Origin of the sequence: Pseudomonas sp. B1-22 (assembly GCF_050474425.1) — a bacterium.
Classification (GTDB): domain Bacteria; phylum Pseudomonadota; class Gammaproteobacteria; order Pseudomonadales; family Pseudomonadaceae; genus Pseudomonas.
This window is the reverse complement of the sequence record NZ_JBCHVH010000005.1, coordinates 1-56,921: the sequence shown is the minus strand read 5'-3', so window position 1 is coordinate 56,921 and position 56,921 is coordinate 1. Positions and strand designations below refer to the sequence as shown.

The window sequence follows — 56,921 nt, the reverse complement described above, 5'->3', positions numbered from 1 at the left end:
CATGTAGTGGACCGCGCCTACATGCTGGGCATCCTGGAGACGGAACACTAGCCGACTCCCGTCCCCCCATCCGTAACGCCCCCCCAGGCGATGGGGGGGGCATCCGTGCCGTCCGCGCATACCTTCCCCTCAACAGATTTCGAACCTGACGGGAGCCTCCCGCCGGGTCGTTGACCTGGGGAAGCCAGCATGCCGGAACGAGTTCTGATCATAGGGGTAGGGGTGACGCCGTTCGCTGCGCCGAGCGCCCGCACCCCCTTGCTCGATCTCGTCGGGCAGGCGGCGCACATGGCCCTCGAGGATGCCGGCATCGACGGCGACCTGGTCGACCAGGTCTTCATGTCGAGCGCGAACAGCGGTGTCGGGGTTTGCGAACGGTTGCTGGTGCAGACAGGTCTGGCCGGCGTTCCGATGTTCTGCATCCGTGATGGCGGTGCATCCGCCAGCACCTCGGTGCACCTCGCGCGCAACAGCATTCTGGCGGGCGAGGCGGAGGCGATCCTGGTCCTGGGTTTCGAGGATCTGCAGACCGGTCTGTCGAAGCAGAATCTCTTCGGCCTGGACGGATACCCGAACCGGGAGCGGGGCGAGTGGACCCGGCTCGACAATCCGGCGGCCATCATCGCCCAGCGTGAGCACCCGGCGGCCCTGTACGCCGCGCAGATGAGCTGGCTGCAGGCACACCTGGGGCTCTCCGACCTCTGTTTCGAGCTTGTCCTGGATCGGGCCAGTGCCCAGGCTGCTCTCAACCCGACTGCCTGCGCGGACGCCCTTGAACGAGGGGTATGGTTCCCGCCCTACCTGAGTCCGCCAGCCCATGGCGCGGCGGCGGTGCTGCTCTGCTCGGAGGCCTTCGCCGCCCGGTATGGCTCGCGTGGCGGCATCGGCATCCTGAGCAGCACGCGAGTGGGCGAGTCGGTTTGCGAACTGGCCGATGGCAACCCGCTCGATGTCCTCGGGCGAGCCGCGACACGTCGCGCTGCCGAGCTGGCCTACGCGGAGGCCGGGATAGGCGTCGAGGATCTCGACGTCGTCGAACTGCATGACCAGAGCGTGGGGGACTTCCTGGTCTTCAGTGCCGCGCTCGGTCTGTGTGAGGAGCAGAGGCTGGCCGAGTTTGCGCTTCGCGCCCGGACCAGGCCGGCCGTCTGCCCCTCGGGTGGGCTGCTTGGCTGCGGCTTCGTGCCAGGGGCGAGCCCGCTGGCGCAATTGGCGGAGCTGGTTCGCCAGCTCCGCGGTGAAGCGGCAGACCGACAGGTGCCGGGGGCTCGAACCGGCCTCCAGCACAGCGCCGCGGTCGGGCGCTCGGTCACCGTGGCGATTCTCCAGCGCCTTTGAAGTCTTGCCTGCAACAACGTCACAACAACTCAACGAGGATGACGATGAAGAATAAGAACAATAAAGCCGGTCACCACCTGGCGCCGAGCCTGCTGGCCTCGGCCGTACTGGTCGGTCTAGGGATCATGCCTGCGCACGCTTTCGATTTCGACACGGGCGTGGAGGACCTCCAGGTACGCTTCGACAACACCGTCAAGCTGAACTACGCGCAACGTGTGGAGAGTGCCAACTCCAAGCTGGCGAACGCCTGGAACAACAACGACGGCAACCGCAACTTCTCGGCCGGCAGCCCGGTGTCCCAGCGCGTCGACGTGCTGCATGAGCTGGATGTGGTCTATCGCCGCCAGTACGGCTTCCGCGTGAGCGGCAACACTTGGTACGACCACGCCTACGACAAGGTCGGCAGCTACAACCCGACGACCAACCAGATGCAGGACGGCATGCCCGACTCGCATCACCTGAGCAGCTATGCGGATCGCTACTTCAACGGGCCGTCCTCGGAGTTCCTCGATGCCTTCGTGTTCGGCAGCATGGATGTCGGTGAGGAGTCGCTGCTCAGCGCCAAGGCAGGGAGCCACACCCAGTACTGGGGCGAGAGCATCCTGGCGTTCGCCCATGGCAACAGCTACGGCCAGTCCGGCCTGGACATCGCCAAGGCCCTGGCCGTGCCGGGGACCGAGGCCAAGGAGCTGTTCATTCCGCGTGACCAGATTTCCATGAACTTCACGCTGAACCCGGAGCTGTCCTTCGGCGCCCAGTACTTCCTCGGCTGGGACGCCTCGCGCCTGCCCGAGTCCGGCACCTACCTGGGCTTCAACGATGCCATCCAGCATGGCAGCGACGATCTCTCGCTGATCGCCCAGCCTAACCCCATCTACGGCCTGCTGCCCGGCGCGCCGCAGTACCTGCGGCTGACCGGCGGGCATACCTTCACGCCCGACAACAGCGGCGATTACGGGGTGATGCTCAAGTGGAGCCCGGAGTGGCTCGACGGCACCTTCGGCCTCTACTACCGCAAGACCTCCGACATCCTGCCGAACATTGCCTTGCAGCCGAAGGCCGTGGGGCTTCCGCAGCTGATGTCGGGCGTCGTCGGCAGCTACAACCAGTTCTATGTCGATGACATCGACATCTACGGCCTCAGCCTGTCGAAGAACATCGGCGGCGTCAGCGTCGGCATGGACCTGAACTACCGCGAGAACATGCCGTTGCTCAGCGTGCCGGCCACCGTCAATCCGAAGGCTCCCGCGGGTACTCCCGGCACCATCGCCAGCTTCGACGGCGAAAACGGCGTGGCCCGCGGCAAGACCGTCCACGCGGTGGTCAACGGCCTGACCACCTTCGCCAACACCCCGGCCTGGGACAGCGCCTCGCTGCTGGTGGAACTCGCCTACAGCCGCTGGCTGGACGTGACCGACAACAAGCAGCTGTTCAAGGGCGAGGACTGGTACCGCGGCGTGGACAAGGTCACCCGCGACAACTACGTGCTCGGCGTCAACTTCACGCCCACCTGGTACCAGGTCTTCCCCAGCGTCGACCTCTATCTGCCGGCCACCTACAACGTCGGCCTCAACGGCAACTCCGCCGTGCAGCTGGGCGGCAACGAGGACACCGGCAGCTATTCCGTCGGCATCGGCGCCGACGTGCGCAACCAGTACCGCTTCGACCTGAAGTACGTGGACAACTTCGGTCCGTTCGACACCTGCGGCTCTCCGGTCGACGGCGCCACCCCGGGCGCCAATGGCAAGTACAACTGCACCCCGGGCCAGACCACCGCCTTCGCGGGTGTGCCGGCCCAGCTCAAGGACCGTGGCATGGTCACCTTCACCTTCAAGACAACCTTCTGACCTGCATCCCCAGGAGAACAGAAATGGCCCTTATCAAATCCCTGATGGCCAGCGCGATGTCGCTTGCCATGGTCGCGGTCGCCCAGGCCGCCGTTTCGCCGGACCAGGCCGCCAAGCTCGGCCAGAGCCTGACCCCGGTGGGTGCCGAACAGGCCGGCAGTGCCGATGGCGAAATTCCCGCCTACAGCGGTGGCCTGACCACCTTGCCGGCGGGCTACCAGTCCGGCAGCTCCATGCGCGTGGACCCCTTCGCGGACGAGAAGCCGCGCCTGGTGATCGATGGCAAGAACGCCGACAAGTATGCGGACAAGCTCACCGCCTCGACCCGTGAGCTGCTCAAGCGCTACCCGACCTTCCGCATGGACGTCTACCCCACGCACCGCACCGTGGCGCTGCCGCAGCGCCTGCTGGACAACACCCGCAAGAATGCCGTCTCGGCCAGCACCGCGGGCGAGGGGCTGGCGCTGCAGAACGTCCTGCCGGGCGTGCCGTTCCCGATTCCCGGCAGTGGCTTCGAAGCCATGTGGAACCACCTGCTGCGCTACCAGGGCTACGCGCTCAATACCAAGTACGATTCCTGGAACGTCGACTCGTCGGGCAATGCCTCGCTGGCGACCTCTGGCGACGCCTACCTGGAGTACCCGCTGTTCGATCCCAAGCGCAACGACGTTGCCGCATCCCCCGAGGACGTCTACTTCAGGACCAAGCTCTACTACCAGGGCCCGGCACGCCGCGCGGGCGAAGCCATCCTGATCGTCGACGGGGTGAACCCGCTGGAGAAGGCGCGTCGCGGCTGGCAATACCTGCCCGGTCAACGTCGCGTGAAGCTGGCCCCGGACATCGCCTACGACACCCCGAACCCCGGCTCGGCGGGCAGCTCCACCTATGACGACGCCTGGGTCTTCAACGGCGCCATGGACCGCTTCGACTTCAAGCTGGTGGGCAAGAAGGAGATGTACGTTCCGTACAACACCTACAAGCTGAACTACCACGACAAGGCGGCGGACATCACCACGCCCAACCACGTCAACCCCGACCTGATGCGCTGGGAGCTGCACCGCGTGTGGGTGGTCGAGGCCACGCTCAAGCCCGGCAAGCGCCACATCTACAGCAAACGCACCTTCTACATCGACGAGGACAGCTGGATCGCCCTGGCTTCGGACGAGTACGACGCCCGTGGCCAGCTCTACCGTGGCGGCTTCGCCCACATGGCCTACAGCTACGATGCCAAGGCGCCGAACTCCGACAACCACATGATCTACGACTTCGCCTCCGGCAGTTACAACATCACGGGTGTCTACGGCCCCTACGGCGGCGTGAAGTACATCGAGCCGCTCTCCAAGGCTCAGTGGGCCCCCGAATCCCTGGCTGGAGCCGGTATCCGCTGATAGCAGCGCCGCGCCATCGGAGTGCCTCGCGGCGCTCCGATGGCCACGTACGAGATCAACGCATGAGCATTTCCAAATGGGTCCTGTTGGCCGCCCTCGCAGCGGCGCTGTGCGCGCCGTTCTGCCGCCCGGTGGCGGCGCAGGGCTTCGTCGATGTCCTGGATACCCCCGCGCAGATGAGTCCCCTCGCGCAGCATGGCCTGCTGGTGGGGGTGACCCGTGCCGGAGAGCGCCTGGTGGCGGTCGGACAGCGCGGGCACATTCTCTACTCCGACAACGGCGGTGAGCGTTGGCAGCAGGCCAGCGTGCCGGTCAGCTCGGACCTGGTGGCGGTGCACTTTCCCACGGCCAGCCAGGGCTGGGCGGTGGGCCACGACGGTGTGGTGCTGCACAGCGCCGATGGCGGCGTGACCTGGGAGCGGCAGTTCGACGGTCGCCAGGTCGGCCCGGCCATGCTCCGCCACTACCAGGCCCTGGCGCAGCGCGCGCCGGACGACGAGCGCCTGGCGACCCTGGTGGGTGAGGCCCAGCGCATGACGGAGGAGGGCGCCGACAAGCCGTTCCTCGATGTGTGGTTCCAGGACGAGCGGGTCGGCTACATCGTCGGCGCGTTCAACCTGATCTTCCGCACCGAGGATGGCGGGCGCAGCTGGACCCCGTGGATGGAACACACCGACAACCCCAGCGCGCTCAACCTCTATGCCATCCGCCCGGTTGGCGATGAGCTCTACGTCGTCGGCGAACAGGGCCTGCTGCTCAAACTCAATCACGCCACGGGACGTTTCGAGGCCCGGCCGACGCCCTACAGCGGCAGCTTCTTCGGCATCCTCGGCAAGCCCGGCGTGGCGCTGGTCTACGGCCTGCGCGGCAACGTCTATCGCAGCGTGGACGGCGGCGAGAACTGGAGCCAGGTCAAGACCGGCCTGCCGGTGAGCATCACCGCGGGCACTGAGCTGGCCGATGGCCGACTCGCGCTGTTCAGCCAGGCGGGCCACATGCTGGTCAGCAGCGATGGCGGCAGCAGCTTCCAGTTGCAGCCGCAGCCGGCCATGGCGCCGGTCGCCGGCGCCCAGTCCGCCGGAGCGAAAGGCCTGGTGCTGGTCGGCACCCGCGGCGCGCGTCAGTTGCCGGTCCAATGACCCCGATTTCAGAGAGATACCGCAATGGGTAACTTCGAGCACGACGGCATGCCGGTGGTACGGGAGCTGCAGGGCTTCGACTCGCGTTCCGGAAATCTGCTGGAACGCATCATCTTCAACAACCGCCTGGTGGTGGTGCTGGTCTGCGCGCTGATCACCCTGGTGCTCGGCTACGCGGCGGCCACCCGCCTGAGCCTGACCGCCAGCTTCGAGAAGATGCTGCCGCAGAGCCAGCCCTTCATCCGCAACTACCTGGACAACCGCGACTCCCTGCGCGGCCTGGGCAATGCCGTGCGGGTGGTGGTGGAGAACACCCGCGGCGACATCTTCGACCCGGCCTACCTGCAGGCGCTGCGGGAGATCAACGACGAACTGTTCGTGACCCCCGGCGTCGACCGCGCCTGGATGAAGTCGCTGTGGACTCCGGCGGTGCGCTGGACCGAAGTGACCGAGGAGGGCTTCCAGGGCGGTCCGGTGATGCCGGACTCCTACGATGGCTCGCCGGCCAGCGTCGAACAGCTGCGCACGAATATCGCCCGCTCCGGCATCGTCGGCAGCCTGGTCGGCAACAACTTCCGCTCCAGCATGATCTTCGTGCCCCTGCTGGAGAAGGACCCGGTCACCGGCAAGGCCATCGACTACCACGCCTTCTCCAAGGTCCTGGAGGAGAGGCTCAGGAGCAAGTACGAAGCCGCGCCCGACGGGGCGATCAAGGTCCGCGTGATCGGCTTCGCCAAGCTGATCGGCGACCTGCTCGACGGCCTGCTGCAGGTCATGGCGTACTTCGCCGCCGCCGCGGTGATCGCCGCGATCATCATCTATGCCTACACCCGCTGCGTGCGCAGCACCACGCTGGTGATCTGCTGTTCCCTGGTTGCGGTGGTCTGGCAGCTGGGGCTGGTCACGCTGCTGGGCTATTCGCTCGACCCGTTCTCGATCCTGGTGCCGTTCCTGGTGTTCGCCATCGGCGTGTCCCACGGCGCGCAGAAAATGAACGGCATCATGCAGGATGTGGGGCGCGGTACGCACCAGCTGGTCGCCGCGCGCTACACCTTCCGCCGCCTGTTCCTGGCCGGGCTCACCGCACTGATGGCCGATGCCGTGGGCTTCGCGGTGCTGATGCTGATCGACATCCCGGTCATCCAGGACCTGGCCATCACCGCCAGCGTCGGCGTGGCGGTGCTGATCTTCACCAACCTGGTGCTGCTGCCGGTATTGCTCTCCTACTGCGGCGTCAGCCCGCGTGCCGCTGCGCGCAGCCTGCAGCACGAGCGCGAGGAAGTGCGCGGTAAGGGCCTGGGCGCAGTCTGGAGCTTGCTGGACCGCTTCACCGAGCGGCGCTGGGCGACCGTGACCCTGCTGGTGGCCGGCGCGCTGGCCGTGGGCGGGTTCCTTGTCAGCCTGCACCTGAAGGTCGGCGACCTCGACCCCGGCGCTCCGGAGCTGCGGGCCGACTCGCGCTACAACCTGGACAATGCCTACATCACCGCCAACTACTCGCTGTCCAGCGACCTGTTCGCGGTGATGCTGAAGACCCCCAAGGAAGGCTGCCTGAAGTATGAAAGCCTGATCGAGGCCGACCGGCTGGGCTGGCTGCTGCAGCAGCAGACGGGGGTGCAGACCACCGTCTCGCTGGTCAACGCGGTGCGGCAGATCACGGCGGGCTCCTACGAGGGCAACCCGAAGTGGCTGACCATCGCGCGCAACCAGAACGTGCTGAACTACGGCGCCCAGCAGGCGTCGGTGAACAACCCGGAGCTGTTCAACACCGACTGCTCGATGATGCCCATCGTGGCCTACCTGGCCGATCACAAGGCCGAGACCCTGGACCACATGGTCAAGGTCGCCGAAGGCTTCGTGCGCGAGCACAGCACCGACCAGCGGCAGTTCATGCTGGTCGCCGGCAGCGCGGGGATCGAGGCCGCCACCAACATCGTGGTGCGCGAGGCCAACCGGATCATGCTGCTGTACGTCTACGCCGCGGTGATCCTGCTGTGCTTCGTGACCTTCCGCAGCTGGCGCGCCGTGCTGGTGGCGGTGTTGCCGCTGATGCTCACCTCGATCCTCTGCGAAGCCCTGATGGTCTGGCTGGGCATGGGGGTGAAGGTCGCCACGCTGCCGGTGATCGCCCTCGGCGTCGGTATCGGCGTCGACTACGCGCTCTACCTGCTCAGTGTGCAGCTGGCCCAGCAGCGCGCCGGCGTACCGCTGGCCGACGCCTACCGCAATGCGGTGGCCTTCACCGGCAAGGTGGTCGCGCTGGTGGGGGTGACCCTGGCTGCCGGCGTGGTGACCTGGGCCTGGTCGCCGATCAAGTTCCAGGCCGACATGGGCATCCTGCTGACCTTCATGTTCCTCTGGAACATGATCGGCGCTCTGGTGCTGATTCCGGCGCTGTCGCACTTCCTGCTGAGAAAGGCCCCCTGACCCCGGGGCCTGCCAATGACTCCGGGGAGCGCGAGATCTTCGTCGGCTCCCCGGTCATTTCGAGGAACCGGAGCATGCACCGGGAATCGAATCTGGTGGATACTCCCCCGGCATAACCTCGAGTGAGTACCTATGGCCGAAGAGATCGCATCCCTGTTGTCAGTTGCCGCCCCTACCGCGCTTGCGCAGGCGGAGGGCGTTGGTACAGCGGTTCTCACCGGCACGGCCCTGCCGCTGGAGAACATCCATAACCTGCGCGACCTCGGTGGCCTGCAAAGCCGGGATGGCCGGCGTGTACGTGCGGGCCGGCTGTTTCGCAGCGCCAATCCGGGCCTGGCCAGCCAGGCCGATATCGCACGACTGCAAACCCTTGGCCTCGACCGGGTGATCGATTTTCGCGCCCCTCAGGAAAAGTCCGCTGAAGAGGGCGGATTCGCCGACAGCTTCGATTGGCTGGCCCTGCCCGTGCTCGAAGGCAGCATCAGCTTCCAGGAGCTGCTGCCGAGGCTGCAAGGCGGTACGCGGCAGGACATGGACGACTTCATGTTGCAGGCCTATCGCGATTTCCCGGTCAGGTACCAGGCCGCGTTCGCCGCCTTCATGAAGGAGGCCGAAACAGGCCGGACCTTGCTCTACCACTGCAGCACCGGCAAGGATCGGACGGGTTTTGCGACCCTGCTGCTGTTGTCGGCGTTCGAGGTGCCTGCGGAGGTGATCCTGGCCAACTACCTGGAATCCAATCACTGGAATCAGCGGCTGATCCAGGGCCTGCTGGCGCGCCTGGCGCCGCTGGGGATCGCCGCCGAGGTGGCGATGCCTTTGCTGGAAGTGCGCGCCGGCTACCTGGAGGCGTCGCTGGAGACCATCGAGCGGGAGTGGGGCAGCACGGCTGATTTCCTGCGCAAGGCGCTGTCGGTGGATGTCGAGCGCCTGCAGGCCAATTATCTCGAGGAATTCGCCGGCTGACGGATTCGCCAGCCGGCGCGCCCGTGCAGCGACCTACAGCTTGATCAGCAGCGGGCCGTTGAACGCCTGCATGATCAGCTCGGCCGGCTGGCCGTGGGCGATCAGCTTGGCCATGGCGTTGAGGTAGGGCGTGATGTGGCGGAAGTAGCGCTTGTAGCCCACGCACAGGTAGTTCAGTCCGGGCGCGCCGTCCGGCGTTTCGATGAAGCGGTTCTTCGGGCATTCGCCATTGCAGGCGAACAGGTAGTCGCAGCGGCGGCAGTAGTCCGGCAGCGCCTCTTCCTTCGCCGCGCCGAATGCCTCCTGGGCGGGGGAGGCCAGCAGCGCCGCCGGGTCCTGCTCCACGATGTTGCCCAGGCGGTACTCCGGGTACATGTAGTGGTCGCACGAGTACAGGCTGCCGTCGTGCTCGACTATCGCCGCCTTGCCGCAGCGCGGCGCGAACAGGCAGACGCTGGCCGGTAGCTGGCACCACGAAGCCAGCGCCCACTCGAAGTTCATCACATGGATGCGGCCGACATCGTGGCGCACCCATTCATCGAAGATGGCCACCAGGAATTCCCCGTAGGCCTCGGCCTCGACGCTTTGCGGCGTCATCTGGGCGGCGTGCGCCTGCACATCGCGCAGGCGCAGCTCGGGCGGGGTGGCGAAGTATTGCCCGCGGGCCTGGTCGGGCGCTGTCGGAGCGCGCTCGACCACCGGGTTGAACTGGATATGCCGGGCGCCGGCCTCCTTGAGGAAGCGATAGACCTCCAGCGGCGCGCGGGTCGTCTCGCGGGTCACGGTGACCAGGACGTTGTAGGGGATCGCGTACTGCTGCAGCAGCGCCAGACCCTGCATGGTCTTGTCGAAGCTGGAACGGCCGCGTTTGTCCGGACGGTGCAGATCATTCAGTTCCCGTGGTCCATCCAGACTGATGCCGACCGTGAAGTTTTCCTTCGCCAGGAAGCTGCACCAGGCATCGTCCAGCAGCGTGCCGTTGGTCTGCAGGGTGTTGCGGATCACCTTGCCGTTGGCGAATTCCTGCTGGTAGACCATGGCGCGCTGGAAGAACTCCACACCCAGCAGCGTGGGCTCGCCACCCTGCCAGGTGAACTCCACTTCGGGGCTGCTCTGGCTGGCGATGTAGCGCTGCACGTAGGCGCGCAGCACCTCGTCCGACATGCGAAAGCGATTGTCTCTGGGGTGGAACTGCTCCTTCTCCAGGTAGAAGCAGTAATCGCAGTCGAGGTTGCACACCGGCCCGACGGGCTTGGCCATCAGGTGCATGCCTTGAGGCTGGAAATCGTTCATCGCGTGCACCACCGGCCGAAGGAGTCAGAGATAGCCGATCTTGCGCGCATCGTTGAGCACGATGCGCCGCAGCAGGCCGACCGAGATGCGCCGGAGCTGGAAGATCAGGCGGGCGAAGGGGCCGACCAGAATCAGGTCGCGTCCTTCCTGCACCGCACGGACCATGCTCTCTGCCACCTCGTCCGGGCTGCAGCCCTTGCGCTGGTAGTAGTCCTGCAGGCGGGCGATCTGCTCCTTGCCCACCGATGCCGCGATGTTGCCGTGATTGGCCACGATGGGCGTGTTGATCACGCCGGGGCAGACGGTGGTGACCTGGACCTCGGAATCGCTCAGCTCCATTTTCAACACCTCGCTCAGGCCGTACACGGCGTGCTTGGACGCGGCGTAGGCGGCCATGCTGGGGGAGGGGAAGAGGGCTGCGGCGGAGGCCACGTTGATCACCTGGCGCGGGCCGCCAGCCTCGATCATGTGCGGGATGAAGCTGTAGCAGCCATGCACCACGCCCATCAGGTTGATGTTCATGACGCGCTGCCAGTGCTTCAGGTCGCTGTCCAGGAAGCGTCCCAGGTAGCCGACGCCGGCGTTGTTGATCAGCACGTCGAGCGCGCCGTGGTTGAAACGCACCTGGGCTGCCAGTTCCGCCATGGCGGCGGCATCGGTGACGTCCGTGCAGTAGGTGACGCAGGTTCCGCCGGCGCTCACCAGCTGCTGACGCAGTGCTTCCAGGCCGCGTGAGTCGATGTCGCACAGCAGCAGCGTGGCGCCGTGGCGGGCGAACGCCAGCGCCGTGGCGCGGCCGATGCCGGAGGCGGCGCCGGTGATCAGGACTGTCTTGTTGCTCAGGTCGGCAATAGCCATGGTCGTCTCCGCGGGCCGCACGGCGTGCGGCCCTTGAGTCTGGTCAGGGGAGGTAGCTGATGTGCAGGTCCTGCACCTTGCCGTTGAGGGCGAAGGGCGCGCGGTCGAAGTAGTCCAGCGATACCGGCGAGCCCAGGTCCTCCGCGACATCGAAGGTTTCGCTGGCGGTGAAGGTCAGCGGCGGCGAGAAGGGCGTGACGCCGGTAGCCACTTCCTCACCGTTGACTTTCAGCGTCAGCTTCACCGGCGAACCGGGCTTGGCGGCAGTCGGCTCCGTGAGCACTTCGATCTGCGCGTCCCCGGCGGCCAGGGGGCGTTCGGAGCGCAACTTGATGCGGGCGATGGCCAGGTCGTTGTACTCGTAGTTCACATGCCCCTCGTCCAGGTAGAGCGTCACCCCACCGCCGATGCCGCCGAGCGCGTAGATCACGCCGCTGGCCTTGTCGGGCAGCTGGACGTCGGCGCGGACGCTGCTGTGGCGGCTGCGCAGGTTGGGCGCGGCAAATTCCGGCAGGCGGTTGACCCGCTCGTTGAAGTGCCATTCCTTGCGGTCGCCACGGGCGAGCACGGACGGGTTGAGGAAGGGATACAGGCCCGCGCCGATGGGGTAGACGTGGTTGGCCTTGGCCTGCGCATCGAACTCGGTCTTGAGTTCGGCAAGCTTCTCCGGGAATTTCTCCGAGAGATCGTTCGCCTGCGAGTAGTCGTTGCTGAGGTCGTACAGGGCCCAGTGGTCATTCTGCGGATTCCAGCCCACGAACTGGGAGAAGCCCTGCACCCAGGGCTTGCGCGGGCCGAACACCGAGGCGATCCAGCCGTCCTTGTAGATGCCACGGCTGCCGAGCACCTCGAAGTACTGCGCCGGCTTGTGCGACTTGGCCTCGGCATCGGTGAAGGTGTAGCGCATGCTGACCCCGTCCAGCGGGTCCTGGGCGACGCCGTTGACCGATTTCGGCGGGGTGATGCCGAGGATGTCGTAGACGGTCGGAGCGATATCGTTCACGTGGTGGAATTGCTTGCGCACCTCTTTGTCCGCGCCGATGCCCTTGGGCCAGGAAATGGCCAGCGGGGTGCGCGTACCGCCGAAGTAGCCGGCCACCAGCTTGGTGCCGGGGAAGGGACCGGAGCCCGCCCAGGCCCAGGCGGCGTTGTACATGCTTTCGAGCTTGGCGCCACCCAGTGCCGGCAGCCCGCCGTACATGCCGTTGAGCACCTTCAACTGCTGTTCCTTGGGAACCGGGATGCCGTTCTGCGCGAGCAGCTCGTTGATGGTGCCCTCCATGCCTTCGGCGGAGGCGCCGTTGTCGCCGAACACATAGAAGATCAGGGTGTTGTCGCGTTTCCCCTCGCGCTCGAGCTCATCCAGGATCTTGCCGGCCTGGGTGTCGGCATGCTCCATGAAGCCGGCATAGACCTCCATCAGGCGGGCCTGGTAGCGCTTCTGCTCGGGGCTCAGGCTATCCCACGCGGGGAGTTCCGCCGGGCGCGGCGTGAGCTGGGCGTTCTGCGGAATGAAGCCGAGCGCCTTCTGGCGCTTGAAGGTTTCTTCGCGGTAGCTGTCCCAGCCGGAATCGAACTTGCCCTTGTACTTGTCCGCCCACTGCGCGTTGACCTGATGCGGGCCGTGCACGGCGCCCGGCGCCCAGTAGACGAAGAAGGGCTTGGAGGGGGCGAAGTTCTGGTGATCCTGCAGCCAGTCGATGGCCTGCTCGGCGAGGTCTTCGCTCAGGTGGTAGCCGGGCTTGCGCGGCGGCTCGATCGGCGTGGTGTTGCGGTAGAGGCGCGGCTCGTACTGGGAGGTTTCGCCGGCGAGGAAGCCATAGAAGTATTCGAAGCCGTAGCCGGTGGGCCAGGTGTCGAAGGGCCCTGCCGCGGTGGTGTCGCGGGTGGGCGTGTTGTGCCACTTGCCGAAGGCCGCGGTGCTGTAGCCGTAGTCCTTGAGCACCTCGGCCATGGTCGCCGAGCTCTTGGGGATTTCCCCGGTGTAGCCGTCCCAGTCGGTGGCCAGCTCGGCGATGACGCCGTTGCCCACCCGGTGGTGGTTGCGCCCGGTGAGCAGCGCCGCGCGCGTGGCGGAGCTGATGGCGGTGGTGTGGAATGCGTTGTAACGGATGCCGCTGTCGGCGACCCGGCTCAGGGTCGGCGTATGGATGCCGCCGCCGACGGTGTCGGATTGGGCGAAGCCGGCGTCATCGAGCATGATCACCAGGATGTTCGGCGCGTCCTTGGGCAGGTGCGACGGCGCCTGCCGTTGCTGGTGCCTGGATTCCTGCAGGGTCGGCTTGGCATCGCTGGCCGAGGGGGTAGGGGGAAAAGGCAGGCTGTCCTGGGCTGTCGCGACTGGGCTGCCGAGCAGCGCCCCAACAGCGAGGGCAAGCTCCCCGACACCGGGTTTCTTGATCATGTGGGCTGTCCGTTCTTGTTCTGGGTAAGGAGCCCGCGGGCGCGGAGACCAGCGGGCAGGGCAGTGCCGGATCAGGCGGCGAAGCTGGTGATGTCCTTGGCTTCGATACCGTTGGCCTCGCAGTAGGCCAGGTAGCGCTGGACACCGGTCTTCCAGTTTTCGATGGCGCAGACGTTGTCGTTTTCGTCGAAGTACAGGAGGTCGCCCTGGGTGATGTTCAGGGTGATGATCTCGTCGCCGTACTCGGTCAGGGCGATGGGGGTATGGCTGGTGCCGGCGGTCTCGAAGACCACGCCGCCCTCGCGGGAAATCCAGTCATGCTCGATGTATTTCCAGGCACCCTTGATGGTGTAGACGATCACGGTGCCGGAGTGATGGTGCTTGGGCAGCGAGGCCCCGGCCGGTACCTTGAGCAGGGTGATGGTCTCGCCCCGTACCGGGTCGCACTTGATGTACTTGAGGAATACCTCGTTGCTGTAGGGCGTGAAGGGAATCCAGGGCAGATCCTCGTCATTGATGGCGGCAGTGTCGATCGATTCGTAAAGCATGGGCAACGCTCCTTGGCACAAGCACGACGTGGGTTTTGAACTCGTTTTCGATTGTGCTGGGGGGCTTGGCGGGGCACCCCCCTCTCGCTCGGGGGGCTTCGTCGTACGGCCAATGGCATTGGCCAGCGTCACGGGGGCTCGTGGGGCGTGCGTGGCGGGCCCGCTCGGGGGCCGTGTACTCAGCTCAGGCGGCGCACCAGGGCCGGGTAGCTGTTGGGCAGCAAGCGCACCAGCCAGTAGATGGTGCGCGACAGGTGTCCGGTGAGGATGCGCTTCCTGCCCTTGCGCAGGCCGCGGATGATGTCGGCCGCGCAGGTTTCCGGCGGCGTCACCAGCATCTTTTCCGCCTGGCCGGCGAATTTGTCCTCTTCGGCGCCCGCCGCCGCCACCCGTCTTCCGGCGCGCTCGATGTTCGTCCTGATGCCGCCGGGGTGCACGCAGACCGCGCGTACACCGGTGCCGTCCAGTTCCTGCCACAGGCACTCGGTGAGGCCGCGCACGGCGAACTTGGACATGTTGTAGGCGCTCTGGCAGGGGAACGCGAGCAGGCCGAACACGCTGGAGATGTTGACGATGCAGCCTTCGCGCTGCTTCAGCATCATCGGCAGGAAGGCCTTGGTGCCGTAGAGCACGCCGTAGAGGTTGAGGTTCAGCTGCCACTCGTACTCGTCGACTGAGGTATTGGCCACCGTGCCGACCACCGTGGCGCCCGCGTTGTTGATCACATAGTGGACGCCGCCGAAATCGCGCTGCACGTCGTCCGCGTGGGCGAAGACCTCGGTACGCGAGCTGGCGTCGAGCTTGTAGCCGCGGGCAAGCGCGCCGGCAGGCAGCGACTTCAGAGTGTCCTGCAGGGCGCCTTCGTTGATGTCGGACAGCGCCAGGCGCGCGCCCGCTTCGGCGAGTTGCTGGGCCAGCGCGCGGCCGATACCGGAGCCGGCGCCGGTGATCACCACCACCTTGTTCTCGAACATGTTCATTTCCTCTGCAGCGGGGAGTGGGCCAGCGGCGCATCCGCATTGCGGCGCAGGGGCCACCAATGCAGGAAGCCGAACAGCAGCGTCAGCAGCAGGCTCGCGGCCAGCGGGCCCGGGTAGCGGCGCAGGGTGCGGAACATCAGCAGCGCCTCGAGCGCGTGAGCGGCCAGGAGGAGCACGGCGGCATACAGCAGCGGCGTCTGCAGTCCGAACGGCAGCGCAGTGAACAGGCCGGCGAGGGCCAGTGCGTAAATGGCCAGGCAACCGGCCTTCAACATCGTGCTTGTCATCTGAATGCCCTTGTCATTTGCTCAGGATGTGGATGGCCAGGGCGGCTTCCTCGATGCCCTGCAGGCCGCCGCCGTTTTCCTGGATCGCATGGCGCGCGCCTTCCACCTGGCGTGCGCCGGCTTCCCCGCGCAATTGCGTCACCAGCTCGTACAGCTGGCCAATGCCGGTGGCGCCCAGTGGGTGCCCCTTGGATTCCAGCCCGCCGGAGGTGTTGATCGGGATTCGCCCGCCGAGGGTGAAGTCGCCGCGCTCTGCCGCCGGTCCGCCTTCGCCCAGGAGCGCCAGGCGCAGGTTCTCCGCCTGGATGATTTCGCCCATGGCCGAGGCGTCGTGCACCTCGGCGACATGCATGTCCTCCGGCCCCAGGCCGGCCAGCTCGTAGGCAAGGTCCGCGGCACGCCGGCCGACATGCAGCTCCGGCTTGTCCAGCGAGCGGTGGCTGAAGCTCTGGATCACGCTGGCGGCCACGCGGATGCAGCGACTCTTGTCCGCGCCGATGCGCTTGAGGCCCTCTTCGGTGCAGAGGATGGCCGCCGCGGCGCCGTCGGAGAGCGGGGCGCACATCGGCAGGGTGATCGGGTAGGTGATCGGCGGCGCGGCGAGGATTTCCTCGACCGAGAATGGCTGGCGGAACTGGGAGTAGGGGTTGTGCACCGAGTGGCCGTGGTTCTTGGCCGATACCGCCGCGATCTGTCGCTGGGTGGTGCCGAAGGTCTTCATGTGGAAGCGGCACATGGCGGCGTAGATGGCCATGAACTTGCTGTACGGCCGATCCGATTCCGAGCCTTCGGGAATCTCCACCCCTTCGCCCATCTTCACCAGGGTCTGGTAGTTCTCCTGTGCGCGCGCGACATCCCAGCCGCCCTCGAAAATGGCGAAGGCCTTGGCCTTGTCGGGGATGTTCATCTTCTCCGCGCCCAGGGCCAGGGCCACGTCGGTGACGCCGGCCTTCAGGCTCTGCACGGCCAGGTTGACCGCCGAGCTGCCCGAGGCACAGGCGTTCTCCACGTTGAAGATCGGGATGCTGTGGATGCCGATCTTGCTGAAGACCACCTGGCCGGGGATGGAAATCTGCCCCTGCAGCGTGCCGTTGGTCATGCCTGAGTAGTAGGCGACGCCGATGTCGTCGCTGCCGCAGCCGGCATCCTTCAGCGCACCGCGCAGGGCCTCCTGGGCCAGGTCTTCGATGCTGCGCTCTGGATGCCGGCCGAATACGGTCATGGCGATGCCGGCGATATAGATAGTGCTCATCCTGTTCTTACCTCGGGTTCCGGGCTTGGCTGTACCGCTTCAGATGCTGCGGCGGGTGTCGGCCCAGTAGCGGGCGCGCAGGTCCTTTTTCAGCACCTTGCCGACCGGGCTGCGCGGCAGTGCCTGGACGAAGTCCACCGACTTGGGCGCCTTCACGGAACCAAGCTTTTCCTTGCACAGGGCGATCAGCGCCTGCGCGTCGATCTCCTGGCCGGCATTGAGCTCGACCACCGCCTTCACGGCTTCGCCCCAGTGCTCGTCGGGTACCCCGATCACGGCGCAGTCCTGCACCGCCGGATGGCTCCACAGCACCTGCTCGACCTCGCTGGGGTAAACGTTGAAGCCGCCGGAAATGATCATGTCCTTCTTGCGGTCGGTGATGTGCAGGTAGCCTTCGGCGTCGATATGGCCGATGTCGCCGGTGTGCAGCCAGCCATTGCAGAGGGTCTCGGCGGTCTTGTCCGGCGCGTTGTAATAGCCCTTCATCACCAGGTCGCCGCGCACGCAGATTTCGCCGCTCTCGCCCTGGGGCAGTATCTCGCCCGCGTCGTTCATGATTTCGCAGCGGATCAGCGGGCTGGGGCGGCCCACGGAGGACAGGCGCTCGTCGGAGGCCACATTGCCGCTGGCGTCGAAGTGCTCGACCGGACGCAGGAAGGCGATGGAGCCCGGCGCTTCGGTCTGGCCGTAGCCGCCGGCCATGACCGGGCCGAAGGTGTCGATGGCCTGCTTGAGCTTCTCCACCGACATGGGCGCGGCGCCGTACATGAAGTACCTGAGCGAGGAGAAGTCGACCTTGTCCTTCAGCTGCGGGATGTCCAGCAGGCGGTAGATCACCGTGGGCGGCAGGAAGAATTCCGTCACCTTGTATTGGGGAATCGCGGCCAGCAGCAGCGCGGGGTCGGGCTTGGTGACCACCACCACGGTGCCGCCCAGCGAGGTGCAGGGCAGGGACAACAGGCCGGCGGTGTGGGTCATGGGCGCGGCGGCCAGGTTGACCGGCCGCTCGTTGGCGGCGTAGGCGTTGCCCAGCAGGAAGTGCGCGCAGAAGGTCTGCACGCTGCGGTGGGTGTTCATCACGCCCTTGGGCGCACCGGTGGTGCCGCCGGTGGCGGAGACCATGATCACGTCGTCCAGGTCGACCGCCAGTTGGGGGCGATCGGCCGGCTGGTTCTCCACCCAGCGGTTCAGCGAAACGCTGCCGGCAACTCCGGTCGCCTCGCCATCGACGCAGATCCAGCGCTTGATGCCGGGAAGCTGCGGCTGCAGTTGGGCGATGGTGTCGGCGAAAGCCTGCTGGAAGAACAGGACCTCGCAGTCGAAGGCATCCAGTACGTAGCGATTTTCCTCGGCCGAGTTGCGTGCGCCGACGGGAATCCAGCACATGTTCGCGCGCCACAGGCCGAGGGTGCAGGTCCATGCGTTTACGTCATTGCCGGCCCAGATGGCGCCCTTGGTTTCCTTGGGGAAACCCTCCGCCAGCAGGGCGTTGGCAATGCGGCAGGACTGCTGGCCCACCTCGTCGAAGCTGTAGTGACGGTCGTCCTGGATGTAGGCGCTGCCCTGGGGGTTGCCCCGCCAGCCGCGGTCAAAGAAATCGATGATGGCCATGCTTTGTTCCTGATCTGTGCCGATGGCGTTGGAGCCGGAGCGGCAGGGTTGTCCGCAAAGGGTGAGAACCCCTTGCGGACCCTGAGTCCCGGTCTCTGGCGTGTCACTACATGCGGGTGACGGTGGCGCGGGCCAGGCCGCGCTCTTCGAGGAAGCCCAGCAGGTAGCGATGGCCGAAGGCCTTGGACCCGGAGGCGAAACCGACCTTGTTGGTCTCGCCGTCGATCAGCTTGATTGCCGCGGCAGCCTGCAGGGCGCCGGTGGCGATGTAGGCGGTGGTGCCGAAGACTTCGGCGCGCACGGCGGACAATTGGCCGCGGCCGATGGCGGTATCCACCATGCGTACCTGGGTGGTGCGCTCGCGCGGCGGCATGCTCGGGGTGGTGGATTCGACGACCTGCCTGATCACCGCATCCTGGTGCGTCGGGGGCAGGTCCTTGTACTCCTGCTCCCACTTGTAGCCCAGCTGGTGCACGCTCTGCATGACGTTGTTGTCGTAGAAGCCGACGCAGGAAACGCAGCTGCGCACGCGCGGGTCGTTCTCGAAATAGATCGGCAGGGAGGTGCCGCCCCACGGCAGGGCGAAGACCGGCTGCATGAAGTGCGGCGAGGTGATCTGGAAGGAGGTGTGGGCCGGGTGCTCCTTCAGCTTGCCGTCCCACAGGTAGTGCTGCCTGGCGCGCAGCATTTCGAAGATCGACGCGGTCGAGCCCACGGTGACGCCGGCGACGCCCTCACGCGGTCCGCGGCACAGGGTGCTGGTTTCCAGGGCGTCGATGCCCGGGTGCTCCAGTGCCAGTTCCGCTGCGATTTCGGCGAAGCTGTACATGTAGGCCAGCGACGGCGAGACCAGCAGGCCGGCCTGGCGGTAGAGCTCGCCGAACTCGTCGCGCACCGCGCGGATGTATTCCTGCTCGCCGGTGGTGTCGATGTGGTGGCAGCCGGCCTTGAGCGCGGCCTCGACGGTGGTCAGTCCGTAGTTGACGAAGGGGCCCACGGTGTTGCAGACCACCTTGGCACCGGTGAAGGCCTTGGTCAGTGCTTCCACATTGTGTTCGCACTCGATGATCTCGTAGGTGGCCGACTCCAGGCGCACCACCCGTTGCGCCATCATTTCCTGCACGCGGCGGGCACTGCGGGCAACGGCGGTGAAGGGGATGTTCTGGTCGATCAGCCAGTCCATGATCAGCATGCCGGTGTAGCCACTGGCGCCATATACGACTACGGGATAGTTGGCCATCTGTTGTTTCCTCGAAGCTTTGTTGTTGTAGGAACTTCCCTGGCAGGTGTTCGCGCGCGGGCGGCCGGCGCTGACGTTCAGCGCGGGTGTGGCCGGCGGGGTCCCGAAGGCAGGGGAGTAGGGCAGTCAGGCTCGTGCAGTCAGTTCTGCGCCCAGCCTTCGGCATAAAGTTGCTGGGCGAGCAGGCCCAGGCGCATGGTCAGCACGCGGTTCTCGCCGTCCTCGATCAGCGCGGCACGCGCGTCACGGAAGACTTTCTCGATGGGGTACTCGCGGGAGGTGCCCGCACCGCCGAACAACTGCAGCGCCTCGTCCGCCACGCGCATGGCGGCCTCGGTGACCGTGACCTTGGCCGAGCCGGTGACGTAAGGGTGGGTGTTGGCGGACAGGCGTGCGTAGGCCAGCGAACGACGCGCCGTGGCGCGCGCCAGTTCGACCTGGCGCAGCATGTCGCCGAGGCGATAACGGGTGAGCTGGTGGTCGATCAGCAGGCGGCCGCCCTGTTTGCGTTCGTGGCAGTACGCCAGCGCCATCTCGAAGGCGGAGCGCGCCAGCCCGGTGAACACCTGGGACATGTGCGTGCCGGCATAGGACCAGGCGGAGGCCATGTTGCCGTAGTACTCGTCCTGCAGGGCAACCGCGTAGCGCTTGGGCACGCGCACGTTGTCGAAGTAGATCTCGCCCTGGGGCAGCGGGCGCTGGCCGATCTTGTCCAGGGGCTTGCCACGGCTCACGCCCGGCAGGTCCAGCGGCACGATCACGGCCATGCCATGGGGGCGGCCGTCCGCCTCGAAGAAACCGTTGCCGTAATCCGCGCCGATGTAGCAGAGGGCGACCTGGGCCACCGCGCCGTTGGAGACCCAGGCGGAGCACTGGCCGTTGATCACGATGTCGTCGCCGCGCAACTGGCCCCAGACGTTGCCCTTGTTGCCGTTCTGGCCGGGGACCCACTCGCGGGCCATGTCGAACACCTGCACGTCGCTGCCCTTGTCGGGCTGGGTGATCATCCAGCAGCCGATCTTGCCGGTGCACAGTTCAACCAGTTCCTGGTTGCCCGTGGCCACGGCCATCTGCAGCGGGAAGCCGGCGGCGCCGAGGGATACGCCAAGCCCGGTGTCGCCCCAGCCCAGCTCCTCGCCGATCATGGATTCCACGCGGATCGCCGTGGCCGGCGGCAGCTCCTTGAGCAGCTCCGGGCTCAGGCCCAGCTTGGCGTACTCGGCGAACACGCTGTAGTAGGGGGAGCCGGGCGCGACCACGTCGCTCGCGCTCATCTTGTCCAGCTCGGTTCCCAGGGGGCGCAGCACCTCGCGGGCGAAGCGATGCACCGAAGCCTGGATGGCGGACTCTTCCTCGCCAAGCGGGGTTTCGAAGCCGGTCAGGCCGACGTCGGGCAGGGTCAGGTGAGATTTCAGTTGCATGGTTTCCGCGCCTCGCGCTGTTCTTGTCGTGGCTGGAATACTGCTCCTGATCGGCGCTGGTTCCTTTCAGCAATTGAGCGTATTTTTGTCAAAATCCGCTCATCATGGAGGACGCCATTTGCTGCAATCCAGCTGGCTGCAGGTGCGCGAGGAACTGGGGCAGATGCCCATTCTCGAAGGCACCATCGGCGGCGCGACGCCTCTGTTCGTCGAGCGCTACATGTACCAGACCATCGAGCGCACCGTGTCTGGACTGGGCTGTACCGGCCTGGTGAGCCAGTTCGGCGGCGGGCAAGTGCTGGAGGGCGAACAGGACCACTGGCGGAGCCAGAACATCCCCACCAATACGCTGCTGGTTCCGCGCGGCGCGGCCACCCACTGGCACTATTCAGGCACGGTGGATTTCGCTGTCTTCTATTTCCTCGAAGACGGCAACGACACCATGGCCAACCTGGAGTCGCTGGCGGATGCGCGAGGCCAACCGACGTCGTTCAGTGACCCCCTGGTGGGCGCCGCCGCGCAGCAGCTGGTGAGTGAATTGCACAAGGGCATGATGGCGGACCAGGCCTTCATGGCGCAGTTGGCGGCGGTGATGCTGGAGCAGACCTATCGCGTGCTGACGACGCCGGCCTGCGGCGGCATCAACCCGCGTCACGCGCATTTCTCGCGCTTGCAGGCGGTGCTCAACCATATTCACCAGAACCCGGCGGAGGACCTGTCCGCAGATGCCCTGGCGAGCCTGGCCGGGGTCAGCCAGGCGCATTTCCGCCGCCTGTTCCTGGAGGCGGTGGGTATGCCGCCGCATCGCTATGTGCTGGCGGCGCGGCTGGAACAGGTACGCAAGCTGCTGAGCCTGTCGGAGATGCCGCTGGTGCTCATCGCCCAGGAATGCGGCTTCAGCAGCCAAAGCCACCTGACCGCCTGTTTCCGGGCCGCCCACGCGGTGACGCCGGCACAGTTCCGCGCCAGGCTGTCGCGCAACGCCAAGCCAACGGCATAGCGGAAACAAAAAGCCCCGCCAGGTGTGGCGGGGCTTCCAGACATCGGGTTCGCGGCGATGTCGGCAGGGATCAGCCCTGCGGTACGACGCGTGCGTCGCCGCCGGTGCCCTCGATGTAGACCGCCATGCCCTGGCTCAGGCTCTGGTTGACCGGCTGGGTGACGGACACCAGTACGCCGCTCTTCATGCGGACGATGATCTGCTGCGCTTCCTGGGGCTGGTCATACTTCTTCTTCTCCGCATAGTTGCCGGCCAGGGCGCCGCCCAGCACACCGGCAACCATGGCGACGTCGCGGCCGGTGCCCTGGCCGATCAGGCTGCCCAGTGCCGCGCCGCCGACGCCGCCGAGCACGGCACCGATCCCGCTGTCATGGTTGGTCTGCATCTGCGTCAGGGTGATCTGTTCGATGCGTCCGGTGCGAATTTCCATCTCACCCGGCCCGCCATTGCCCGGGCCGACGTTTGCGCAACCGGTCAGGGCTGCGGCGACGAAGAGAGCAGCGATCCACGAAGTCATGGGTTTCATCAATAAATTCCTCACATAGGGCTGTTGCACTGCCGATCATTTTTCTGGGTGATTCAAGCGTGCGGTTTCCATGCCATCCGGATGCTCGATCCTGGCTGATCCGGATTTCTGCTCCATTGAAATGGGCGCAGGCAGCTGGAGCGTAGCGATGCGGCGTGGGCGTGGCTAGTCCATTCCACCTGGCAACGTTAATTTCGTCACCCGTTTTGCTGCGGCAGCTCTGTGGCAAGAGCTTGGCGAGTCAGTGCGCTGAAGTTGGCTCGAATGTGTTGTGCATCACAAAATCATCAAGGCAAGAGGCGTTCAACGGGCCCTGCCTCAAGCAGACGATGTTGATTGACGGGGGTTGTCAGTATCGTTGCTACTCACGCCTGGATGCGGAATTGCGATGGGCGTCGTGCGCGAGTCCGTACGAATTTTCCGGTTTGCACTATGCTGGCAGGGCGTGAGCCGCCGAATTGCTCGGGTGGGGCCGATGCACCAGTACCGCAGAAACCGCGTAGGGGAACGGTACGGAGGGCGGAGCGAATTGAATGAGGTGGAGGTCAGGGCCAGGGACTTGATCTCCCTGTTCGTCGAACGTCGCCGTCTCATTGCGCCACATCCAATTAGAAGTCCGAATAATCTGGAAGGGATACCACCATGAAGTTTGCCTTTGCCCCAGTCCTCGCGGTAGGCGTGTTCGCTTTGCCATTGTCGGCAATGGCCGGGGGAATCATGCTGTACGAGGTCGGCACCGATAACGTCGGGCTGGCCAACGCCGGTGCTGCGGCCAGGGCCCAGGGGCCGAGCACCCTGGCCAGCAACGTGGCGGGCATGGCGCTGTTGAAAGGCACTCAGATCACCGCCGCCGGGCAGCTGTTGCACAGCAACCTGGAGTTCCACACCGATTCCGATACCAACATCGACGGCGGCGACAGCGGCAACGCACTGGAGTGGCTGCCGGGCGGGAGTTTCTTCGTCACCCAGGAGTTGAACGATGGCTGGTCGGTGGGCTTCGCCGCGTACGGGGACTTCGGCCTCAGCCTGAACTACGACAACGACTGGCAGGGCCGTTACTTCCTGCAGAACGGCTCCATCCTCGGCATGACGCTGATGCCCTCGGTGGCCTATCGCATCAACGATCAATGGGCCGTGGGCCTGGGCGCGCGCGCCTTCTATGCCGCGCTCGACTCGAAGATGGCGGTGGACAACGATCCCCTTGGCGTCCTGGATCGCCCCGATGGGCGCATGAAATACAAGGACAACGACTGGGCCCTCGGCGGTAACCTCGGGGTGATCTACGAGCCTCGCGAAGGCACCCGGCTGGGCCTGAGCTATACCAGCGAGATCCACGTCAAGTTCGAGGATCGCATGGACCTCGAAGGGCTGGGCCCGGTCGCCACCACCGCGCTGGGCAACCGCGGTGTACTCGATGCAAACACCAAGATCGACATGAACGTCCCGCAGACGCTGACGCTGAGTCTCTTCCAGCAGCTCGATTCGCAATGGGCCTTGCTGGGCAGCCTCGGCTGGCAGGACTGGTCGCGTTTCGATGAGATCGGCGTCGACCTGGACAGCGCCAATCCCCATTCGGCGACGTTGAATACCCATTACAAGGATACCTGGCACGCCTCGGTGGGCGCCCAGTACCGCTTCGATCCGCAGTGGCTGTGGAACATGGGCCTGGGCTACGACAGCTCCGCCGTCAGCGATCACAACCGTTCCCTGACCGTCCCCACGAACGAAAACTGGCGCCTGGGTACCGGCTTTACCTATTCGCTGGACAAGAATACCGACATCAACTTCAGCTACGAACTGGTATGGATGGGCGACATGTCCGTCGACCAGCAGAAGCCGTTGCCGCTCAACGATCCCAAGCGCGTCTCGGGCGAGTTCGACAATGCCTGGATCCAGGCGTTTGCCGCGAGCGCGACCTGGCGCTTCTGAGGGCGCACAGGCAGGTTGACTGAACGCTCGGGCGGCCTTGGGGCCGTTCGAGCACGGACGTGGTGTTTGCACGGGAAATACGCCCCATTGGCGTCCCGCCCGCGCATTGCGAGCCACACGGATTGCCAAGGACGCTGAAGGTAGCGGTTCCGACGTCCTCATGGGCCGCTGGAATCTCTGCACGGACACCTGAATGTCCCAGACCGATGAACTGATCATCTGCGAATACTGCGATGCCGTTTACCAGCGCGCGCCGCTGCAAACCCGTCAGCGTGCGCTGTGCGTGCGCTGCGGCGGCGTGTTGCAGCGGCACGTCGCGCTGACGGTCGAGCAGCGCCTGGCGCTGAGCCTGACTGGCGCGGTGTTGCTGGCTTTCGCCAACTTCTATCCGGTAATGACCATCGGCATGCAGGGGATTCACAATTCGGCGACCCTCTGGGACTCGGTGCTGATCCTCAGTTCCGGCACCATCACCTTCATCGCCTTGGTGATGGCCCTGGCCATCATCATTGCGCCCGTGCTGCAGGTGACCTTGCTCATCTGGCTGCTGGGCTTCGCCCTGTGCGGGCGCCGCGCACCGGCCTTCGCCCTGTGCATGCGGGCGCTGGAGGGCGTGCGGCCGTGGAGCATGCTGGAGGTCTGCCTGCTGGGAACCCTGGTGGCGGTGATCAAGCTGGCCGGGCTGCTGGAAGTGATCCCCGGCATCGGCCTGGTCGCCCTGGCCGCCCTGAGCATGCTGCTGATCTACGTAGCAGGACGCGATATCCGCGACCTCTGGGGGCAGGTGTGAGTCAGCCCCCACTGGCGGCGGAGCTGAATCTGCGCCTGTGCCATGGCTGCGGCCATGCCTGCGACCTCGCGCGGGACTCGCATCGTTGCGAGCGCTGTGGCGCCCCGTTGCACGCGCGCAAGACCGACGCCATTACCCGTGGCTGGGCGTTCCTGCTGTCAGCGTTGGTGTTCTACGTGCCGGCCAACCTGCTGCCGGTGATGCGTACGGAGATGCTCGGGCATGGCTCCGACAGCACCATCGGCGGCGGCGTGCTGGAGTTCTGGGAGGCCGGCGCCTGGGACATCGCGCTGATCATCTTCATCGCCAGCGTCGGCGTGCCGGCGATCAAGTTCTTTTCCCTGGGGCTGCTGCTGTTCACCGCCCAGCGCCGCAGCGCCTGGGCACGCCGGCAGCGCTCGCAGCTGTACCGCTTCGTCGAGCTGATCGGCTACTGGTCGATGCTCGACGTGATGGTGGTGGCACTGGTCGCCGCCCTGGTGCAGATGCAGGGCTTGGGCACCATCGAGCCGCGCCCCGGCATTCTGTTCTTCGGCCTGGTGGTGGTGCTCACCATGCTTTCGGCCATGAGTTTCGATCCACGTTTGATCTGGGACAGCGATCCGCAGAAGGGAGACAAGGTCAATGGTGCAGGACACCGATAAGCAGTCGCAGCCAGGACAAGGCGAGGTGCAGACCCGCCGCTGGAGCGTATCGCTGGTCTGGATAGTGCCGATTGTGGCGATGCTGATCGGCGCGTCCCTGGTGGTTCGCAGCTGGATGCAGGAAGGGCCGGTCATCTCGATCTCCTTCCATACCGGCGAAGGGCTGGTGCCGAACAAGACCCAGGTGAAGTATCGCAGCGTGGTGATCGGCGAGGTGCTTTCGGTCGAACTCGCGCCCGATCGCAAGAGCGTGATCACCAAGGTCCAGCTGTCCAAGGAGGCCGAGTCGTTCGCCCGACGTGGCGCCCAGTTCTGGGTGGTGCGGCCGCGTATCGGCATCGGTGGCGTGTCCGGGGTGGATACGCTGCTGTCGGGCAACTTCATCGGCGCCGATTCGGGGGATTCGAAGGTCTCGGAAAAGAACTTCATCGGCCTCGAATCGCCGCCGCCGATCACCTATGGCGAGAAGGGCAAGCGCTTCATGCTCAGTGCCGACGACCTCGGCTCGCTGGATATAGGCTCATCGATCTATTACCGGAAGATCCCGGTGGGGCAGGTGGTGTCCTATGCCCTGAAGGCCGATGGCAAGGGCGTGGACATCGGAATCTTCGTCGAAGCTCCTTACGATGCCTTCGTCACCCAGGACACGCGCTTCTGGAACGCCAGCGGTGTCGATGTGGCCGTGGACGCCAACGGCCTGCGGGTCAATACCGAATCCATGTCCTCGATCCTGGTGGGTGGCCTGGCCTTCGGCAGCCCGCCGCATGCGGGCGAGTCGGCGCCGGCGGCTGACCTGCAGGTGTTCGAGCTGTTCGGCGATCGCGACACGGCACTGGCGCCGCCCTCCGGAAGGCCGGTCTACCTGAGCCTGCGTTTCGACCAGTCCACGCGGGGCCTGTCGGTGGGCGCGCCGGTGGAATTCCTGGGGGTGGAGTTCGGCAAGGTCACCTCGGTACAGCTGGACTACGATCCGGCCAAGCAGAGCTTCCCGTTCATGGTCGAGACGGTGGTCTATCCGAAGCGACTGGGACCGATCCACCAGAAGATGCTGCAGCTCTTCCATCACACGCCTGAAGATGAAGCGGGTACCCGGGACATGGTCCGTACCTTCATCGAGCGGGGCCTGCGTGCCCAGGCCCGCAGCGGCAACCTGATCACCGGGCAGAAATACATCGCCCTGGACTTCTACCCCGATGCCGCGCCAGTGGCGTTCAAGGACACACCCCAGCCGTACTCCATCCCCACCATCCCCAGCAACCTGGAGCGGTTGCAGGAGCAGTTGCAACAGGTGGTGGAACGCATCAGCAAGCTGCCGCTGGATCGCATCGCCAACAACCTCGACGGCAATCTGCGCGAGTTGCAGAGCAGCCTGAAACAGTTCAACACCCAGACGCTTCCCGGTGTGACCAGCACGTTGGCCGAGGTGCGGCAGACCCTGCAGTCGGCCAATGCGGCGCTGGCGTCGGGCTCTCCGCAGCGCGAGCAACTCAGCGAAACCCTGGACGATCTGGATCGTACGTCGCGCTCGTTGCGTGACCTCTCCGACTACCTCAGCAGGCACCCCGAATCACTGATTCGCGGCCGCCCGAAGTCCGCGGACCCGAACGACCTGCAGCCCTGATAGCGCATTGCCAAAGGAGTGAATTCAGATGCCGAAGCTGCAAAAACTGTTGATTGCCGGACTGCTCCCCTTGTTCTGGGGATGCAGCAGCGCGCCCCTGCATTACCACACGCTGGTACCGTCGCAGCCGGCGCCGCAGGGCAGTGCGAACATCCGGATCGAACGGGTGAGCCTGCCGCCGCAGGTGGATCGCACGCAACTGGTCATCCGCCAGGGGAGCAACGGATTGCTCATTCTGGAAACCGAATGGTGGGGCGCCAACCTGACGGACGAGTTCCAGAGCGCGCTGCAGGACCAGCTCGGCGCGCCCACTGGCGGTGCCGCGCCCACGCTGTTGCGGGTGGACGTGCAGCGCTTCGACTCGGTGCCCGGCAGCTACGCATTGCTGGACGCCACCTGGCGCCTGAAGCGCCCGGGCGAACAGAAGGCGCTCACCTGCCGCACCACCGTACAGACCCCCGCGGACAACCGGGTGGAGAGTCTGGTGAGTGCGCACCAGGTCAATCTGCGCAAGCTGGCCGGTGCCATAGGCCAGGCCGGGAGCGGTACCGGGCTGGGGCGTTGTCCCGCGCCGGTGAACTGACAGGCCGGGCTCATCGCCGCTATCGCGCTCTGCCAAGTCTGATAGTCTCAACCGCACCCAGTTCGATGGCGAGTGATGGAAAAAATGCTCAACGATTCTCCTGTACCCCAAGCGGTCGATAGCCCGATCACCCGTAGCGCGATCTTCCTCGTCGCAACCTTGACGCCCGGTGAGGAACATCTGGATTCGGTGCGTTCGCTGTGCGGTGACGTAGCAGCCCTGGTCCGCTCGGTGGGCAAGCGCGTACCCGCTGGCAACCTTTCCTGCGTCGTGGGCTTTGGCTCCCAGGCGTGGGACGTCCTCTTCGGCGCTCCGCGTCCCGCATCGCTGCACAGCTTCCGCGAAATCGGCACGGGCGAGCGCGTTGCCGTCTCCACGCCCGGCGACCTCCTGCTGCATATCCGCGCGGAGCAGATGGACCTCTGTTTCGAACTGGCGACCCTGCTGCTCGCAAGGCTGGGCGATGCGGTCCGCGTGGTCGATGAAGTCCACGGCTTCCGCTATTTCGACATGCGCAGCATGGTCGGCTTCGTCGATGGCACCGAGAACCCGGTCGGCCGCGAGGCGGAGCACTTCACCCTGATTGGCGAGGAGGATGCGGACTTCGCCGGTGGCAGCTATGTCCTGGTGCAGAAGTACCTGCATGACATGGCGGGCTGGAACGAGCTTTCCACCGAGGCGCAGGAACGCATCATCGGGCGCACCAAGCTGTCGGACATCGAGCTGGACGAATCGGTGAAACCGAGCTGTTCCCACAGTTCGCTGACCACCCTGGAGAAGAACGGCCAGGAAGTGAAGATCCTGCGCGACAACATGCCTTTCGGCCGCCCCGGCTCGGGGGAGTTCGGCACCTATTTCATCGGCTATGCCCGCTCGCCGGAGCCGGTCGAGGAGATGCTGGAAAACATGTTCATCGGCCGCCCCGCAGGCAATTACGATCGCCTGCTGGACTACAGCAAGGCGGTGACGGGGAGCCTGTTCTTCGTGCCGTCCGCCGATCTCCTGGAGTCGCTGGCCGACAAGGCGCCATAACCCAGAGGCCACGGCTCAGGCCCAGGGCGCCCCTCGATCCGGCGCCGGAAGGCCTCGGCGGTGGCTGTGTCGAAGTCTTCGGCGAGCGGGTCGACGGCGCGCTCGGAATACCCCGGCTCCAGTGGCGCGGCACACTTCATCGTCAACGATGAGGACGACAGCGTGACTCAGGCCGTTGGCAGCCGGTAGTCCCGGAGCATCTCGCGGAGCTTGTTCTTCAGCATCTTGCCGGTCGCACCGAGCGGGATGCTGTCGACGAATACCACGTCGTCCGGCGTCCACCATTTGGCAATCTTGCCTTCGTAGAACCCCAGCAATTCCTCACGAGAGAGTTCGCTGCCGGGCTGGCGGGTCACCACCAGAAGCGGGCGCTCATCCCACTTCGGGTGACGGATGCCGATGCACGCGGCCATCGCCACCGCCGGGTGGGCCATGGCGATGTTTTCCAGGTCGATGGACCCGATCCACTCTCCGCCGGACTTGATGACATCCTTGCTGCGGTCGGTGATCTGCATGAAGCCGTCGGCATCGATGGTTGCGATGTCGCCTGTCGGGAACCAGCCATCCACCAGCGGATCGCCAGCGTCGTTCCTGAAGTACGAGGAGATGATCCAGGGGCCGCGCACCATCAGTTCGCCCGAGGTCTTGCTACCGGGCGGGATTTCGACGCCGTCCGCGCCGACGATCTTCATGTCGACGCCATACACCACCCGGCCCTGTTTTGCCTGAAGGACGCGCTGCTCCGCGGGGCCCATGGCAAGGTGCCCGGCCTTGGGGACGCAGCAGGTGCCGAGCGGGCTCAGTTCGGTCATGCCCCAGATATGCAGCACCTGCACGTCATGGCGGTCCTGGAATGCGGCCATCATGGCCGCGGGGCAGGCCGAGCCGCCAATGGCGGTCCGGCGCATGGTCGAGAATGTCTTGCCGGTTGCTTCGACATAAGCCAGCAGGCCCTGCCATACGGTGGGGACGCCAGCGGACAGGGTGACTTTTTCCGACTCGAACAGTTCGTACAGCGATTCACCGTCGAGCGCAGGCCCCGGCAGTACGAGTTTGGCTCCGACCATGCAGGCTGCGTACGGCAGGCCCCAGGCATTGACGTGGAACATCGGCACCACCGGCAGGATGGTGTCGCGGGCCGAGCAGTTCAAGGAGTCGGGGAGGGCGGCGGCGTACGTGTGCAGCAGCGTCGAGCGGTGGCTGTAGAGCACGCCCTTGGGATTGCCGGTGGTGCCGGACGTGTAGCACAGCGACGAGGCACTGTTCTCGTCGAAGGTCGGCCAGACGAAATCTTCGGCTTGGGAGTCGAGCAGATCTTCGTAGCAGAGCAGGTCAGGGATCGCGGAAGTCGCCGGCATATGCGCGCGATCCGTCATGAGAACGAAGCGCTTGATGGTCGAGACGCTGCTGGCAATGGATTCGACCAGCGGCAGGAAGGTCAGTTCGAAGAACAGGACGGTATCTTCCGCATGGTCGGCGATCCAGGTCACCTGATCCGCATGCAGGCGGGGATTGAGCGTGTGCAGGATGGCGCCGGAACCGGACACGGCATAGTACAGCTCCAGGTGGCGGTAGCCGTTCCAGGCCAGGGTGGCGACGCGATCGCCAAAACCGACCCCGAGCGCGGGTAGCGCATTGGCCAGGCGGCGCGAGCGGCGGCCAAGGTCGCGATAGGTCTGCCGGTGAATATCCCCCTCTACGCGGCGGGAGACGATTTCCTGGTCGCCATGATGGCGCTCGGCGTGGGTGAGGAGCGTCGAGATCAGCAGCGACTGCTGCTGCATCAGTCCATGCATGTCGGACACCTTCGTAATCACGTTCATGAGAATGACCATGCACCTGGCCCGCGCGTGAGCGAACAGGGGCCTGCCTGGCGATTTCAATGGCTCAACCGGGGGCCGGGGCGCTAGTGGTTGCCCAGCTGACCGAGGAACTCCAGGAGCAGTGCATTGACCTGTTCGGGCTGTTCTTCCGCCGCACTGTGGCCCACTCCGGGTAGCAGGACCTTCTTGCGCAGCTCGACCAGATAGGTCTCTAGCTGCTCATACAGTCCGCGGATCTCCGGAGGTTCGAGGGAAGGGTCGGCGGCGCCGCCGATGAACAGGCTGGGCTGGCGCACCACCGCGCCATCGAGAAAGGCCGAAATCTCCCAGTTGCGGTCGCGGCAGCGGTAATAGTTCAGCGGTCCGGTGAAGCCTGTGCGGGTGTACTCGTCCACGTAGTGGTCGATCGCTTCGGGACTCAGCCAGGAGGGGAACTCCGCAGGGTCGGTGAAGGCATCGAGAATCGACTCGTCCGGCTCGATGAACAGGCGCCAGCGTTCGGCGCCGACGGCGCTTCCCGAGACCGAGTAGAAGATGCTGCGCAAGGTCTTGCGAGTGTCCGCGGCCAGTTCACGGTCGGGCTTTTCCAACTGCTGGAAGTACAGGTGGTGGTAGCCCTTGCCCTTGGCCAATGCCCGCAGGCCGTCCGTGGGCCTGATGCGGCCGCGTGGCGGTACCGGCGTGTTGAGCATGACCAGTGCGCGAAACAGCTCGGGCCGCAGCAGGGCGCAGGACTGCGCCACCCAGGCGCCAAGGTCGTGGCCGATGACGATCGCGGAGGTTTCGCCCAGGGCCTGCAGCAGGCCGACCATGTCACCCACTGACTGGCTCATGTCGTAGGCCTCGATGGCGGCGGGGCTGTCGGACCTGCCGAAGCCGCGCAGGTCCGGTGCGACCACCCGGAACCCGGCGGATGCGAGGACGGGGATCTGCCGTCGCCACATGTACCAAAGGTAGGGGAACCCATGCAGAAGTAACAGCAATGGACCCTTGCCTTCCTCGACGTAGTGCATCCGGATGCCGTTGACGTCGATGAAGTGGTGAGAGAACGCGTGCGGGTCGTCCAGGTCCCGTGGGGCTGGAGAGGGGGAGTTTTCCAAGGCCATCGTTGTGCTCGTCAAGTTGTTGTTTTTGTAGTTGTGGAGGATTAGCTTGACGTGCTCCGAGCTAATAGGCTTGGCTATTCAGGACAATAATTTTGCAATTTGGGACAACGGTGAGCGCATGTCCAACCTGACGCGCAGTGCCAGCCTGACTGACTACGAGCCAATCGCCCGGACAGTCGGTCTGGACCCCTTCCAGATGTTGCGGCTGGCCAAGTTGCCACCGCGGGTGCTCGAAGATCCCAACCTTCTGATCAGTGTCGATTCGGTCTGCTGGCTGCTGGAAGAGTCTGCGCGTGTTTCCGGTCAGGAAGCCTTCGGACTGCTGATGGCGGAGCGGCGCAGCCTGGCCGACCTGGGCATGCTGGCCCTGGTGATTCGCGAGGAGCCCACCTTGCGCGCGGCGATGGAGTCCTCTGCCCGTTACATGCGGATTCACAACGCCGGCGTGCAACTGCGCCTGGAGGACGTCGCGGACCTGCTGCTTCTGCATGTGGACATGAAGTTGAAGCACCAGGGCCTCTGGCGGCAAGCGGTGGAGATGTCGACAGGTATTGCCGTCCGATCCTTTCGGACTCTGGCGCGCGATGCCTTCAAGCCGGTGACCATCTGTTTCAGCCATGATCGCCCTGCCAGCCTGGACGTCCATCGACGCCTGCTCGGAACGGCACTCGACTTCGGGCAGGAATTCAACGCCATCGTCTGCCGGAGCCGCGACGTGAATCTGCCGATTGCCTCCGCGACACCCAAGCTCAATCGCGAAGTGAAACGCTGGCTGGACGTGCAACTGGCGGACCAGGGCGACGATCCCCTGGATCGGACGCGGCAGGTCATCCGGATTCTCCTGCCCACCGGAACCTGCTCCGTCGAGCGAGTCGCTCAGCATCTGGGCATGCATCGCCGCACGCTCAGTCGGCGGTTGGCGGAGGTGGGGGAGACTGGCTTGTCAGTGATCAATGCGATACGCGTCGAGCTGGCGGAGGAGTACCTGCTGACCAGCAAACGCAAACTCTACGAAGTCGCCGAGCTACTGGGCTTTACCTCGGGCGCGGATTTCTCCCGCTGGTTCCGGGGCCAGTTCGGCACGTCGCCATCGGAATGGGCAAGCCGGCATCGGGAGCGCGCGACAGCGAGGGATATCCCGAGGGCGTTGCCCGTTACCGGCAAGCGTTGAGCAACCGGGTACGCCTGAATGGGCGATCCGGCAGTGTGGCGATGTCGGGTCCGGTTCGACTATGCAGGGTGCCCCGGTTGCTGGCTGCGCCATTTGGTGGGCGCCATGCCGTGATGACTGCTGAACCATCGGGTGAACGAACTCGGGCTCGAAAACCCCAGCAGGCAGGCGATCTGGCTGAGCGAATAGCGCGGGTTATCCATATAGCGGACCAGCAGTCCCTGGCGAACTTCGTCATGCAGGTCGGAGTAGGACGTGCCGCACTCTTCGATCCGCCGTTGCATGGTTCTGACGGTGATGCCAAGCGATTGCGCGACCTGACCGGCGCTGGCTCGTCCCATGGGCAGCAACAGGTAGATGGCATGGCGCACGTCGTTCATGGTCGATTCCCGTACGGCGTCGGGAAGCGACTCGACGAAACTTCGGGCGTACTTCGCCATGACCGGATCGGCGGATGGATTGGGCGCATTCAGATTGGCGGCGGGGCAGACGATCCCGTTGAACTCGCCTCCGAATTCCAGCCGGCAGCCGAACAGGCGCCGATGAACATCCTGGTTCGCCGGTGCCAGGTGGGCAAAGCTGACGAACAGGGGGCGCCAGCTTTGCCCCAGCAGCGCGCCGCAGAAGCGATGCAGTACACCGATCGCCAACTCCATGCTCTGACGCAGCGGTGCCGGGTTGTCGACGGCAATTTCCACTCGCAACGTCACGACCCTTTCCGACTCCTCCACCTGGATGGCTACTGACTCGTTCATCAGGTGGCGGTATTTCAGGGCGGTATCCAGCGCGGCTCGAAGCGTCGGCTGGTGCGACAGCAGCAGGCTGATGGCGCCGAAGTTGGAGAGCTGGCGGGATTCGGCCATGCGCAGGCCGAAGGTTTCACAGCCGCTGGCCTGCGCAGACGACTCCAGTAGCCCGGTCACGGATGCCAGGGGGATGCGCAGGTCGGGATTTTCCAGCATGGCCGGGTGCAACCCGAAGCGGCTCAATTGCTGCTGGACATTCAGCCCCAGGTGCTGCGCGACCTCTGCATAGGTAGTCAGGGTCACTGCGCGAGCCATGGCTGCCATGTTTTCACCTCATTCTTGTTTCCATCATCCGCATGCCAGGCATGGCGGCGGTCGCCCTCGTTGGCGCTGGCCCGGCGATCCTTGTCGGCCACAGGGCCAGCGTACTCATGCAGTCGCAAAGGGCGGGAAGAGAAGGATCGGAATGGGCGGGACCGACGCCAGCTGCGTTCACACCAACTGGCGCCGCGACGCTCCGTCAATTCAGCGGAACGCGGTGAGATCCTTGGGTTCGATCCCGTTCGCCTCGCAGTAATGGAGGTAACGCTGGAGTGCGGTCTTCCAGTTTTCGATGGCCAGGACCTTGTCATGCTCATCGACGAAGACGAGGTCGCCGGTGACTATCACCAGCGTCAGCACGTACTCGGTATCGCCGGTAGTGACGACCTCCGGCTGGTGAGTGGATGCGGCGGTCTCGTAGACGATGCTGCCCGGCCCGGCGATCCAGTCGTGCTCCTTGTATTTCCACTGGCCTTCCAGGGTGTAGACGATGACGGTGCCGGAGTGATGGTGCTTGGGCAGCTGCATGTCGATCGGCGCTTTCATCAGGGTGATGATCTCGCCGCGAATCGGATCGAGCTTGAAGTACTTCAGAAAGACGTTGTCCGCATAGGGCGTGAAGGGAACCCAGGGGAGCGAATCGCCGTCGGTCACAGCAGTGTCGATTTGTTGATAGAGCATGGCGAGGCCTCTTGATCTTGTTGTGTTCAGGTCGTTTGGGTGTGTCGGGAAGGGCACTCAGGCCAGCGCGGTGCCGCTGAGCGTCGCGCGCAGCATCTTGCGCTGTGCCTTGCCGTAGTCGGCGACCGCGTAGTGCTGGCAGAGCAGGTTGTCCCACATCGCCACGGTGTTCTTCCGCCACTTCAGGCGTACCTGGTATTCGGGCACCGAAGCCTGCTGGGCCAGGTAGTTCAGGAGGTGCTGCGCTTCGGGCATGAAGTCCAGGCCGTAACGCACGTCCTCGAAGTTGAAGAAGTTCGAGAAGTGCGTGGTGAACGCCGAGTTCACGAACAGGACTTTCTCGCCCGTCTCCGGGTGGGTGAGCACCACCGGATGGTCGACGGCGGGGCTGCGCTCGGCCAAGGCACGGCGCTCGGCGATCGGCAGCTGTGCACCGAAGGTCGATTCCACGCTGTGCCTTGCATAGAGACCGTCGATTCTCTGCTTGATGCTCGCCGGCAGCCGCTCATAGGCCAGAACCATGTTGGCCCACAGGGTGTCGCCACCGGTCTCGGGGCCTTGCTCACAACGCAGGACCGCACCGCGAGGCGGGGCATTCTTGTAGGTCACATCCGAATGCCAGAGATTTTCCTTGCTGGCCTTCTCGACATAGTTCGGCTTGTCCGGGTTGAGGTTGCGGTAAAGCATCAGGAGCTTGTCCGCTTCCGGATGGCTCGGAGCCAGGGGGTGGGCTTCCAGGTCGCCGAATTGCGCAGCGAAGGTCTGCTGCTCCATGGGCGTGATGTCCTGGTCGCGGAAGAAGATCACCTTGTGCTTGAGCCACAGGCGGCGGATCTCGGCGATGAGGTCCGGATCCTGGGTAACGTCGGCCAGGTTGACGTTACTGAGCTCGGCGCCGATGTGGGGGGTACAGAGCTCGACTCGGATCGAATGCTGGCGAACGGATGGGCGAACGATGGCGGGGGCGACGGCGGCCTGCGTTGGGCCGCCTGACATCTCGGTGGTGTCTGTCATGGCTGTCTCCAGATTCACGGGGGCGCTCGCCCACGGTCATCCGGCAGAAAGGATTTGGGCCATGCACCGGACCCTGACCGCGTATGAGCGCGCCGATCCAGAGTAAGAATTGCCGGCGCCTGCCTGTGCGCCGGATGGGACAATATCTTGGCAATTTGGGACAGACGGCCTGGCGCTGGCGGCGGTGGTGGAAAGTCGGCGCGCGTAATGCGAAGTACCCCGAGTGGCCTGGGGGAATTTGATCTAGCTTGAATGGAGGGGAGCCGGCGGCGCAGTGGTGCCTGGCTCCACGAGCACTGGGCGTCGCCGCGGATTGCGCGTTCGCCCCCCTTGTCCCTGCCCCATGGGTGACGACAGCAAGATGGCCTCCCACAAGAAAGCTTCCGCCAGGAAAGCCAGCAAGACCGAACCCGCAACCCGTTTTCTTTCCCGTGAGGAACGCCTGGCCAACGGACAACGCCTGCGCTCCCAGATACCCCGCGAAGCGCACGCCAAATGGAAAACGCCCGGCCGCCAGCGCGACGTGATCGCCATCCTGGAGAAGTCCAACCGCGACCGAGTCAAGGAACTGGTGCCGATCCGTTACGGACGCATGCTGCGTTCGCCCTTTACCTTCCTGCGCGGCTCGGCGGCACTGATGGCTCGTGACCTGGCCACGGCGCCACACATCGGCGTAAACGTGCAGGCCTGCGGTGACTGCCACCTGCTCAACTTCGGCCTGTTCGCCACGCCCGAACGCAACCTGGTCTTCGATCTCAACGATTTCGACGAAACCCTGCCCGCCCCCTGGGAGTGGGACATCAAGCGCCTGGTGGCGAGCTTCGCCGTGGCGGCGCGCGATGGCGGCCTGTCCGATGCCCGTGCGCGTGATGCGGTCGTCGCCTGTGCGCGATCCTACCGCGAGAACCTGCGCGCGTATTCGAAGATGAGCCCGCTGGAGGTCTGGTATTCGCGCCTGGATACCGACGCGCTGCTGGCGATGGCGCCCGACGCCAAGACGCGCAAGTTCCGTCAGCAACTGTTCGATCGTGCTCGCGAACGGGTGATGGAAAGCGCCTTCCCGAAGATCGCCGCGCAGGTCGGTGGTCAGCCGCGCATCATCGACCAGCCGCCGATCATCTATCACGTCGCCGAACACGACTTCATGCAGCGCGTGGAGCGCAGCCTGATCGATTACCGACTCAGCCTGTCGGATGACCGGCGGGTGCTGTTCGATCGTTACCGCGTGGTGGACGCAGCGGTGAAAGTCGTCGGCATCGGCAGTGTCGGTACCCGCTGCTTCATCGTGCTGATGTTCTCCGAAGAGAACCATCCACTGATCCTGCAATTCAAGGAATCCTGCCACTCGGTGCTCGAACCCTACGCCGGCAAGAGCCAGTACGGCCACCAGGGGCAGCGGGTGGTGATGGGGCAGCGTCTGATGCAGTCCTCCAGCGACATCTTCCTCGGCTGGATGCGCAGCCCGGCAGGACGCGACTTCTTCGTCAGGCAATTGCGCGACATGAAGCTGTCGGTGCCGGTGGACAATTTCACCGCGCCGCAACTGGAGCGTTATGCCGACATCTGCGGCCTGACCCTGGCCCGCGCCCACGCCAAGTCCGGCGATGCGGCGACCATCAGTGGTTACCTGGGCAAAGGCGATGCCTTCGACGAGGCCCTGGGAGATTTCTCCTTGCTCTATGCCGACCAGACCGAGCGCGATCACGCGGTGCTGGTGAAGGCTGCGCGTGCCGGGCGGGTGAACGTGCTGATCGAGGAGGAGTAGCTGGCATCACGGCTGGTGATGGTGACGGAGGATTTGCATTGGGGCGCTGCTGAGCGCGATTGCGCCGCGGATGTCGGCGCGCTGATCTTGATGGGGTCCTGTCATGAAAGATGCCGCTGGCGGCAGTGGTTTCTGTGCCGCAGGCAACAGTAAAAATAGCGAACTGCCACTATCTTCTGACGATAATGACTAAATAGAAGGGCTCCACATGGACGGTTCCGGCAAGAAAATGACGCTGACAGGGCTGACTACCCTGGTGGCGGTGAACATGATGGGTTCGGGCATCATCATGCTGCCGACGAGCATGGCGCAGCTCGGGGCGATTTCGCTGCTGTCATGGGCCGTCACCGCCGTGGGGTCGATGGCCATCGCCTACTGCTTCGCCCAGTGCGGCATCTACTGCACGCGTTCGGGCGGGATGTCGGCGTACACCGAGGAGGCCCACGGCAAGTCGGCGTTCTTCCTCTGCTCCTATCTCTATTTCCTGTCGCTGGCCATCGGCAACGTGGCCATCGCCATCTCGGCGGTGGGCTACCTGACGCCCTTCATTCCCTGGCTGGGCACCGGCGCTATGCCGCTGTTCATCGGTTCGGTGGTACTGATCTGGCTGACCACCCTGGCCAATTTCGGCGGTCCCAAGGTGACCGGGCAGATCGGCTCGCTCACCGTCTGGGGCGTGATCATTCCCGTGGCGGGCTTGTCGGTGATCGGCTGGTTCTGGTTCGACGGCTCGATATTTGCCGCCGCCTGGAACCCCAACGGCATCGCCACCCACGAGGCCATCACCCAGAGCATTCCGCTGACCCTCTGGGCCTTCCTCGGCATGGAGTCGGCGGCGCAGAATTCCGACGCCGTGGAAAATCCCAAGCGCAACGTGCCGCTGGCCTGCCTGCTGGGCACCCTCGGCGCGGCGGTGGTCTACGTGCTGTCCACCTCGGTGATCATGGGCATCGTGCCGAACGCCGAGCTGGCCAACTCCAGCGCACCCTTCGCCTATGTCTACGCGAAGATGTTCAACCCGGTGATCGGCAACATCATCATGGGGCTGGCGGTGATGGCCTGTGTCGGTTCGCTGCTGGGCTGGCAGTTCACCCTGGCGCAGACGGCCAAGGTCACCGCCGACCAGCGCATGTTCCCCCGGCTGTACAGCCGCGTGACCCTGATCGGCGCACCCATCGCGGGGCTGGTGGCGAATGCCGCGCTGCAAAGCGCGATGGCGGTTTCGACCATTTCGCCCAATGCGTCCGAGCAATTCGGCAAGCTGGTCAGCCTGGCGGCGGTGACCAACATCGTGCCGTACATCACCGCGCTCTCGGCACTGCTGGTGATCATGCAGAAGGCCGGCGTGGTCGGGTTCCCTCGTTACCGCAACGTCATCGCCCTGCTGGTCGCCATGGTCTACAGCTTCTATGCGCTCTATGCCTCGGGCATGGAGGCGGTGTTCGGCGGCATGATCGTCACGGCGGTGGGCTACCTGATGTTCGGCTACATCGCCGACCGGCTGCTCGAACCGCAGTCGCCCGCCCGCGCGGAGGGCCGGCCATGAAGCGCAGGCTCCCGCGTATCGCGGTCGTGCTGGCGGCCATGCTGCCGTTGCTGGCGCCGGCCCAGACCCTCGAACGCATCCGCAGCAGCGGCACCCTGACCCTGGGCTATCTGCCGGACCTCCCGCCATTCTCGGTCGGCGAAGGCGAGGGCGCCTCGGGTTACGGCATCGATCTGTGCCAGAAGGTGGCGGACCAGCTCAGGAGCCAGCCGGGCCTGGCGCAGATGAAGGTGCGCTTCGTGCCGCTGACACCGGACAAGGCCACGCAGGTGGTGCAGGGCGGCGGCGTCGACCTGCTCTGCAGCCCGATGGTGGAAACCCTGAAGCTGCGCCAGAGCCTCGACTTTTCCCTGCCGGTGTACACCGCCGGACTGGGCGTGGTGGTGCGCAAGGATGCACCGCCGTTCCTGATCAAGGCGCTCAACGGCGAAGTGGACCAGAACGGGCCGACCTGGCGCGCGACGCTCAATCGCGGCCTGGCCGCCTACAGCTTCGCGGTGCAGGGTGGCTCGGCGGTGGAAACCTGGGCCCGTGAGCGGATGCGCTTGCTGAAGATACTGGTGACCCTGCGCACCGTGGCCAGTCCGGCCGAGGGCGTGGGGCAGGTGGCGGACGGGAAGGTGAATGCGTTCTTCGCCGACCAGATGACCCTGCGCAGCCTGGTGGCGCGGGATGGCGCCAATGCCAACCTGAAGGTGCTCGACCGCCGTTTCGAGTTCGCGCCGGTGGCACTGGCCATGCCTCGCGGAGACGAGGACTTCCGCCTGCAGGTGGATACGGCGCTGAGCCAGGTCTATCGCTCCGGCGCCATCGGGCCGCTGTACGGCAAGTACTTCGGCGCGCCCGGCGAGCTGGACCAGACCCTGTTCAAGGTCTATTCGCGGCCCTAGCTCGCCCGACCCGGCTCACGGCAGCTGCCGCAGGCAGTTGCCGGCGCCGCACGGGGCGGTCGGGGACCGCCGCTCCTCCAGACTGGCCTGCTTCGCCGAGGCTTCGTACAGGTCCAGCATGTGCCGCGCGGCCAGCAGGCAGCCGCAGATGATGAGGGTGATCAGCAGCGGAATGAACCTGGACATCGCAATGGCCTCGTCGACTAACCCCGGGTTTCGCACGTTAGTCGGTGAGGCCGAAGGCCAAATCGTCCGCCAGGACTAGCCCAGGGAGGCCACGCTGCGCAGGATCAGGCGCACCAGCATGGTCTGCCGGGTCACGCCCGTCTTGGAGAAGGTCGAGCGCAGGTGGGCGCGCGCGGTGTTGCGGCTGATGCCCAGCTCGTCGGAGGCCTCGTCCAGAGTCAGGCCGTTGGCCAGCAGCAGCGCCAGCTGGGACTCGGCGGGCGTCAGGTCGAACAGCGCCTTGACGATCTCCTGGGGCGCGCGGGCTTCCTGCTCCGGGTCGCTGACGAAGATCACCACCGAGGGGCAGTGCTTGCCCTCGTTCCATTCGCTCAGCGGCACCGAGCGCACGATGACCCCCAGGTCCGCGCGGCCGGAGGGGCGTTGCACGCGCATGGCCTCGACCACCGACGGTTGCGAGCCTTTCTGCGATTGCAGGGCCTGTTTCACCAGGCGGCGGAATGTCTGGCTGTCGCGCGAGGTGCCGACCTGCAGGGTATCGCCGCTGATCTTCAGGCCATCCTTTTCGCGCAGCAGGCTTTCAGCCACCTGGTTGGTCTGCAGGATATTGCCGGCCTCGTCGAGGATGATGGTGCCGACGGCGAACTGGTCCACCGCGCCGGCGTAGAGGTTGCGTTCGGTCTCGATGCGGTTGATCTGCGTGTGGAGCATCACCGAGCGCTCCAGGTGCGGTACGAAATGGGCCAGCACGGCCTTCTCGTCATTCGTGAAAGCCGGGGATTCGATACCGCGGCAGACGCGGATGCGGCACAGGGCGCCGTTGCTGCTGCGGATGTCGGCGCCGAGGATATGGAACACTCCCGCCGGTTCGAGGAAGTTGCGATAGAACTCCGAGGCCAGCCAGTCCTCGCGGGAGACGAACTCATCCAGGGTCACCACCTGGCCGTTGGGTAGGTCGACGAAGGGATCGAGGTTGAAATAGTACCGGTTGTAGGAGGTCTCGAGTGCGGCCGAACTGCCGTTGGCGTTGACGATCAGGCCGTCATTCTGGTCGCTGGGCGGACGCAGGATGAGGGTCGTGTACTTGGCATCGAGGAATTGGTTGAGCTGGTTGAGAAAGGACGTCCACGGTGTCGGTTCCAGGGGACCCTGGTAGAGATTGCCGAGCATCCCGCTGAACTGGTCGAGGGAAAGCGAGTAGGGCATTGGTGAGCCATTTCTTATTTTTGTTGTAGGAAAGCGCCGAGGAGATTAAGCGGCGCTCCCCGTCAAAGGCAATCCTTCTCATTAAGCCGGGCCCGCTGTGGCGCAGTGCGTCCTGCTAGTTCAAACGGACGAGGGCCGTCGTTCCCGCTGTCGATAAGGTGGGGCGGTCCCTGCTCGCCGAGCGGTGCGGAGCTGGCCCTGCGCCGGCGCCCGTTTTACTCCCGATTTCCGCTGCTTCTGTTCGATCACGGCCGGCAGGTTCGTTTGCCAGAACAACAACAAGAAGGAGCATCTGCATGTCATCCCCGTTCTCCGTGAATCGTCCCTGCCGTCTGCAGGATGTCCCCGCGTGGGACCAGGAAACCGAAGTGCTGGTGGTCGGCTTCGGCGCCGCCGGCGCCAGCGCCGCGATCGAAGCGGCCAGTGCCGGGGCGCGCGTCCTGCTGCTGGAAGCGAGCTCCGGCAGCGGCGGCACCAGCGCCCTTTCGGGAGGCGAGATCTACCTGGGCGGCAATGGCGGTACCCCGGCCCAGCGCAATGCCGGGTTCAGCGACGACAGCGAAGACCTGTTCCGTTACCTGATGATGGCCGGCGGGCCGGACGCCGACGAAGCCAAGGCGCGCCTCTACGCCGACAACAGCCTGGATCACTACCACTGGCTGGTCGCCCAGGGGGTGCCGTACAAGAACACCTACCTGCCGCAGAAGATGGTGGAGCCGGTCACCGACGACTGCCTGATCTGGTCCGGCAGCGAGGAGGCCTGGCCCTTCTCCGAGCAGGCCAGGCCTTGCCCGCGAGGCCACACGCCGCAGTGGGAGGGCTGGGGCGGCGGCCGCCTGCTGATGGACATCCTGGCCGCGCGGGTCGTCGAACTCGGCGTCGAGGTGCACTACGACAGCCGCGTGCTGGCCCTGGTCGTCGATGACGCGGGTCGGGTCCACGGCGTGGTGGCGCGTTGCGACGGCCAGCCGCGCTACCTGCGCGCCAGCAAGGGCGTGATCCTGTGTGCCGGCGGCTTCGTGATGAACCGCGAGATGGTGCGTCGCCACGCGCCGCAACTGATGCCCAACGAGAACCCGATCGGCACACCGGGGGACGACGGCAGCGGCATCCAGCTGGGCATGAGCGCCGGCGGCGCGGCGATCCACATGGACGAGGCCTTCGTCAGCCTGCCGTTCTACGCGCCGGAGTCGCTGGTCAGGGGCATCTTCGTCAACGAGCGCGGCCAGCGCTTCATCAACGAGGACTGCTACCACGGCCGGATCGGCTATCACATCCTGCGCCAGGGCGGGGAGCGGGTCTTCCTGCTGGCCGACAATGCCTGCTTCGAGCGTCCGCCCGAGTTCACCCGCATCGACATCGCCGCCGTCGGCGAGACCTGGGAGGAGGTGGAGCAGGAGCTGGGCCTGCCCTCGGGCACCCTGGCTGAAAGCGTGGCCTTCTTCAACCGGCATGCCGCACAGGGCAGCGATCCGCTGTTCCACAAGGCGGCGAAATGGCTCAAGCCGCTGGACGAGCCGCCCTTCGTTGCCCTGGACTGTCGCTTCGACTACGCCTTCTACCCGCACTTCACCCTGGGCGGGCTCGACACGCTGCCCACCGGCCAGGTGCTGACCCAGCAGCGCGAACCCATCGCCGGGCTCTACGCCGCCGGCCGTACCACCTGCGGCCTGCCGCGCTGGGGTGGCGGCTACAGCTCGGGCCTGTCGCTGGCCGATGCCAGCTTCTTCGGTCGCCAGGCCGGTCGGCACGTCGCAACGCAGGGCTGAGCGTGCGCAACGCCCCGGTGATCGACACCGGGGCGTTTGCCTCGCTGACTGGGGGAAAGGACGGGGAACCGAGAGCGAGCGGCCTCAGCCGGTCCGCTGGTCGCCGCAGAGGAAGGCCACGCTGCCGTGCAGCGTGCAGGCCAGTTCGCTCTGCCGGTTGACCCCGGCCTTGCCGAAGATCGCCCGCAGGTGCGACTTGGCCGTGTTGCGGCTGATGCTCATGCGCTGGCAGGCATCCTCCAGGGACAACCCGTTGGCCAGCTGCGCGGCCAGCTCCGCCTCGGTGGGAGTGAAGCCGAACAACTGGCGCAGCGGTTGCTGCGGCACGCTGGCGGTCTGCTCGGGATCGCGCAGGAACACCGCCACCCGCGCTTCGCCGCCTTCGCTCTGCTCGCGTCCCGGCGGCGACGTACAGACCGTGGCCAGCAGTACGCCCCTGGTTTCAGGCTACGGGGCGTAATCCGAGGGATCGAGCCGGGCAGTGGCGACGGGTGGAGCTGAAGCCTAATCCCGATCCATGCGTCGCAGTCTCCTTGCATGCAGTCGCTGGGAGATGCCCTTGAACACACTGCCCTCGTGAGGATCGCCAAAATGCAGCAATACCGTGGAGCGTACGCTGGTGGGCAGACAGGGCTGATTTGCATGCAGCGAGCGCATGCCCCAGAAGAAGTAGAGATTACCGGGAGTCAGCGGCACGATTTTCGCCGATAGCCATTGCTGCACGCGCGGCCTGCTCCATATCCGTTTCAGCAGTTTCTCTACCAGCAGTTTTTCAAGAATATTGACGACCGCGAAGCGCCTCTCCTCGCGGAAATTCGGAAACATGACCAGATGCCCTGGCAGCTCGCCCGGGCCGTTGGGGATCAGAACCGGCAGCAGTATGGTGACGACGTACGAGTCGTAGTGAAAGTTGTTCGCGTGCCGCAGTCCGTGCGTGCCGGTCAGCACGCGCAGGACCGGAAAAATCCGGTCGCTGGGCGGCGCCTTGCGCATCTTCCGTTCATAAAGACATCGAAACAACGCGCGCAGGCCAACGTCCTCGAATAGCGGGCGGAGGCAGGTGCCGGCGGTCCATTCCATGCCCTCAAAACTGAAATATTGGCCATCGTGCTGCTCGATCTGATGAGCAATGAAACCTCGCATTTGCGCGAGGATTGCATCCGGCACGCTATGGTGCAGGATGCCTACCCCGGATTCGTCCATTGAGTTGGCCAGGGCATGCATGCTTGCAGCGCTGAGCGTTACGAATCCATCGGGCGACGTAGAGTCGTTCAACTGGGTCATTGACGTACCTCGGCCCGGATTCGCAATGAATACGAACCCAAGCACCGCGAAAGGAGGATCGTGGCGGAAAACTGTGTTGTCTTCCGCACGAATTCGCTCAGATCGAGGTGTCATCGTGGACCGTGCCCGCCAACGTCTTCGATCGCGCCAATCATGTGTTCGATACCGAGCACGGAGAACTTGCCAGTGCCGCCTGCCCGGCAGCCCACACTACAACGTCCCTTGAACGAATCCCGTGGAGTCAGGACGAATCGCAGTACGTAGAGCAACAAGTCCGTGGTACGCGAGATAACAGACAGCACCGTCGAACGCGACTGCCACCATGCGCGGACTACCTATCAGCACGGCACCAGGGCCGTACGCTCCGAGCACAATCAGCAGCGCATCACTTGCAGCGCAGGTAACAGACATCAACAGCAGATGGCGGCTTGTAGTCGATCGTCTGATGACGAACGTGTCTTTCGGGCCAGCCAGATTGAAAAGACCTGTGCAGAGAAGCAAGCCTTCGAGGAAGGCAGCAGAGGCGTCAAGCACTGATAGCTTGACAACCTCTTGAACTGAACCTACGGAAGCTACGATCTTAAGGAAAGTAGTCACCGCATTTCCCAGTGTCAACATCGCTCGTGGGTAGTCGAATCTCCGGTTTCAGAAGACATCCAGCCGAAGATCACGTCTGTTTCCGTGGGATGGCGAGCGGCTGTTCAGGGAACCTCCGCAGAAGTCCCGGTCGATCTGCTGAAGGGGCGTCCCCGCTGGGTCCGGGGCCTGCCACATGCCTCAGATGGGCTTTCCGTCGGCAAACGCAGACAAACCCGGCGCAAGCGCTATCTGGCGGAGAGGGAGCAGGTGGTGTCCTGGTCCGGGCTGTTGGCGTTGATCGAGCCGTCCTTTCCCAAGGCTGGCAATGGCCGTCCGCCGTATCCGCTGGAAACCATGCTGCGCATCCACCTGCTGCAAAACGGGTTCGCCCTCAGCGACCCGGCGACTGAGGAAGCACTCGTGTCTGGCCGGCCGCTGACGGCAGAGCCAAGCGATCGCGATCGGCGCGTCGCGAAGCCTGTCATTTTCGAAAAAGTATTTGCACGGCAGGGGGTTACGGGCCACAGGGGCTGATCTACTCTGTACGCGGAAGGACTCCAATCGCACGGTGCCCTTCGGAGCAGCGTTCAATTCCCCTGGAGCCATTCATCCATGTCCGACACGTCCCACTCGGGATCTTCCGCGCGCCAACGGTCAGGTTTCGACTGGCAGCGCTGGCTGCCAGGGTTGGTCACCCTGCGGCATTACCAGATGGCCTGGCTGCCCAGGGACATCGCCGCCGGGCTGGTGCTGACCACCATGCTGGTGCCGGTGGGCATCGCTTACGCCGAGGCTTCCGGCGTGCCGGGCATCTACGGCTTGTACGCGACCATCATCCCGCTGCTGGCCTATGCGTTGTTCGGCCCCAGCCGGATTCTGGTGCTCGGCCCGGACTCGGCGCTGGCCGCGCCCATTCTCGCGGTGGTGGTGCAGTACGCGGCGAGCGATCCGCAGCGCGCCATTGCCATCGCCAGCATGATGGCGCTGGTCTCCGGGGTGGTCTGCATGGTCGCCGGACTGCTGCGCCTGGGCTTCATCACCGAGCTGTTGTCCAAGCCGATCCGCTACGGCTACATGAACGGCATCGCCCTGACGGTGCTGATCAGCCAGCTGCCCAAGCTGTTCGGCCTGTCCGTCGACAGCCAGGGGCCGCTGCGTGACCTCTGGAGCCTGGGCCAGGCACTGCTCGATGGCCGCGCCAACTGGCCGAGCTTCGCCGTGGGCGCCGGCAGCCTGGTGCTGATCCTGCTGCTCAAACCCTACCAGCGCCTGCCGGGCATTCTCATCGCGGTGGTCCTGGCGACCCTCTCGGTGAGCCTGTTCGACCTCGGCAGCCTGGGCGTCAAAGTGCTCGGCGAGCTACCCCAGGGGCTGCCGGCCTTCTCCTTCCCCTGGTTGAGCGGGATCGACCTGACGGAAATCGTCCTCGGCGGCATTGCGGTGGCGCTGGTGTCCTTCGCTGACACCAGCGTGCTGTCGCGGACCTACGCCGCGCGGATGAAGGCGCCGGTCAACCCGAACCAGGAAATGTTCGGCCTGGGCGTGGCGAACCTAGCGTCCGGCCTGTTCCAGGGCATTCCGATCAGCAGCAGCTCCTCGCGTACGCCGGTGGCCGAGGCGGCCGGCTCCAAGACCCAGCTCACCGGCATCATCGGCGCGCTGGCGGTCACCCTGCTGCTCCTGGTGGCGCCCAACCTGATGCAGCACCTGCCCAACAGCGCGCTGGCGGCGGTGGTGATCGCGGCGGCGCTGGGCCTGTTCGAGTTTGCCGACCTCAAGCGCATCTTCCGCATGCAGCAATGGGAGTTCTGGCTTTCCTTCACCTGCTTCGTCGGCGTGGCGGTGTTTGGCGCCATTCCGGGCATCTGCATCGCCGTGGCGGTGTCGGTGATCGAGTTTCTCTGGGACGGCTGGCGCCCGCACTTCGCGATACTCGGCAGGGTCGAGGGCACCCGTGGCTACCATGACGTGACGCGTTATCCGCAGGCCCGGCGAATCCCCGGCCTGGTGCTGTTCCGCTGGGACGCGCCGCTGTTCTTCGCCAACGCCGAGCAGTTCCAGAACACGGTGCTGGAGTCCGTCGACCAGTCGCCCACGCCAGTGCAGCGCCTGGTGATCGCCGCCGAGCCGGTGACCAGCATCGACATCACCTCCGCCGACATGCTCGCCGAGCTGGACAAGGCGCTGGAAGAGCGCGGCGTGGAGCTGCAGTTCGCGGAAATGAAGGACCCGGTGAAGGACAAGATGAAGCGCTTCGAACTCTTCGAGCGCATGGGCGAGAGCGCATTCCACCCCACGGTGGGCGCGGCGGTCGATGCTTATCTCAGCGAGTCGGGTGTCGACTGGCAGCCCTAGGTGGAAAATATCCGCGTAGCGGTGATGTGCGGAGAAGAGTCGGTGAGGATGGTCTCGTCCTCACCGATTTTTTTGCGCGAGGGTTCGGGAGCTAGACCGTGTGCGCCCGCGCGCGGCGGCTGTCGATCCAGATCAGCATGCCGCTGGCGTACAGCGACACGGCGAGGAACAGCGCCATGCGCACGGCGAAGGCGCGGTAGACGTCCTGGCCGCCGGCGCTGTCCTGCACCGACTGGCCGAGCAGGATCAGCATGGTGGTCAGGCAACTGACCCAGTACGCCGGGCTCTTGCGGGTGGCCACCGCCGCGTACAGCCGGCGGCCCTGCCAGAGGGTGAACAGCAGCACCCAGAGGAAGAACATCCAGAGGTGCACGAACAGGCTGAGGGCGCTCCAGACCAGGATCGCCAGTACCCCGGCCAGCAGGGTGGAGCCGATCAGTTCGCGGCTGGCGTGGCGCGCGTGGGTCTCGCCGGCCTGCTGGCCGAGGCTGACGGACTTCATGATCAGCGGCATGAAGCGGTCCGGCGCGATGATCGCCAGCAGGAAGGCCGGCATCACGATCAGCACGGCGCGCAGGGCGATCCAGCCGACGTCTTCCTCGCTGGGCCGCGGCGGGGCAGGGGGCGAGGGGGCATTGGCCGGCTCCGGGAACAGCGCATGGGCCACGGCGGTGCTGAGCACGGCCAGCAACATGCCCTTGGCCAGCGCTTCCACCACCGACAGCGCCAGGGTGAAGTCACTGGTGCCGGCGGCGGCGATCATGGTCAGTCCGATCACCAGCAGGTTCGCCAGCAGGCCGTTGCCGCCGCGCAGGGCATAACGGAACACCAGGTACAGTCCCACGCCGACCAGCAGCACGCCGCTCAGCGGGGCATGGCGCAGCAGTGGGATCAACAGCAGGCCGATGCCGCAACTGAGCAGCACCAGTATCGCCAGGGCCGGCGCCGCCTTGAGCGGCAGGGCCTGCGCGCGCATGGCCAGCAGGAGGACGGCGAGCACCGGCGCGAGAAAGGGAATCGGCAGCCCGATGCCGTAGCTGGCCGCCAGGCACAAGGCCACGCCCCAGGCCAGCCTCAGCGCGCGCCGGCGCCTCAGCTCCATGGGGAAGGGCTCAATAGGCATAGCTCAGCCAGCTCATCAGCCACATGAACAGGCGGCCGATCAGGTTCAGCGGGTTGCCTTCGCTGGGTAGCGCCATGACTTCGGCCTGGCCGCCGACGCGCAGGCCGGCGGTGTTCAGCGGCTGGTCGCGGTCCAGCTCGACGATCACCGGGAAGCGCTGTGCCGAACGCAGCCACTCGCGGCTGTTCTGCACCGTCGGCAGCGAACCCGGCGGGGCGCTCTGGCCGACGCTGACGCCGTAGCCGATGCTGCGGATACGCCCGCGCAGCAGCTCGCCGGGCAGGGCATCGAGCACCACCAGGACCGGCGTGCCAGGGCTCAGGTGGCCGAGGTTGTTCTCGGTCATGTCGGCGCTGATCCAGACGTCGTGGATGGCGATCAGGGTCATCACCGGGCTGCCGGGGCCGACGTAGTGGCCGACGTCGGTGCGCAGGTCGGTGATCAGGCCGTTGGAGTCGGCGCGCACCACGGTGCGGGCCAGGTCGAGGCGGGCCTTCGCGACGTTCGCCGTGGCGCTGCGCAGCTGGGCGTTGTCCTCGTCGTGGCCGCCCTGTTGCTCACGGGCGCGCTCGACTTCGGCGCGGGCCGCCGCCACCTGGCTGGCCGCCTGCTCGCGGGTCGCCTGGGCGCTTTCCAGGCGGCGCACGGAGACGGTGCCGGGGTCTTCCTGGAACAGCCGCTGCAGGCGCTCGGAGTCCTGCCGGGCCTTGCGCTCGTTGGCCTGCGCGGCGGCCAGGGCGGCCTGGGCCGAATCGATGCCGGCGGTGTTGGCGCCGATCTGCCGGCGTACGGTGTCGAGGTCGGCTTCGGCCCGCGACAGGGCGATCTGGTACTGCTCCTGGTCCAGCTCGAAGAGCACGTCGCCCTTGCGCACTTCCTGGTTGTTGCCCACCGCCACGCGCTTCACCTGGCCCGCCACTTCGGCGCTGACCGGGACCACGTAGGCCTGCAGTCGCGCCTGCTGGGTATAGGGCGTGAAGCGGTCGGCGAGCAGGTACCAGACCAGGCTGACGAGAATCAGCAGCAACACCACGCGCATCCCGCGGTCGGGGGAGGCTTTGCCGGGGGCTGCGGGTGGCGTATTGGGGGCGTCGCTCATTTCTGCTTACCTTGTCCTGAGGTGCTGGGGGCCTGGGCTGCCGGAGCCGGCTCATCGAGCAGGTCGCCCCAGTCGGTGCGTTGTTCCATGGTTTTGCGGGTCGCCGGATCGATGGGCGGGCGGCGGCTGTCCCAGCCGCCGCCGAGGGCCTTGTACAGCGCGACCAGGCTGCTGACCGCATTGCCCCGGCTGACCAGGTAGCCGTCCTGCTGTTGCAGCAGCAGTTGCTGGGCGTCGAGCACGCGCTGGAAGTCGGCGAAGCCTTCGCGGTACTGCGAGCTGGCCAGGTTCAGGGAGCGTTGCGCCGCCTGCGAGGCCTGCTCGCGAATGTTCGCGCTCTGCAGCGAGCGCACCAGTCCGCTGGCGGCGTCGTCGGCTTCGCGCGCGGCGTTGCGCACGTCCTGGTGATAGAGCTCGATCAACTGCTGCAGGCGCGCGTCCTGCACGCGCACGGCGTTCTCGCGCTTGCCGTAGTCGAAGGGGTTCCAGATCAGGCTCGGCCCGGCGGCGAGGTTGAAGCTGTCGGGCAGGTTGTTGGCCGACACGAAGCTCCAGCCGATGCTGCCCAGCAGGCTGATCGACGGGTACAGGTCGGCCTCGGCGACGCCGACCAGCGCCGACTGCGCCGCCACCGCCTGTTCGGCGGCGCGGATGTCCGGGCGGCGTTGCAGCAGGCTGGCCGGCACGTCCTGGAGCACCGCGCGGTCCGGCATCGGCAGTTGTCCGTGGCGCGCGGCCAGTTCCGGCATCGCTCCCGGCGGCCGCGCGAGCAGCGCGCAGAGGATGTTGCGCAGGGCGTTCACCTGGTTCTCGAACTCGGGAATGGTCGCCAGGGTCGCCAGGTACTGGGTGCGCGCCTGTTGCCAGTCGAGCTCGTCGTTCTCGCCGTGGCGGAACAGCCGTTCGGTGATCTCCAGGCTGCGTTCCTGGCGCTTGGCGTTCTCGCGGGCGATGTCCAGGCGCGCCTCGGCGGTGCGCAGGCCGAAGTAGGTGTCGGCGACCTGGGCGCGCAGCAGCACCATGGCGTCGGCGTAGTTGGCCTGGGAGGCGAAGTAGGCCGCGTCGGCGGACTCGATGGCGCGGCTGAACCGGCCCCAGAAGTCGATTTCCCAGCCGATGTCGAAACCGGCGCTGGACTGCCAGAACACCGAGTCTCGGGCAGTGGGCGCGCCGGACTGGTTCTGCTTGAGGTAAAGGCTTTCGCCACGGATCTGCTGCAGCTGCGGGTAGCGGCCGGTTTCGGCAATCTCCAGTTGCGCACGCGCCTCGGCGATGCGCAGGCCGGCCACCCGCAGGTTGGTGTTGTGTGCGTCGGATTCGGCGATCAGCGCGTCCAGGGTCGGGTCGGCGAACACCGTCCACCACTGGCGCAGGTCCGGGGCGCTGGCGTTACGACCGGCCTGTTCCAGCAGCGGCGTGTTCCAGCCGGCCAGCCAGGGATCCTGCGGCGGCTGGAAGTCCGGGCCGACTTGGGTGCAGCCGGCCAGGAGGGTGGTGAAGATGATGGTGCAGCGTCTGACGCGCTTTGGCATGGCAATCCTTGCTTATTCGGACGGTTTGGCGGTGCTGTCCGCTTCCTGCTGGTCGACCCATTGCCAGAACAGGTTGTAGGCCACGGCCAGGATCACCGGGCCGATGAACAGGCCGATGATGCCCTTGACCACCATCCCCCCGATAGCCCCGATCAACACCACCGGCATCGGCACGTCGACGCCGCGTCCCAGCAGCAGCGGCTTGAGCACGTTGTCGGAGAGGCCGGCGACGAAGGAGTAGATGGCGAAGGCGATGGTCGCGGCGGTGAAGCCTTCGGTGGAGAAGACATAGGCGATCACCGGGATGGTGATCAGGGTCGCCGGCGCCTGGGCGATACCCAGGATCAGGATGGCGACTGCCAGGATGCCCGCGCCCGGTACGCCCTTGACCACGAAGCCGATGCCGATCAGCAGCATCTGGATGAAGGCGATGCCGATCACCCCCTGGGCGACCGCACGGATGGTGGCGGTGCACAGGACGGCCATGCTCTTGCCGCGATCCACGCCGGCCACCCGGTTGGCGATGCGTTGCGCGGCACGGGTACCGGTTTCACCAAAGGCCATGATGATGCCGGAGACGATGATCGCCGCGATGAACAGCAGGAAGGCGCCGCCGGCGCTGGCTGCGGCGCCGAGCAGCACGCGGCCGGTGCCCTTGAGATAGGGCAGCAGGTGCTGCGCCACGTCGCTCAGGCCGCCGGAGGCCATCTGCCAGGCCGCGTAGACGCGCGGGCCGATCAGCGGCCAGGTGGACACCGATTCCGGCGGCGGCGGAATGCTCAGGGTGTCGCTCTTGAGCAGTGTCACCACCTTGTCCATGGAGTCGCCGACGTTGGTCGCCAGGAGATAGATCGGCGCGATCAGCACCAGCAGGACGAAGAGTACGATCAGCGTCGCGACGTAGCCGTCCTTGAGGCCGGTGCGTGCCTTGAGCCAGCGCTGCAGCGGATAGAGGGTGACGGCGAGGATCACCGACCAGATCATCAGCTCCTGGAAGGGCTGGAAGACCTGGAAGGAAAACATCACCAGGACGGCGATCAGTCCGGCCTTGATGAGGACATCGAGCAAGCCCCGGGACAGGGTGCTATCGAACTTGAAACTGGGTTGCATGGTTTTCCTCCAGACCGACCCCTCAGGCCGGACGATCCTCGCGCCCTGGGGCGCTTTCCAATGGCTGTTCCTTGACTTGCGGTGTAACGCCGGCGACTCGATCGCTGTCGTCGCCAAATTGACCGTCTGGCTCGTCATCACGACCCTGCCGATGCAACTCCAGCAGCCACTGTGCCTCCTGCTGCTGGTAACGGCGTACCCAGGTCGCGGCCTGTTCCTCGCTCACGCCAAGCTCGATGAAAGCTCGGCGTCCCATTTCCAGGCTGGAATGGAAGGTTTCGCGTACCGGGTTGGCGCCCCGGTCGAGTAATTGCAATACCTGCTGGCGGTTGCTCGCCCTGGCGATCACCCGTGTATGCGGGTAGAGACGCGAGAGGGCCTCCACCGTATTGAAGTTGATCTCCGGGTCGTCGGTGGCGACTATCACCAGCTCAGCCTCGCCGACCTTGGCGGCATGGAGGATTTCCGGGCGTGTCGGGTCGCCGTAGAAGACCGGTACGCCACCTTCCTTGCCCTGGCGGCGCAGGGCGTCCACCGAGGTATCCAGCGCCACCACGGGTACGTTCTGGGCTTGCAGGAGGTTGGCGACCACGCGACCCATCCGGCCCATGCCCGCGATCACGACCCGCGGCTGGTCCTCTACCTCCGGCGTGCCCTGCGGAGCATCGGCTTCGCTCGTCTCGTCGGTCATCCAGCGAGCCAACGCCATCATCACCAGCGGCACCACGGCCATCGATAGGGTGATGGCGAGTACCAGCACATCGTGCACCTGCTGATCCAGCAGACGGTGATCCAGTGCCAGCTTGAACACCACGAAGGCGAATTCGCCGCCGGACGCCAGCACCACGCCCAGGCAAATCGCTCCGGCGCGGCTCAGGCCGCCGAAGAGACGGCCGAGGGCGATCAGCAGCGGCAGCTTGATGCCCACCAGCAAAACGGTCAGTCCCAGCACCAGGACCGGTGCATTGATCAGCAGGCGCAGGTCGGCAGTCATGCCCACGCCGACGAAGAACAGCCCGAGCAGCAGACCTTTGAGCGGCTCGATCTGCGATTCCAGTTCATGGCGGAACTGCGACTCCGCCATCAGCATGCCGGCGAGGAAGGCGCCCAGCGCCATGGACACGCCGACGTGCTCCATGATCCAGGCCGTGCCCAGGACCACCAGCAAGGCGGTGGCGGTAGACAGTTCGCGCAGGCCCGAGCCGACCGCCCAGCTGAACACCGGGCGCAGCAGGTAACGCCCGCCGACGATCACCACGCCGATGCCGACCGCAACGGCCAGCAACGGCCGTATGCCGCTGTCGGCTGCGCTTTCGCCGCCGCCGCTCAGCAGCGGTACGATGGCGATCAGCGGAATGGCGGCGATGTCCTGGAACAGCAGGATGCCCACGGCGCTGCGGCCGTGCGGCTTGTTCAACTCCTTGCGCTCGGCCAGCACCTGCAGGCCGAAGGCGGTGGACGACAGCGCCAGGCCCACGCCCAGCACCACGGCGGCTGCCGGCGACTGGCCGAACAGCAGGTATGCCAGCGCCCCGATGACGATCGCGGTCAGCCCTACCTGCAGCGAGCCGACGCCGAACAGCGAACGGCGCATCATCCACAGGCGGCGCGGCGAGAGCTCGAGGCCGATGATGAAGAGCAGCATCACCACGCCCATTTCGGAAAGCTTGCCGACGTTCTGCGGATTGTTGATCAGACCGAGCACCGAAGGGCCGATCAGGATGCCGGCCAGCAGATAGCCGGGCACCGCACCGAGTTTCAAGCGTTGCGCCAGTGGCACCAGAACCACCACTGCCAGCAGGAAGATTACCGTCGCCTGTAAGAAGCTTCCGTCATGTGGCATTCATCAGCCCTCTTTTGGCTCCATCCGGGCTTGTTGCCCCGAGTGCCGATCGTGTTCGCGAAACCGGCCGGGAAGTCCTCCGGCCGGGTGGTTCGGTCCTGTTTACTTCTGTGCGCGAAGCTTGGTGTACGACAGGCGCATGTCCTTGGCCCAGCCGTCCAGTACGCCTTTCACATCGTTGGCGGTCATCGCCTGCTTGTCGTTTTCCAGCGGTTGCCCGGTGCCCTTGCGCACGACCTGGGCAACTTCCTTGCTGGTGCGGCCGTCGAGGAAGTCGGCTTCGGTGGCGATCACGGTGTCCTGGTCGCGGATGCCGACGGCGGTGCTCACGCCGGCGGAGATCAGGGCGATCGGGATCACCTCGTAGGCACGCAGGGATTGAGTATGGCTGCTCACGCCGGTGATCGCGGCGCGGACCACCAGCGAGTCGCTGGCGGGCTGGTTGACCACCGGCAGCACCTGGCCGAACTCACGCTTGAGCACCTGGGTGTAGTAGGCGGAGATCTGGTCGAGGGTCTGCTGGGAAACCTTGTCGGTCGGCGCAGGCTTGGGGAAGTACTGGGTCGGTTCGATGTAGACGCTGGTGTAGCGGCCAAGATTCAGGTTCGGCTCGACCCAGGACATGACCTTGGCGCCGGAGGCATTCTCCTGCTCGCTGAGGTGCGAATAGTTGCTCAGGAAGCCGGAATAATCTTCGCTGGAGACCTTGTTGCTCGAGCAGCCGAACAGCAGCGGAAGCACCAGCAAGGGAAGCAGGACTGCGTGTTTCTTCAATTTCGTCTCCTAATAAAGAGTGGATATCGCCGTCGTGATAACGACGGGCCCAGCACAGCATCTCGGCCCCATGAAATGGGCAAGGTCTTGTATTGACCGTGGGCAATTCCACGCCCTCGACATTGGCGAACTCCTTGTGGGGCCCGCGGCGGGAGGCGGCTGGTGACGTTCAGACGAGTGTGGCGCTTCTCGTGGATGCGCCATGAATTACGGATAGATCGAGTATGGATGAGCGGCGGCGATTTGCCGGCGCAAAAGAGTAAGGGGAGCCCCTGTTTATGAGCAATAGCGCAATAAAATATTCAAAGAATTGCGAGTCGGTTCTGATATTTGCGAACAACTCGATGATTCGAAGTTGTTCGATAGGTTAGTGGCAGCGTCCTATTGGCTCGTTCTCCAGAGGGCATTGCCGCTAGATCCTCCAGATCGGGCCGTACGAGCCGAAGCAGGCGTTCGAGAGGGCGTCGGGCCTCACGTCATGGGTTTCAACGGCGCCCCATTCATTGATTTCCAGGGTCAATTGCGGGGTGAGTTCCCTTCCGCTCCTCAAGCGAACGCTGTCGAAGACTTGAATGTTCTTTCCTGAGCTGACCACGCTGGTTTCCATCCAGGCATCTGGGGTGCTGGCTTCATGCAGTCGCGCGAGCAGTGCGTTGTACAGTGGCAGGTAGCGGCCATCCGGCGCTCTGCAGTCGATGTTGATCTTCTTGATGATCGCCTCGGCCTTGGGCGAACTGAAATAGATGCGCTGTCCGAAGTCCCGTTGCAGTTGGTCGACGTACGTTGAACTCTGTCCAACGGTCTGTGGTTTCGCCGGGGCTGGAAGGTTTACGGTGGACGGAATCGATCCCGGTTTTCTGGCGAGGTCCTGCTGGCAGGCTTCCCGGCTTTTATAGAAAGAGTGGGAAATCACTTCGCCGGTGGGTTTGTAAGTTGCCGACGCAATCAGGACGGCGCCATTGCCCAGGAGTTTCTCGGTCTTCTGGCCATAATCCCGTGCATCGCCCCAGATGCCATTCGGCAAGCCGGTCGCCCATTCGTAGCAAAAGGGCGGCGAGGTATCCCGGCGAAGTTCGTAAACGCGGCCTTGAAGGAATGTCTGAGGGCTTTCGGCAAAGGCCAGGAGTGACGTCGCTGACAAGCAGGATGCGATGAGCAGCTGAATCCGATTCACACAGGGTCTCCTTCTAGACCGTACGGCCCTGAATCAGGCGGGCGCCGCCATCATCATAGCTCGGCTGGTCATACAAGCTGCTCGAAGTTCCGGCGGTCGTGGCGGTGCTCTTGCGGGCGGTGAGGATTCGGCCATTCAGGCAAGTAAGTGCGAGCAGACGAATGTCGCCAGGTAGGCCTTGGGGTTGTGATGGCCGGCATCGATGTTGTTTCCCTCCTTATATAGAGGGGGAGGGGAGACACCCTTTGTCATCTTTCTGCAAAAAGCCGTTGACGGGGATTTTTCAGTCCCTATAATGCGCACCACTCCCAGCGATGAAGTGCTGAAAGAGCTTGAAAATCAAGCACTTACAGAAGCTTTAAGTTGAGAGTGGTGATCAGGCAGGTGATTCACTTGCCGCTCTTCATTGGCTGCTCCGGCAGCGAACTGAAGAGAAGGTCATCGAGGTGCTTGACAGTGAGTTTGATCGCTGTAGAATGCGCCTCCCGCTGATGAGAAGGCTTCCTTCGCTGATGCGCAAGCGGTTGAGTAGAAAAGAGATTTTCGAAAATAACGCTTGACGGAAAAAGAGGCTAGCGTAGAATGCGCGCCTCGGTTGAGACGAAAGCCTCAGCCAAACGCTCTTTAACAAGTCGAATCAAGCAATTCGTGTGGGTGCTTGTGATGTAAGACTGATGATCGACTGATTATCAGCAACGCA

The 56,921-nt window shown here is 65.2% G+C and carries 48 protein-coding genes and 1 pseudogene (1 of these 49 running past the window's edge); 21 read left to right on the top strand and 28 right to left on the bottom strand.

The features are described from left to right. The 7 genes from ACQ5BL_RS19300 to ACQ5BL_RS19270 all read left to right on the top strand — a co-directional run. Positions 1–51 carry the final stretch of a helix-turn-helix transcriptional regulator gene (locus tag ACQ5BL_RS19300; RefSeq protein WP_243808389.1) on the top strand. 2,583 nt of this gene lie to the left of the window's left edge, so 51 of the gene's 2,634 nt are visible here — the last part of the coding sequence; the start codon falls outside the window, past its left edge; the stop codon is at positions 49–51. Positions 52–189: 138 nt separating this feature from the next. Next, positions 190–1,338 carry a thiolase C-terminal domain-containing protein gene (locus tag ACQ5BL_RS19295; RefSeq protein WP_243808390.1) on the top strand — a complete coding sequence of 383 codons (1,149 nt, stop codon included), beginning with the start codon at positions 190–192 and terminating at the stop codon, positions 1,336–1,338. A 44-nt stretch (positions 1,339–1,382) separates the two neighbouring features. Then, entirely contained in the window at positions 1,383–3,185 is a 1,803-nt protein-coding gene (locus ACQ5BL_RS19290; RefSeq protein WP_430293214.1) for a DUF1302 domain-containing protein, read from the top strand. Between the two features lie 23 nt (positions 3,186–3,208). Next, positions 3,209–4,573 (top strand): DUF1329 domain-containing protein, encoded by a 1,365-nt coding sequence (locus ACQ5BL_RS19285; RefSeq protein WP_243808392.1) that lies wholly within the window; start codon positions 3,209–3,211, stop codon positions 4,571–4,573. 62 nt (positions 4,574–4,635) lie between these two features. Beyond that, on the top strand, positions 4,636–5,712 hold the full coding sequence (locus ACQ5BL_RS19280) for a WD40/YVTN/BNR-like repeat-containing protein (RefSeq protein ID WP_243808393.1): 1,077 nt from the start codon (positions 4,636–4,638) through the stop codon (positions 5,710–5,712). Between the two features lie 24 nt (positions 5,713–5,736). Continuing rightward, positions 5,737–8,139 (top strand): efflux RND transporter permease subunit, encoded by a 2,403-nt coding sequence (locus ACQ5BL_RS19275; RefSeq protein WP_243808394.1) that lies wholly within the window; start codon positions 5,737–5,739, stop codon positions 8,137–8,139. 132 nt (positions 8,140–8,271) lie between these two features. Further along, on the top strand, positions 8,272–9,105 hold the full coding sequence (locus ACQ5BL_RS19270) for a tyrosine-protein phosphatase (RefSeq protein WP_243808395.1): 834 nt from the start codon (positions 8,272–8,274) through the stop codon (positions 9,103–9,105). A gap of 33 nt (positions 9,106–9,138) precedes the next feature. On the opposite strand, the gene ACQ5BL_RS19265 is transcribed toward ACQ5BL_RS19270, so the two are convergent. From ACQ5BL_RS19265 to ACQ5BL_RS19220, 10 genes are all read right to left on the bottom strand, one after another. Then, a complete protein-coding gene (locus ACQ5BL_RS19265) occupies positions 9,139–10,398 on the bottom strand; it encodes an anaerobic sulfatase maturase (RefSeq protein WP_243808396.1) in 1,260 nt (419 codons plus the stop codon). A gap of 24 nt (positions 10,399–10,422) precedes the next feature. Next, positions 10,423–11,256, bottom strand: coding sequence for an SDR family NAD(P)-dependent oxidoreductase (locus ACQ5BL_RS19260; RefSeq protein WP_243808397.1), 834 nt, complete (start codon positions 11,254–11,256; stop codon positions 10,423–10,425). Positions 11,257–11,299: 43 nt separating this feature from the next. Continuing rightward, the gene (locus ACQ5BL_RS19255) at positions 11,300–13,660 is read right to left on the bottom strand and encodes an arylsulfatase (protein ID WP_243808398.1); all 2,361 of its coding nucleotides are present in this window, start codon (positions 13,658–13,660) and stop codon (positions 11,300–11,302) included. A gap of 71 nt (positions 13,661–13,731) precedes the next feature. After that, positions 13,732–14,208: a 2,4'-dihydroxyacetophenone dioxygenase family protein gene (locus ACQ5BL_RS19250; protein WP_207887315.1), complete on the bottom strand. Its 477-nt coding sequence runs from the start codon at positions 14,206–14,208 to the stop codon at positions 13,732–13,734. A gap of 179 nt (positions 14,209–14,387) precedes the next feature. Then, complete coding sequence (locus ACQ5BL_RS19245; protein WP_243808399.1) at positions 14,388–15,182, bottom strand: SDR family NAD(P)-dependent oxidoreductase; 795 nt, start codon at positions 15,180–15,182, stop codon at positions 14,388–14,390. A gap of 2 nt (positions 15,183–15,184) precedes the next feature. Then, on the bottom strand, positions 15,185–15,475 hold the full coding sequence (locus ACQ5BL_RS19240) for a hypothetical protein (protein ID WP_243808400.1): 291 nt from the start codon (positions 15,473–15,475) through the stop codon (positions 15,185–15,187). Between the two features lie 13 nt (positions 15,476–15,488). Then, a complete protein-coding gene (locus tag ACQ5BL_RS19235) occupies positions 15,489–16,727 on the bottom strand; it encodes a thiolase family protein (protein WP_243808401.1) in 1,239 nt (412 codons plus the stop codon). A gap of 39 nt (positions 16,728–16,766) precedes the next feature. Beyond that, the gene (locus tag ACQ5BL_RS19230; protein WP_243808402.1) at positions 16,767–18,338 is read right to left on the bottom strand and encodes a class I adenylate-forming enzyme family protein; all 1,572 of its coding nucleotides are present in this window, start codon (positions 18,336–18,338) and stop codon (positions 16,767–16,769) included. A gap of 106 nt (positions 18,339–18,444) precedes the next feature. After that, positions 18,445–19,578 carry a saccharopine dehydrogenase family protein gene (locus ACQ5BL_RS19225; protein ID WP_243808403.1) on the bottom strand — a complete coding sequence of 378 codons (1,134 nt, stop codon included), beginning with the start codon at positions 19,576–19,578 and terminating at the stop codon, positions 18,445–18,447. Between the two features lie 140 nt (positions 19,579–19,718). Beyond that, positions 19,719–20,999 carry an acyl-CoA dehydrogenase family protein gene (locus ACQ5BL_RS19220; RefSeq protein WP_243808404.1) on the bottom strand — a complete coding sequence of 427 codons (1,281 nt, stop codon included), beginning with the start codon at positions 20,997–20,999 and terminating at the stop codon, positions 19,719–19,721. Positions 21,000–21,117: 118 nt separating this feature from the next. Between ACQ5BL_RS19220 and ACQ5BL_RS19215 the strand changes: the two genes are divergently transcribed. After that, positions 21,118–21,999, top strand: a complete 882-nt coding sequence (locus ACQ5BL_RS19215) for a helix-turn-helix domain-containing protein (RefSeq protein ID WP_430293213.1) — start codon at positions 21,118–21,120, stop codon at positions 21,997–21,999. 70 nt (positions 22,000–22,069) lie between these two features. Here ACQ5BL_RS19215 and ACQ5BL_RS19210 read toward each other — a convergent pair whose 3' ends face one another. Beyond that, entirely contained in the window at positions 22,070–22,525 is a 456-nt protein-coding gene (locus ACQ5BL_RS19210; protein ID WP_243808406.1) for a glycine zipper 2TM domain-containing protein, read from the bottom strand. A 642-nt stretch (positions 22,526–23,167) separates the two neighbouring features. Here ACQ5BL_RS19210 and ACQ5BL_RS19205 point away from each other — a divergent pair. The 6 genes from ACQ5BL_RS19205 to ACQ5BL_RS19180 all read left to right on the top strand — a co-directional run bounded on the left by ACQ5BL_RS19205 (position 23,168) and on the right by ACQ5BL_RS19180 (position 29,124). Continuing rightward, entirely contained in the window at positions 23,168–24,454 is a 1,287-nt protein-coding gene (locus ACQ5BL_RS19205; protein ID WP_207887306.1) for an OmpP1/FadL family transporter, read from the top strand. Between the two features lie 193 nt (positions 24,455–24,647). Then, positions 24,648–25,244: a paraquat-inducible protein A gene (locus tag ACQ5BL_RS19200; RefSeq protein WP_243808407.1), complete on the top strand. Its 597-nt coding sequence runs from the start codon at positions 24,648–24,650 to the stop codon at positions 25,242–25,244. Beyond that, positions 25,241–25,888 (top strand): paraquat-inducible protein A, encoded by a 648-nt coding sequence (locus ACQ5BL_RS19195; protein WP_207887304.1) that lies wholly within the window; start codon positions 25,241–25,243, stop codon positions 25,886–25,888. The genes ACQ5BL_RS19200 and ACQ5BL_RS19195 overlap by 4 nt, the downstream gene beginning before the upstream one ends. Then, a complete protein-coding gene (locus ACQ5BL_RS19190) occupies positions 25,869–27,509 on the top strand; it encodes an intermembrane transport protein PqiB (RefSeq protein ID WP_207887303.1) in 1,641 nt (546 codons plus the stop codon). The genes ACQ5BL_RS19195 and ACQ5BL_RS19190 overlap by 20 nt, the downstream gene beginning before the upstream one ends. A 28-nt stretch (positions 27,510–27,537) precedes the next feature. Then, the gene (locus ACQ5BL_RS19185; RefSeq protein WP_243808408.1) at positions 27,538–28,092 is read left to right on the top strand and encodes a PqiC family protein; all 555 of its coding nucleotides are present in this window, start codon (positions 27,538–27,540) and stop codon (positions 28,090–28,092) included. An 84-nt stretch (positions 28,093–28,176) separates the two neighbouring features. Further along, positions 28,177–29,124 carry a Dyp-type peroxidase gene (locus ACQ5BL_RS19180; RefSeq protein ID WP_207887301.1) on the top strand — a complete coding sequence of 316 codons (948 nt, stop codon included), beginning with the start codon at positions 28,177–28,179 and terminating at the stop codon, positions 29,122–29,124. A 167-nt stretch (positions 29,125–29,291) separates the two neighbouring features. On the opposite strand, the gene ACQ5BL_RS19175 is transcribed toward ACQ5BL_RS19180, so the two are convergent. Together ACQ5BL_RS19175 and ACQ5BL_RS19170 are read right to left on the bottom strand one after the other, a co-directional pair. Continuing rightward, a complete protein-coding gene (locus ACQ5BL_RS19175; protein WP_279577357.1) occupies positions 29,292–30,947 on the bottom strand; it encodes a 3-(methylthio)propionyl-CoA ligase in 1,656 nt (551 codons plus the stop codon). A gap of 83 nt (positions 30,948–31,030) precedes the next feature. Next, a complete protein-coding gene (locus tag ACQ5BL_RS19170) occupies positions 31,031–32,053 on the bottom strand; it encodes an alpha/beta fold hydrolase (protein WP_430293212.1) in 1,023 nt (340 codons plus the stop codon). A 118-nt stretch (positions 32,054–32,171) separates the two neighbouring features. Here ACQ5BL_RS19170 and ACQ5BL_RS19165 point away from each other — a divergent pair, with 118 nt between their 5' ends. Further along, positions 32,172–33,224, top strand: coding sequence for an AraC family transcriptional regulator (locus ACQ5BL_RS19165; protein WP_243808410.1), 1,053 nt, complete (start codon positions 32,172–32,174; stop codon positions 33,222–33,224). Positions 33,225–33,283: 59 nt separating this feature from the next. Here the strand turns inward: ACQ5BL_RS19165 and ACQ5BL_RS19160 are convergent, their stop codons facing one another. The 3 genes from ACQ5BL_RS19160 to ACQ5BL_RS19150 form a co-directional block, all read right to left on the bottom strand. Next, entirely contained in the window at positions 33,284–34,294 is a 1,011-nt protein-coding gene (locus tag ACQ5BL_RS19160; RefSeq protein ID WP_243808411.1) for an AraC family transcriptional regulator, read from the bottom strand. Between the two features lie 201 nt (positions 34,295–34,495). After that, positions 34,496–34,972, bottom strand: coding sequence for a 2,4'-dihydroxyacetophenone dioxygenase family protein (locus tag ACQ5BL_RS19155; RefSeq protein ID WP_243808412.1), 477 nt, complete (start codon positions 34,970–34,972; stop codon positions 34,496–34,498). A 57-nt stretch (positions 34,973–35,029) separates the two neighbouring features. Next, positions 35,030–35,899, bottom strand: a complete 870-nt coding sequence (locus tag ACQ5BL_RS19150) for a TauD/TfdA dioxygenase family protein (RefSeq protein ID WP_243808430.1) — start codon at positions 35,897–35,899, stop codon at positions 35,030–35,032. 448 nt (positions 35,900–36,347) lie between these two features. Here ACQ5BL_RS19150 and ACQ5BL_RS19145 point away from each other — a divergent pair, with 448 nt between their 5' ends. From ACQ5BL_RS19145 to ACQ5BL_RS19135, 3 genes are all read left to right on the top strand, one after another. Continuing rightward, positions 36,348–37,751 carry a DUF2252 domain-containing protein gene (locus tag ACQ5BL_RS19145; RefSeq protein WP_243808413.1) on the top strand — a complete coding sequence of 468 codons (1,404 nt, stop codon included), beginning with the start codon at positions 36,348–36,350 and terminating at the stop codon, positions 37,749–37,751. 208 nt (positions 37,752–37,959) lie between these two features. Beyond that, positions 37,960–39,297, top strand: a complete 1,338-nt coding sequence (gene potE, locus ACQ5BL_RS19140; protein ID WP_243808414.1) for a putrescine-ornithine antiporter — start codon at positions 37,960–37,962, stop codon at positions 39,295–39,297. Next, on the top strand, positions 39,294–40,187 hold the full coding sequence (locus ACQ5BL_RS19135; RefSeq protein ID WP_243808415.1) for an amino acid ABC transporter substrate-binding protein: 894 nt from the start codon (positions 39,294–39,296) through the stop codon (positions 40,185–40,187). The genes potE and ACQ5BL_RS19135 overlap by 4 nt, the downstream gene beginning before the upstream one ends. A 15-nt stretch (positions 40,188–40,202) precedes the next feature. On the opposite strand, the gene ACQ5BL_RS19130 is transcribed toward ACQ5BL_RS19135, so the two are convergent. Further along, complete coding sequence (locus ACQ5BL_RS19130) at positions 40,203–40,373, bottom strand: hypothetical protein (RefSeq protein WP_243808416.1); 171 nt, start codon at positions 40,371–40,373, stop codon at positions 40,203–40,205. 75 nt (positions 40,374–40,448) lie between these two features. After that, positions 40,449–41,579, bottom strand: coding sequence for a helix-turn-helix transcriptional regulator (locus ACQ5BL_RS19125; RefSeq protein ID WP_243808417.1), 1,131 nt, complete (start codon positions 41,577–41,579; stop codon positions 40,449–40,451). Between the two features lie 296 nt (positions 41,580–41,875). Between ACQ5BL_RS19125 and ACQ5BL_RS19120 the strand changes: the two genes are divergently transcribed. After that, the gene (locus ACQ5BL_RS19120; protein WP_243808418.1) at positions 41,876–43,348 is read left to right on the top strand and encodes an FAD-dependent oxidoreductase; all 1,473 of its coding nucleotides are present in this window, start codon (positions 41,876–41,878) and stop codon (positions 43,346–43,348) included. An 84-nt stretch (positions 43,349–43,432) separates the two neighbouring features. Here ACQ5BL_RS19120 and ACQ5BL_RS19115 read toward each other — a convergent pair whose 3' ends face one another. The 3 genes from ACQ5BL_RS19115 to ACQ5BL_RS19105 all read right to left on the bottom strand — a co-directional run bounded on the left by ACQ5BL_RS19115 (position 43,433) and on the right by ACQ5BL_RS19105 (position 45,250). Then, positions 43,433–43,714: a helix-turn-helix transcriptional regulator gene (locus tag ACQ5BL_RS19115; RefSeq protein WP_243808419.1), complete on the bottom strand. Its 282-nt coding sequence runs from the start codon at positions 43,712–43,714 to the stop codon at positions 43,433–43,435. A gap of 138 nt (positions 43,715–43,852) precedes the next feature. Further along, positions 43,853–44,632: a hypothetical protein gene (locus ACQ5BL_RS19110; protein WP_243808420.1), complete on the bottom strand. Its 780-nt coding sequence runs from the start codon at positions 44,630–44,632 to the stop codon at positions 43,853–43,855. Between the two features lie 210 nt (positions 44,633–44,842). Next, positions 44,843–45,250, bottom strand: a complete 408-nt coding sequence (locus ACQ5BL_RS19105) for a LysE family transporter (protein WP_430293211.1) — start codon at positions 45,248–45,250, stop codon at positions 44,843–44,845. Positions 45,251–45,397: 147 nt separating this feature from the next. Here ACQ5BL_RS19105 and ACQ5BL_RS19100 point away from each other — a divergent pair. After that, a pseudogene (locus tag ACQ5BL_RS19100) lies at positions 45,398–45,631 on the top strand (transposase); the annotation flags it as partial. A 192-nt stretch (positions 45,632–45,823) separates the two neighbouring features. Further along, positions 45,824–47,566 carry a SulP family inorganic anion transporter gene (locus ACQ5BL_RS19095; RefSeq protein ID WP_207887291.1) on the top strand — a complete coding sequence of 581 codons (1,743 nt, stop codon included), beginning with the start codon at positions 45,824–45,826 and terminating at the stop codon, positions 47,564–47,566. A 91-nt stretch (positions 47,567–47,657) separates the two neighbouring features. Here the strand turns inward: ACQ5BL_RS19095 and ACQ5BL_RS19090 are convergent, their stop codons facing one another. The 7 genes from ACQ5BL_RS19090 to ACQ5BL_RS19060 form a co-directional block, all read right to left on the bottom strand. After that, positions 47,658–48,689 carry a DUF2955 domain-containing protein gene (locus tag ACQ5BL_RS19090; RefSeq protein WP_243808421.1) on the bottom strand — a complete coding sequence of 344 codons (1,032 nt, stop codon included), beginning with the start codon at positions 48,687–48,689 and terminating at the stop codon, positions 47,658–47,660. Beyond that, complete coding sequence (locus ACQ5BL_RS19085) at positions 48,679–49,788, bottom strand: HlyD family secretion protein (RefSeq protein WP_243808422.1); 1,110 nt, start codon at positions 49,786–49,788, stop codon at positions 48,679–48,681. Before ACQ5BL_RS19085 ends, ACQ5BL_RS19090 begins: the two co-directional genes overlap by 11 nt. Next, positions 49,785–51,320 carry an efflux transporter outer membrane subunit gene (locus ACQ5BL_RS19080; protein ID WP_243808423.1) on the bottom strand — a complete coding sequence of 512 codons (1,536 nt, stop codon included), beginning with the start codon at positions 51,318–51,320 and terminating at the stop codon, positions 49,785–49,787. The genes ACQ5BL_RS19085 and ACQ5BL_RS19080 overlap by 4 nt, the downstream gene beginning before the upstream one ends. A gap of 12 nt (positions 51,321–51,332) precedes the next feature. Beyond that, positions 51,333–52,430, bottom strand: a complete 1,098-nt coding sequence (locus ACQ5BL_RS19075) for an AI-2E family transporter (protein ID WP_207887287.1) — start codon at positions 52,428–52,430, stop codon at positions 51,333–51,335. A 22-nt stretch (positions 52,431–52,452) separates the two neighbouring features. Next, entirely contained in the window at positions 52,453–54,273 is a 1,821-nt protein-coding gene (locus tag ACQ5BL_RS19070) for a monovalent cation:proton antiporter-2 (CPA2) family protein (protein WP_279577359.1), read from the bottom strand. A gap of 102 nt (positions 54,274–54,375) precedes the next feature. Then, complete coding sequence (locus ACQ5BL_RS19065) at positions 54,376–55,047, bottom strand: DUF3313 domain-containing protein (RefSeq protein WP_243808424.1); 672 nt, start codon at positions 55,045–55,047, stop codon at positions 54,376–54,378. Positions 55,048–55,459: 412 nt separating this feature from the next. Then, positions 55,460–56,221 (bottom strand): hypothetical protein, encoded by a 762-nt coding sequence (locus ACQ5BL_RS19060; protein WP_243808425.1) that lies wholly within the window; start codon positions 56,219–56,221, stop codon positions 55,460–55,462. Between the last annotated feature and the right edge of the window lie 700 nt (positions 56,222–56,921).

Excerpts from the sequence above, each read along its gene's own strand:
- ACQ5BL_RS19280 (WP_243808393.1), top strand. The coding sequence starts at position 4,636 with ATGAGCATTTCCAAATGGGTCCTGTTGGCCGCCCTCGCAGCGGCGCTG.
- ACQ5BL_RS19120 (WP_243808418.1), top strand. The coding sequence starts at position 41,876 with ATGTCATCCCCGTTCTCCGTGAATCGTCCCTGCCGTCTGCAGGATGTC.
- ACQ5BL_RS19170 (WP_430293212.1), bottom strand. The coding sequence starts at position 32,053 with ATGGCCTTGGAAAACTCCCCCTCTCCAGCCCCACGGGACCTGGACGAC.
- ACQ5BL_RS19180 (WP_207887301.1), top strand. The coding sequence starts at position 28,177 with ATGCTCAACGATTCTCCTGTACCCCAAGCGGTCGATAGCCCGATCACC.
- ACQ5BL_RS19160 (WP_243808411.1), bottom strand. The coding sequence starts at position 34,294 with ATGGCAGCCATGGCTCGCGCAGTGACCCTGACTACCTATGCAGAGGTC.
- ACQ5BL_RS19210 (WP_243808406.1), bottom strand. The coding sequence starts at position 22,525 with ATGAAACCCATGACTTCGTGGATCGCTGCTCTCTTCGTCGCCGCAGCC.
- ACQ5BL_RS19090 (WP_243808421.1), bottom strand. The coding sequence starts at position 48,689 with ATGCCTATTGAGCCCTTCCCCATGGAGCTGAGGCGCCGGCGCGCGCTG.
- ACQ5BL_RS19295 (WP_243808390.1), top strand. The coding sequence starts at position 190 with ATGCCGGAACGAGTTCTGATCATAGGGGTAGGGGTGACGCCGTTCGCT.
- ACQ5BL_RS19175 (WP_279577357.1), bottom strand. The coding sequence starts at position 30,947 with ATGAACGTGATTACGAAGGTGTCCGACATGCATGGACTGATGCAGCAG.
- ACQ5BL_RS19135 (WP_243808415.1), top strand. The coding sequence starts at position 39,294 with ATGAAGCGCAGGCTCCCGCGTATCGCGGTCGTGCTGGCGGCCATGCTG.
- ACQ5BL_RS19290 (WP_430293214.1), top strand. The coding sequence starts at position 1,383 with ATGAAGAATAAGAACAATAAAGCCGGTCACCACCTGGCGCCGAGCCTG.
- ACQ5BL_RS19070 (WP_279577359.1), bottom strand. The coding sequence starts at position 54,273 with ATGCCACATGACGGAAGCTTCTTACAGGCGACGGTAATCTTCCTGCTG.
- ACQ5BL_RS19275 (WP_243808394.1), top strand. The coding sequence starts at position 5,737 with ATGGGTAACTTCGAGCACGACGGCATGCCGGTGGTACGGGAGCTGCAG.
- ACQ5BL_RS19270 (WP_243808395.1), top strand. The coding sequence starts at position 8,272 with ATGGCCGAAGAGATCGCATCCCTGTTGTCAGTTGCCGCCCCTACCGCG.
- ACQ5BL_RS19145 (WP_243808413.1), top strand. The coding sequence starts at position 36,348 with ATGGCCTCCCACAAGAAAGCTTCCGCCAGGAAAGCCAGCAAGACCGAA.
- ACQ5BL_RS19265 (WP_243808396.1), bottom strand. The coding sequence starts at position 10,398 with ATGAACGATTTCCAGCCTCAAGGCATGCACCTGATGGCCAAGCCCGTC.
- ACQ5BL_RS19080 (WP_243808423.1), bottom strand. The coding sequence starts at position 51,320 with ATGCCAAAGCGCGTCAGACGCTGCACCATCATCTTCACCACCCTCCTG.
- ACQ5BL_RS19085 (WP_243808422.1), bottom strand. The coding sequence starts at position 49,788 with ATGAGCGACGCCCCCAATACGCCACCCGCAGCCCCCGGCAAAGCCTCC.
- ACQ5BL_RS19110 (WP_243808420.1), bottom strand. The coding sequence starts at position 44,632 with ATGACCCAGTTGAACGACTCTACGTCGCCCGATGGATTCGTAACGCTC.
- ACQ5BL_RS19200 (WP_243808407.1), top strand. The coding sequence starts at position 24,648 with ATGTCCCAGACCGATGAACTGATCATCTGCGAATACTGCGATGCCGTT.
- ACQ5BL_RS19190 (WP_207887303.1), top strand. The coding sequence starts at position 25,869 with ATGGTGCAGGACACCGATAAGCAGTCGCAGCCAGGACAAGGCGAGGTG.
- potE (WP_243808414.1), top strand. The coding sequence starts at position 37,960 with ATGGACGGTTCCGGCAAGAAAATGACGCTGACAGGGCTGACTACCCTG.
- ACQ5BL_RS19245 (WP_243808399.1), bottom strand. The coding sequence starts at position 15,182 with ATGTTCGAGAACAAGGTGGTGGTGATCACCGGCGCCGGCTCCGGTATC.
- ACQ5BL_RS19240 (WP_243808400.1), bottom strand. The coding sequence starts at position 15,475 with ATGACAAGCACGATGTTGAAGGCCGGTTGCCTGGCCATTTACGCACTG.
- ACQ5BL_RS19225 (WP_243808403.1), bottom strand. The coding sequence starts at position 19,578 with ATGGCCAACTATCCCGTAGTCGTATATGGCGCCAGTGGCTACACCGGC.
- ACQ5BL_RS19130 (WP_243808416.1), bottom strand. The coding sequence starts at position 40,373 with ATGTCCAGGTTCATTCCGCTGCTGATCACCCTCATCATCTGCGGCTGC.
- ACQ5BL_RS19250 (WP_207887315.1), bottom strand. The coding sequence starts at position 14,208 with ATGCTTTACGAATCGATCGACACTGCCGCCATCAATGACGAGGATCTG.
- ACQ5BL_RS19205 (WP_207887306.1), top strand. The coding sequence starts at position 23,168 with ATGAAGTTTGCCTTTGCCCCAGTCCTCGCGGTAGGCGTGTTCGCTTTG.
- ACQ5BL_RS19075 (WP_207887287.1), bottom strand. The coding sequence starts at position 52,430 with ATGCAACCCAGTTTCAAGTTCGATAGCACCCTGTCCCGGGGCTTGCTC.
- ACQ5BL_RS19235 (WP_243808401.1), bottom strand. The coding sequence starts at position 16,727 with ATGAGCACTATCTATATCGCCGGCATCGCCATGACCGTATTCGGCCGG.
- ACQ5BL_RS19095 (WP_207887291.1), top strand. The coding sequence starts at position 45,824 with ATGTCCGACACGTCCCACTCGGGATCTTCCGCGCGCCAACGGTCAGGT.
- ACQ5BL_RS19165 (WP_243808410.1), top strand. The coding sequence starts at position 32,172 with ATGTCCAACCTGACGCGCAGTGCCAGCCTGACTGACTACGAGCCAATC.
- ACQ5BL_RS19105 (WP_430293211.1), bottom strand. The coding sequence starts at position 45,250 with ATGTTGACACTGGGAAATGCGGTGACTACTTTCCTTAAGATCGTAGCT.
- ACQ5BL_RS19185 (WP_243808408.1), top strand. The coding sequence starts at position 27,538 with ATGCCGAAGCTGCAAAAACTGTTGATTGCCGGACTGCTCCCCTTGTTC.
- ACQ5BL_RS19220 (WP_243808404.1), bottom strand. The coding sequence starts at position 20,999 with ATGCAACTGAAATCTCACCTGACCCTGCCCGACGTCGGCCTGACCGGC.
- ACQ5BL_RS19260 (WP_243808397.1), bottom strand. The coding sequence starts at position 11,256 with ATGGCTATTGCCGACCTGAGCAACAAGACAGTCCTGATCACCGGCGCC.
- ACQ5BL_RS19155 (WP_243808412.1), bottom strand. The coding sequence starts at position 34,972 with ATGCTCTATCAACAAATCGACACTGCTGTGACCGACGGCGATTCGCTC.
- ACQ5BL_RS19285 (WP_243808392.1), top strand. The coding sequence starts at position 3,209 with ATGGCCCTTATCAAATCCCTGATGGCCAGCGCGATGTCGCTTGCCATG.
- ACQ5BL_RS19255 (WP_243808398.1), bottom strand. The coding sequence starts at position 13,660 with ATGATCAAGAAACCCGGTGTCGGGGAGCTTGCCCTCGCTGTTGGGGCG.
- ACQ5BL_RS19125 (WP_243808417.1), bottom strand. The coding sequence starts at position 41,579 with ATGCCCTACTCGCTTTCCCTCGACCAGTTCAGCGGGATGCTCGGCAAT.
- ACQ5BL_RS19230 (WP_243808402.1), bottom strand. The coding sequence starts at position 18,338 with ATGGCCATCATCGATTTCTTTGACCGCGGCTGGCGGGGCAACCCCCAG.